This is a genomic window from Lentzea tibetensis, from assembly GCF_007845675.1.
GTDB classification, from domain to species: Bacteria; Actinomycetota; Actinomycetes; order Mycobacteriales; family Pseudonocardiaceae; genus Lentzea; species Lentzea tibetensis.
In genome coordinates, this window is the sequence record NZ_VOBR01000026.1 from 1 (window position 1) to 57,671 (window position 57,671).

Below are 57,671 nucleotides of genomic sequence, written 5' to 3' on the forward strand. Positions count from 1 at the left end.
CCGGTGCGTCGGCATCCTGCATGGCTGCCTCAAAACCCGCACGCACTACGACGAGGCGACCGCCTGGTCGCATCGTGTCGAGAAGGCTGCTGCTTGACATTCAAGCTCCTGGGATGTCTTTCGGCTCTGTCGGCGGCTTCGCCGGCACGCGAAGGTGGCTGCGGGCGCAGTGAGCGTGGAGGAGTTCCGTCGATGTTTTCCCGCAAGCGTGCCGTTCTCGGCGCGCTCGGTGTTGCTGCCCTGATCACCTCGCTGACACAGGCCGGAAGCCTGGCGTCGGGACTGGAGACCTACCGCGACTCGTCGGCGTCGGTCGACCGGCGGGTCGAGGACCTGCTCCGGCGGATGACGCTGGAGGAGAAGGTCGGCCAGATGACCCAGATCCGCGTGGGCAAGCTGCGCGGTGACTGCAACTTCGCCAACGGCCCGTTGCGCGACGACTGCATGAAGACCGTGCTGTCCGACGCGCACGTCGGGTCGATCCTGTCCGGCGGTGGCGATTTCCCGGTGGAGAACACGCCTCGGGCGTGGGCGGAGATGACCAACGGGATCCAGAGGTACGCGCTGGACCACGGCAGGCTCAAGATTCCCGTCCTGTACGGCGCCGACGGCGTGCACGGCCACTCGAACGTCGTCAGCGCGACGATGTTCCCGCACCAGATCGGCCTCGGCGCCACGTGGGATCCGGCGCTGCAGGAGAAGCTCGGCCAGTCGACGTCGCGGGCGATGCGCGCGACGGGCGTGTTCTGGAACTTCGCGCCGGTGTCCGACATCTCGCGCGACACGCGGTGGGGACGCTACTACGAGACCTACAGCGAAGACCCTTACCTGGCAGGCTCTCTGGCCGCCGGAAACGTCCGGGGGCAACAGTCCCGTGTGGACGACACGGCTCAGCTGACCGCCACCGCCAAGCACTTCGCCGGCTACTCGCAGCCGTTGAACGGCCACGACCGCTCCCCCGCGCAGCTGCCGGTGCGGCTGTTGCAGGACACCGTGCTGCCGTCGTTCCAGGCGCAGTTCGACGCGGGTGTGCGCACCGTGATGATCAATTCCGGCGCGATCAACGGCGTGCCGGTGCACGCGTCCCGCTTCATGCTGCAGACGCAGCTGCGCGAGCGGATGGGGTTCAAGGGCGTCGCGATCAGCGACTGGCAGGACATGCGCTACCTGGTCGACCGGTACCACGTGGCACCGGACTACCGCGCCGCGATCGCCCAGTCCGTCAACGCCGGTGTGGACATGGCGATGGAGCCGTCGAACGCGGGCGAGTTCACCACGTTGCTGCTGGAGAACGTGCGCAGCGGTGCGGTGTCGCGCGGGCGGATCGACCAGGCGGTGCGGCGGATCCTGACGCTGAAGTTCGACCTGGGCCTGTTCGAGAAGCCGTTCGTGGACCCCGCGAAGGCCGACGCGATCGTCAACGGCGCGGACCGCGCTCTCGCTCGCCAGGCCGCTTCGGCGGGAACCGTGCTGCTGAAGAACGACGGCGTGCTGCCGCTGTCGCCGGGCGCGCGCAAGATCGTCGTGACCGGTGAGACCGCCGACGACGTCCGCCGCCAGCTCGGCGGCTGGACCGTCGAGTGGCAGGGCGTGCCGGACGACTACCCGCTCCCGCCGACCGCGACCGTGCTGACCGGCCTGCGCGAAGCAGCCGGGTCCGTGGTGCACGCGCCGGACGTGGCCTCGGCCGTCGCGGCTTCGGCGGACGCCGACGCGGTGGTCGTCGTGCTCGGCGAGAAGCCGGGCGCCGAAGGTCCTGCCGACACCGAGACACCCGCGCTGACCGCCGAGCAGCAGGCGTGGGTGGACGCGGTGCAGGCGACCGGCAAGCCGGTGGTCGTGGTGCTGCTGACCGGCCGTCCGCAGGTGCTGGGTTCGGTGGCCGACGCGAACGCGCTGGTCGCTGGCTGGCTGCCGGGCAGCGAGGGCGGCCGCGCCATCGCCGACGTCCTGTTCGGCGCGGTCAACCCGAGCGGGCGGCTGCCGGTGTCGTGGCCGAAGCTCGTCGGCGACCAGCCGCTGTCCTACGACCAGCTGCCCGGCGCCAACACGTCGGCGACGTCCAAGTACGACCCGGCCTACGCCTTCGGCCACGGCCTCTCGTACACGACGTTCGTCACAACGGGCCTGACCGCGTCGCTCTCACGCGACCAGGTCGTCGCGCGGTTCACGGTGGCCAACACCGGCTCGCGGGCGGGCTCGGTCGTGGTCCCGGTGTACGTGCACCAGCCGGTCAGCCCGGTGGCGGTGCCGGAGAAACGCCTGGTCGGATACGCGCGGGTGGACCTGCAGCCGGGTGAGAGCCGGGCCGCCGAGGTGACCTTCTCCACGCGGCAGCTGGCCGTGACCGCGGGCGACGTGGACGGCGACGGCAGGCGTGAGGTGGCCCGCAGCGCCTACGAGGTCGTCGTCGGCGCAGGGAAGGCCGGATTCACGGTGCGCTGAGCTGGCCTGATACCCTTTCTCGTCGTGCCGTGCGGCGCTCCGTCATGGAGGAGAACCGCCCTTCGCGGGTGGTGCCGACCACAAGCGCGGTACGACAACTCCGGTTTCGAACAGACAAGGGTATTCGCATGGCGAACATCAAGTCCCAGCTCAAGCGGATCAAGACCAACGAGAAGGCGCGACTGCGGAACAAGTCCGTGAAGTCGTCCCTCAAGACCGCGATCCGCAAGTTCCGCGAGGCTGCCGAGGCCGGTGACAAGGCGAAGGCGCTCGAGCTGCTGCAGGTCGCGTCCCGCCAGCTCGACAAGGCCGCCACCAAGGGCGTCATCCACGCCAACCAGGCTGCCAACAAGAAGTCGGCCATGGCGCTGCGCGTCAACCAGCTGTGATTCGACTTCTTGGGTGAGGTGTGTCTGCGGAAAGCGCAGACCATCTCGCGAATCACGTGTCTTGTGGGGGCCGAGCCCCCACACCCCGCGCCGGGGGCAAGCCCCCGGACCCCCTCAAGGGTCACCGCGCGCGGGTGAGCTTTCGAAGGGCGTCACTCCTGGTCGGGGGTGGCGCCCTTCGGCGTTTCTCAGGCGTTCGGCGACTGTCAGCGGCGGCCGTGGGCTGCGACGATGCGCAGCACGGCGCGTTCGAGCGCGTAGTCGGCGTCCGCCGCCACGCCCTTGACGTCGGCGTTCAGGCCGGCAACCACCTGCATGGCATCCGCGAGGCCCGCCGCGTCCCAGCCTCGGGACTGCTGCTGCGCCTTCTTGATCTTCCACGGCGGCATGCCGAGCTGACCGGCCAGGCTGAACGGGTCCGCCCGGCCGACCGCTGCCACGCGCGAGACCGTGCGCACGGCGTCCGCCAGCGCGTCCGCGACCAGCACGTGCGCCACGCCGAGCTGCATGGCCCAGCGCAACGCCTCCAGCGCACCCGCCCGGTCACCGACGACGGCCTTCTCTGCGACCGCGAAGCCGGTGACCTCGGCCTTGCCCTGGTGGTAGCGCCGGATCTCGTCGACCGTCACCTTGCCGTCGGTGTCCGCGACCAGCTGTGAGCTGGCCGCGGCCAGCTCACGCAGGTTCGACCCGACCGCGTCGATGAGCGTCGCCACGGCCTCACCGTCGATCTTGCCGCCCGCCTGGCGCACCTCGTTGCGGACGAACGCCTCGCGGTCCGCCGGCTTGGTGATCTTGGCGCACTCGGTGACGCGGGCCTTGGCCTTCTTGAGCGCGCCGGGCAGGTCCTTGGCGGCCTTGCTGCGGCCGCCGCCGGTGTGCGTGACGACCAGCGTGATGCCGTCCGCGGGCGCCTTGACGTAGGCGAGCACCGCGTCCGCGATCTCCTTGCCGATGTCCTGCGCACCCTGCAGAACGATCACGCGCCCCTCGGCGAACAGCGACGGGCTGACCAGTTCGGCCAGCTCCGGAGGGGTGAGGTCGCTCACTTGGACCCGCGTCAGGTCAGCCTGCGGATCGGCCGCCCTCGCCTCGTCCAGCGCGACCTTGACGGCCCGTTCGACCAGCAGCTCCTCCTCGCCGACGACGAGGTGCAGTGGATCCGGTGCACTCACGAGGGCGATCCTCCCACGGAGCACCGACATCCCATCTCGTGGACGCCGGTGGCTGATCCGCGAGATCTTGCCGTAGCTTGGATGGCACAACTGAACACCGCTCATCCAGAGGGGCAGAGGGATCGGCCCGACGAAGCCCCGGCAACCGGCGTCACGCCGTTATTTCGTGACGATCACGGTGCCAATTCCGACCCGTTCGCGGGAAAGATGAGGAGATACCTCGCGATGACTGCTGTCACTGTGCCCCCGAGCACCACCTTCGATCTCGGCCCCGCGCGCGCCCTGCTGTGTCGCGAATGCGGCAACGAGACGCCTCTCGCCCCCGAGTACGCCTGTCTCGAGTGTTTCGGGCCGCTGGAAGTGGCCTACGACTTCGGCAGGATTCGCCGCGAGGACATCGAATCCGGCCCCCGGTCGATCTGGCGCTACCGCGGCCTTCTCCCGGTCCCGTCCACTGTGGACCAGCACCCGAACACGAACCCCGGCGGCACCCGCCTGGTCGAGGCCGACCGCCTCGCGAAGGCGCTCGGCGTCCGCAAGGTGTGGGTGAAGGACGACACCGGCAACCCCACCCACTCCTTCAAGGACCGCGTCGTCGGCGTCGCACTCGCGGCAGCCCGCGAGCTCGGCTTCAAGGTGCTCGCCTGCCCGTCGACGGGCAACCTGGCGAACGCGGTGGCCGCGGCGGCCGCCCGCGCGGGCTGGCAGTCGGTTGTCCTCGTTCCCTCCTCTCTCGAGCGCGCCAAGATCCTCATGACGGCCGTGTACGAAGGCGCGCTGATCGCCGTCGACGGCAACTACGACGACGTCAACCGCCTCGCCCAGGAACTGGCCGCCGAGCACGAGGACTGGGCGTTCGTGAACGTCAACGTCCGCCCCTACTACGCCGAGGGCTCCAAGACCCTCGGCTACGAGGTCGCCGAGCAGCTCGGCTGGCGCCTGCCCGACCAGATCGTCGTCCCGATCGCCTCCGGCTCCCAGCTGACCAAGGTCGACAAGTCGTTCCGCGAACTCGGCCAGCTCGACCTCGTCGAGCAGACCCCGTACCGCGTGTTCGGCGCACAGGCCACCGGCTGCTCTCCCGTCTCGGCCGCCTTCAAGGAAGGCCACGACGTGGTCCGCCCGGTCCGCCCGGACACCATCGCCCGCTCACTGGCGATCGGTGCCCCCGCCGACGGCCCCTACGTCCTCGACGCCGTCCGCCGCACCAACGGCGCCATCGAGGACGTCACCGACGAAGAGGTCGTCGAGGGCATCAAGCTCCTCGCCCGCACCGAGGGCATCTTCGCCGAGACGGCCGGTGGCGTGACCGTGGCGACGGCCAAGAAGCTGATCGAGACCGGCCAGCTCGACCCCGACGGTGAGACCGTCCTGCTCATCACCGGCGACGGCCTCAAGACCCTCGACGCGCTCGGCGACACCATCGGCCCGCGCGCCACGGTGCCCGCGTCGGCCGAAGCCGTGATCAACGCACTGAAGTAGTCGCCCCGGACGGTGCCGCGCACCCGCGCGGCACCAGCTCTGGCCCCTGCTCGGGCCTCGGCACGTCAGCCGAGCGCGTCGCTCAGCCGACCCGGAGCAAGGGGATCTCGTCTGCTCGCCGCCAGCAGGTGCTCGGGAACCGGCCGACGTCCGGCACGTACGGACCCACCGGCTCGACGAGACCGCGCCACGCGGTGACGAACTGCGGCCAGGGCGCCTTCGCCTTGATCTGGTTGTAGTCGTTGGCCCACCAGGTGACCTGGTCGATCGTGAACTCGTCGTCGAACAGGTGGTCCGCCACGATCCGGTAGGCGTCCGCGGCGGACGCCACCTCGGTCCGCGGCAGGGCCGCCTCGACGGTCACTCTCGCGGTGATGGCTCTGCGGCCGGGATCGGTGTCCTCGCAGACGTAGTACGCGAAGTCGGGTTTCAGCTCGTCGTGCGGCCACGGGGCCGGGACGTACCTCGGTTGCCAGATGGCCCAGCCGAAACCGATGCCGCACTGGGCGAACTGGGCCCGCCCGCTGTTCAGCCTGATCCACACATCGTTCACCTTGTTCTCCTCGTTGCTACGCTCGCCGCCATGACGACCCGAAAGGGACATGGCGCGTAGGTCTCCGGCGCGCGTGCGCGCCCACCTTCGATTCGCTCCTCGCCAGTGCGACGAGATCGCCTGGCTGTCCGCTCGCGGCAGGCTCGCTGTCTCGCGGCTCGAACGCTCCCGTGGCTGGACTCCCGGCAACGGGGCCACTGCCTACCGGTCCTGGGCGATCTTCGTCCGGGACCCGATGCGGCGGTTGTGGCGGACCGAGTTCGGTTGCGGTGTCTGGGAATGCTGCCCAGACCCGGCTGAGCTCAGGGCTGTGCTCGCCGCCGTCGCCGCCGCACTGCCACCCCGCGACGCTCGCGAGTTCCGACACCGGGTGGCGAGACTCGACGACAAGTGGTGATCGCCGGCCAGCGCCCGCCACCCCACGACCGCAGACACCTCGGCGGAGGGCGAGGCGGCGTCTGGCCAGCAGGCGGAGCGGCGAGTCGACTGCGGCCCGCCCAGCGCGCACACGGCGGCCCTCACCCGTCCGCCCACCAGCGGGCGGGGCACCAAACGCACGAGCGGCTGGGGGCAGGCGTGGCCAGCAGGCGGTATCGCCGCCCGCCCACACCGGCCGCGCGGCCGCAATCCCGTGTTCGGGGGTGTGCGGCAAGGGTGCGGGCTGCATCCAGGCGCACACCCCACGGGGGCGCCGTGCGGTTGGACTGCGTGCCGGTTGCGCGAAAGGTCGGCGGTTACATGGCGATCTCCTCGGTGCGGAGCCAGCCGGTTCGGGGGAAGCGATCCAGGCACTTGAGGGCGTAGGGGCCCACCGGTTCGATGGTGCTGCGCCACGCCGTGACCAGTTGTGGCCACGGGGAGTTCGCCTTGGCCAGGTTGTAGTGGTGGGCGTGCCACTCCTCGCGGCGGATGGAGAACTTGCCGTCGAAGAGGTGTTCGGCGACCAGGCGGTAAGCCTCCTCGGGGGACGCCACTTCTGTTGGTGGCACAGCGTCTTCGACGGTTGCCCTGGCGGTCACGACTCTGCCGCCCGGCTTGTTCCGTTCGCAGACGTAGTACGCGAAGCCGGTTTCGAGGTCGTCGTGCGGCCAGTGGGTCGCGTTGTACTTGGGCTGCCACAGGGCCCAGCCGAAGCCGTAGCCGCCGTCAGCGGTCGGGGCCCAGCCGTTGTTCAGCCTGATCCACACCTGGTCCATCTCGGGTTCCTTCCTTGTTTGCGCCGGACGATTCGGACGCCCGGCAGCACTGCCAGATCTCCATCGCGATCGGTGCGCAGAACTAGCGCGCCGTTCGCTGTCAGCACGTCGATGACGTGTTTGCTCGGGTGGCCGTAGCGGTTGTCGGCGCCGACGCTCACCAGCGCCACCCGCGGGCGCACGCGGGTCAGGAACGCTGGAAGCGAGTAGCGCGAGCCGTGGTGCGGGACCTTCAGGACCTCGGCCTGCAGGTCCGGGCGGCCCAGCAGTGCGGCCTGGCCCGCGAGTTCCACGTCGCCGGTCAGCAGCACTCGGCCTGCTGGGGTGTGAGCGCGCAGCACCAGGGACTGGTCGTTCACCGCGGTGTTCTCGTCGTCACCGGTGGCCACCGGTGTGCGGCGTGGGCCGATCACCTCCAGTTCCAGGCCGGGCCACGTGAAGCGTTGGCCGGCAACGGGTTCGACTACGCGCACGCCACGAGTGCGTGCTTGGCGTTCCACCTCCCGCCACGCCCATGCGGGCTGACGCAGCGGGCCCACCGCGATCGCGCCGACAGCCCGGTCCGCCAGCACCGACGACAGGCCGCCACCCACGTGGTCGGCGTGGAGGTGGGTGAGCACCAGCAGCGGGATTTCCTTGACGTGCAACGACCGCAGGCACTTGGCCACCGCGCCGGGATCCGGGCCGGTGTCGACCAGGACGGCGCGGCCTGGGTCCGCGGTCGCCAGGACGACGGCGTCGCCCTGGGACACGTCGCAGGCGACCACCGACCAGCCCGGTGGTGGCCAGCCTGGTGCGATTCCCTTCAGCGGCACCAAAGCGATGAAGCCACCGACCAGGAACGCGACCACCAGCACCCGCGTGCGGCGCAGGCGGAGCAGTGCCGCGGCCGTGGCGATCACGACCAGCAGGAGCAGTGCGCCCAGCCAGCCCTCCGGCCAGGACACGGACGCTCCTGGCACAGCGGCCGCGTGTCTGCCCACGGCGATCAGCCAGTCGACCTCCGGGCCCGCGATCCGCACCAGCAGTTCGGCGGTCCACCGGTGCAGCGGCGCTACCACCGCGGCCAGCACGCCCAGCACCGTTGCCGGTGCCACAACCGGTGCGGCAGCCAGGTTCGCGGCCACCGCCACCAGGCTCACCTCGCCGGACAGACCGGCCACCAGCGGTGCGGTGGCCAGGTTCGCCGCCACCGGCACCACCAGCGCCTCAGCCAGACCGACCGGCACACCGCGGTCCCGAAGGGCGCGGGCCCAGCGCGGTGCCAGCAGCACCAGGGACGCTGTTGCCACCACCGAGAGCGCGAAGCCCGGTTCGGTGGCCAGTGCCGGGTCGTACAGGACGAGGCACAGCACCGCGAAGGCCAGAGCGGACAAGGCGGAGCGTTCACGGCCCAAGACCAGTGCGAGCAGCGCTACCGCCGCCATCGCCGCGGCACGCAGGACGCTCGGTTCCGGTCCGGCCAGCAGGACGAACCCGATCAGGGCGGCCAGGCAGCCTGCCGCGCAGAGCTTGGGCCCCGCGTGGAGCGCACGGAGCAGCAACAGGACCGCACCGCACAAGATCGCCAGATTCGCGCCGCTCACCGCGAGCAGATGGGACAGGCCCGCGGTGCGGAACTCGTCCACGACCCGTGGCGACATGCCCTCGGTGTCACCGACGACCAGCGCGGGCAGCAGGCCCGCCGACTCGGGGGCCAGCACCTGGCTCGCCGAGCGCAGGCCGGCGCGCAGGCTTTCGGCGCCGCGTTGCCAGACCGGCGCGGCGCCGAGGAGCTGCGGCGGGCCGCGCACTCTCAGGAGGGCCACCGTCAGGTCGCCGCCGCGTGGTGGCGCCAGGGTGCCTTTCACGAGTACCGGTTGGCCCGGCAGGAGGTCGCGCCAGCGTTCGGCGGGAGCCAGCAGGATCACGCGGGCGCCGTGCACCTGAGCGCCCATGACGACCTGGGCGATACCGCCCTGCCGTGAGCCGAAGCCTTCCGAGCGCACGCCTCGCGGACGGTCGGTGATCTCCGCCCGCACGGTGACCTGGTCGCCCCGGTCCGCCGCGAAGCGCAGCGGGTGGGACTCGGCCCGGTGGACCTGAGTGCCGATCCACATCGCCACCACCGGGCCGCAGACCATGAGCGCCAGAGCGCACGCCCGGCCCGTCCAGCCGCGGCGGAGGCACGTCAGGCCGGCCAGGCCAGCCACGGCGCCGGCGACCAGGGCGACCTGCCAGCTCAGCAGGAGGCCGGCCAGAGCCACTCCCCACACCGCCAGCGAGGCCGGGACCAGGCGGAAGTCGTGTCTGGTCGTCATGTGCGGAGTCGATCGGAGAGCTTCGCCAGCTTGCTGTCGCCGATGCCGTCCACCTCGCGGAGCTGCTCGACGGACGCGAACGGGCCGTGCCGGGTGCGCCAGTCGACGATGCGCTGCGCCGTCACCGGTCCCACGCCCGGCAACTCGTCGAGCTGGGCCTGCGTGGCGGTGTTCAGGTCGAGCTTCTGGTCGGTCGCACCACCACCGGGCGGCGGTGGCACGCCGACGGCGATCTGCTCGCCGTCGGTGACCTTGCGCGCCAGGTTGAGGCCGTGCAGATCCGTGCCCGCGACCGGACCACCCGCGGCGTCCACCGCGTCGGCGACGCGGGCACCGCTCGTCACCGTCACCAGGCCGGGGCGCGGCACGGCGCCGACGACGTTCACGACGAGCCGCTCGGGCGCGGAACTGGACACGACCGCCAGTTCGGGCGGGTGCTCGACGGGCGGGCGTTGCCACCACGCGCCCAGCCCGACGACCAGGCCGACCGCGGCGACGGCCCAGGCGAGCAGGCCTCGGCGGGGCAGCCGCGGCAGGCGGCGACGGGCGCGGCCGTGCTCTTCGGCGTCCTCGGACTTGGCGAACACGACGGAGGGGTTGCTGGTGGCCTCGTCGGCCAGTGCGGCCAGGCGGGCTCGGGGCAGGTCGGCCTGGGGGTGGCGGGGGAACATGGGGACGACGCTAGGGCGGGGGATGGCGGGGCGGGGGCGGTGATGATCCAGATGTGGACAGGTCCGCGGGTGTGGACAAGTCACCCTCAGCCGCACCTCGGTGGCGCGGGGTTGTCGGTGGGGTGTGGTATCAGCCCGCGATCGCGGGAAGACCGCCCGGCAGCACCACGACGCCCAGCACGCCCGGTCCCGTGTGCGCGCCGATCACGGCGCCGACCTCGGAGATGACGCACCCGGCCGACCCGTTCAGCCGCTCGTCCAGCCTGGTCGCCAGCTCCGCCGCGCGGTCGGGCGCGGCCAGGTGGTGCACCGCGAGCCCCACCGGTCCGGGCCCCGCCGCCGACACCGCGAGATCCACCAGACGCCCGACGGCACGCCCCATCGTGCGCACCTTCTCCAGCGGCACGATCCGGCCGTCGTCCATGTGCAGCAACGGTTTCACCGCCAGCGCGGTACCCACGAGAGCCGCCGCGGTACCGATCCGCCCACCGCGCCGCAGGAAGTCCAGCGTCTCCACGCAGAAGAACATCCGCGTCCGCACGCCGGCGGCCGCGTCGAACACGCCGTCGAGCGACTCACCGCGCGACGCGGCGGCACAGGCCGCGAGCACCGCGAACCCGAGCCCCATCCCGGTCGACCGCGAGTCGACGACCCGCACGCGAGCGGGATCGACCTCCTCGGCCGCCAGCCGCGCGGCCTCCCACGTGCCGGACAGGTCGCGGGACAGGTGCACGGACACGATCGCGTCCGTGTCGGACGCCAACAGCGACCGGTAGACGCCGGCCAGCTCGCCCGGTGTCGGCCGCGACGTGGTGACCCTGCGGTGCTCGCCGAGCGCGAGCGCGAGCTCGGCCGGACCGAAGTCGACGCCGTCGAGGCGCCCGTCGCCGTCCACCGCCACGTGCAGCGGCACCACGGTGATCGAATGGCGCTGCGCGAACCCCTCCGGCAGGTACGCCGTGGAGTCGGTGACGATGGTGATGCGCACGATCGACGAGCCTACGGCCCTCACCCGTCGGAGTGACTGACCGCCACGGACCTGATCAGTTCAGCCATCGCCGAACCGACCAGCTCGTGTCCCTCCCAGCCCCAGTGCATGCCGTCGGGGTTGCCCCGACCGTCGCGCACGTGCGAGCCGATCACGGACGGCAGGTCCAGCAGCGGAACCGAGTCTCGCGCACCCCACGCCCGCACCGCGCGCACGGCCGCCGCGTGGCCCGTGTGCACGCCGCCGTACGACGACGCCCGGTGCACCGACGGCACGATCCCCACGATCGGCATGTCGTACTCGAGGTTGCGCACCGACCGCAGCGAGTCCGACAGGTACCGGACGGTCAGGTGCGGCGGCAACGCCACCGGCCAACCGCCCAGCAGCCGCGCGAGGTGAGGCTGCGCCGACACGTACGACTGACGCACCCACCTGCGCAGACCGTCCGGCCGCAGGTACCGCAGCCCGAGCCGCAGGTAGGTCGGCAGCGGCGACGGCAGCGTGTCCATGCTGCCCACCGCGAACACGATGACGTCCGTGCGCGGCAGCAACGACCACACGCGCGGGTCACCGGTCAACGCCCACCAGGCGTCCCGCGCGGTCCAGCCGAACCCGGCCGCCAGCTCGGCGTGCCCGCCCAGTGACGCGGCCGCGATGTTGTGCCACAGCCGCGGGTGATCGGCGGGGAGCGGTCCGTCAGGCCCGTGGAAGGCCAGCGAGTCGGCCAGTACGAGCAGTCTCAACGGGTGGTGCCCGCGTTGTAGGACGACAGCCGCCACCGGCCCGCACGCCGGGTGAACACGGTCCAGTGGCAGTTGCTGATCCCGGCGAGCTGCGACCACGCCTCCACCGGCAGGTCGAGCATCCGCCCGGTCAGCGAGCTGATCAGGCCACCGTGCGCGCACAGCATCGCGGTGCCGGAGAACTCCGCGTCGACCTCGTTGACGACCTGGACGGCGCGTTCGGCGACCTCGACCCGGCTCTCGCCGTCCGGCGGCGTGAACGTCGCGTCGGACCGCCACACGTCGACCGCGCCCGGCCACTCGGCCTCGACCTCGTCGAGGGTCAGGCCCTGCCACTTGCCGAGGTGCGTCTCCCGCAGCCGCTCGTCGATGCGCAGCGGGATGCCGACGGCCGACGTGAACACCGTCGCGGTGTCCCGCGCGCGGCGCAGGTCCGAGGCCACGACGACCTCCGAGCCGAACCCGGTGAGCACCGGGACGGCGAACCTGGCCTGGTTCATCCCCGTCTCGGTGAGCATCGAGTCCAGGTGACCCTGCATGCGACCGGTCGCGTTGTATTCGGTTTCACCGTGCCGCCACAGCACGAGCCGGCTCAGGGTCATCTTCTACCTCACGCTTCCGCGGAAGACGCTGCTTCGGCGGAGGCCTCGAACTCGATCCGCGGGCAGTCCTTCCAGAGCCGCTCGAGACCGTAGAAGCTGCGCTCCTCGACGTGCTGCACGTGCACCACCACGTCGACGAAGTCCAGCAGCACCCAGCGGCCTTCGCGCGCACCCTCGCGGCGAACCGGCTTGGTGCCGGACTCCCGCATCTTCTCCTCGATGTTGTCGACGATCGCCCCGACCTGCCGCTCGTTGGGAGCGGACGCGATCACGAAGCAGTCCGTGATCACCAGTTGGTCGGAGACGTCGAGCACCATCACGTCGTGCGCCTTCTTGTCGGACGCCGCGTTCGCGGCGACCAGCGCCAGCCGTCGTGCCTCGTCGGTGGCTGCCACGTCACTCCTCTAACTTCCGGCGAGCGCTGATGCGCCCACACGAGTTAATGAGGGTACCGGCGACGGCCAGCAGGTACTTTCCTGGATTTCCAGGACATGACGAAGCCCACCCCCGTTCGGAGGTGGGCTTCGGCGAAAGCTGCTGCCTAGAGCGGCTTGACCTGCTGGGCCTGCGGCCCCTTCTGGCCCTGCCCGATCTCGAACTCGACCTTCTGGTTCTCCTCCAGGCTGCGGAAACCACCACTCTGGATCTCGGAGTAGTGGACGAACACGTCCGCACTACCGTCGTCCGGGGCGATGAACCCGAACCCCTTCTCGGAGTTGAACCACTTCACGATGCCTGTAGCCAAAGTCTTGCCTTTCACCAACCGCCAACAACTGGTCGATTCTGACCCTCTTGGGGCCGAAGCGCGACCGAAATCCACCCGAACGTGGGTCAAGCGTCAGGTTCGCTGTACAGCCCGGTCTTCGAGATGTACTGCACGACACCGTCCGGCACGAGGTACCAGACGGGCAGACCTGCGGCGTTGCGCGCGCGGCAGTCCGTGGACGAGATGGCCATCGCGGGCACCTCCACCAGCGACACCGCCCCAGGTGGGAGGTGGTGGTCGTTCAGCGTGTACCCCGGTCGGGTGACGCCGATGAAGTGCGCGAGCGCGAACGCGTCCGCCGCGCGGCGCCACGACAGGATCTGCTCGAGCGCGTCCGCGCCGGTGATGAAGAACAGCTCCGCGTCGGGGTGCTTCGCCTTGAGATCGGTCAGCGTGTCGACCGTGTAGGTGGGGCCGTCGCGGTCGACGTCGACCCTGCTGACCGAGAAACGCGGGTTGGACGCGGTCGCGATGACCGTCATCAGGTATCTGTCCTCGGCGGGGCTGACCACGCGGGAGGTCTTCTGCCACGGCTGGCCGGTGGGCACGAAGATGACCTGGTCGAGCTCGAACCTGGCCTGCACTTCGCTCGCTGCGACCAGGTGGCCGTGGTGGATGGGGTCGAAGGTGCCACCCATGACGCCGATGCGCATAGCTGATCAGCGTAGACGGGCAGCGGCCGCTCCCATGGCCGCCACCCGTCGCGCCTTGATCACACCGGACGGTCCGGGGGGAGGATGGACCGTACGGGTCGCGGCCCACCCCGAAGCGGAGCCGCGTACCCGAGGAACGGCCGTGTCACGCGCGCATGACGTGAATCCGCGAACTTTTCCTCACCACGTCACGACGAGCCGCCGCGGGCCGCGCACGAGCGTCCCGGTGCGGAACTCGACGGGCTCGGCGAGCCGCAGTCCGGGCAGCCGTCGCAGCAACGTGCCCACCGCGACCTGCAGTTCCACCCGCGCCAGCTGGGCGCCGAGGCAGAAGTGGATGCCGTGCCCGAACGCCAGGTGGTGACCGACCTTGCGGTGCAGGTCGAGCCGGTCGGCGTGGTCGAACACGGACTCGTCGCGGTTGCCCGACGCCATGCTGACCAGCACCGTGTCGCCCGCGGGGATGGTCACGCCGCCGAGCTCGACGTCCTCCAGCGCGACACGGGCGAACCCGCCGGCCGCACCCAGCGGGATGAACCTGAGCAGCTCTTCGAGTGCGGACGGCAGCAGGTCCGGGTCGGCGCGCAACGCCGCCAGCTGGTCCGGGTGGTCGAACAGGGTGGCGACGACGTTGCCGATCTGGTTCGAGGTCGTCTCGTGGCCCGCGACCAGCAGCGTGACGCCGAAGACGACCAGCTCGTGCTCGGCGAGCTGGTCGCCCTCGTCGCGGGCGAGCACGAGCGCGCTGAAGAGGTCGTCGGTCGGCTGTTCGCGGCGCTGGGCGACGAGGCCGGCGAAGTACTCGACCAGCTTGGTGAGGCCGTCGGCGCTCTCCTCGGCCGTGTACGCGCCGGTCGTCATGAGCTGCTCGGACCACCGGCGGAAGTCGCCGTGGTCGGCGTACGGGACGCCCAGGAGGTCGCAGATGATCGTGATCGGCAACGGCAGCGCGAGGTTCTCGACCAGGTCGACGGGGTTGTCGAACCCGTCGATCAGCCGGTCGGTGATCTCCTGCGCCCGCGGCCGCAGCTCCTCCATGCGGCGCACCGTGAACGCCTTGGACACCAGCCTGCGCAGCCGGGTGTGCTCCGGCGCGTCCATCGCGAGGATCGAACCGCCGCGCGCGGTGTTGGGCGTCATCCTGGGCACGTCCGCGCCGACCGCGGCCGCCCGGCTGAACCTCGGGTCGGCCAGTACCGTCCGCACGTCCTCGTACCTGGTGACGAGCCAGCCGTCACCGCCGAACGGGGCGGTGATGCGGCAGACCGGTTCCCCCTGGCGCAGCTCCGCGTACCGGGGGTCGTGCTTGAGACCATCGTTCTCGCTGAAGGGATAGGTCCTCGGCATGCCACCGACGTTAGTCATGTCACCAGGTCACGTGGAGCGCAACTGACCACATGCGCCGACGTCACGTCTCACGCACGCGGGCGGACATGCCCCTCGCCCCACGCCACCCACTTGGACGAGGTCAGCTCGGACAGGCCCATCGGACCGCGTGCGTGCAGCTTCTGGGTGGAGATGCCGATCTCCGCGCCCATGCCGAACTCGGCGCCGTCCGTCCACGCCGTGGAGGCGTTGACGAACACCGCCGCCGCGTCCACTCGCGCGGTGAACCGGCGCGCGGCGCGCACGTCGTCCGTCACGATCGCCTCGGTGTGGCCGGAGCCGTGCCGCGCGATGTGCCGCACGGCCTCGTCGAGCGAGTCGACCACGCGGGCGGAGATGTCGAGCGACAGGTACTCGGTGCCCCAGTCCTCGTCCGTGGCGGGCACGACGCCCTGTTGCCTCGTGAACTGCTCGTCGCCGTGGATCGTGACCTCGGCGTTCTGCAGCGCCTTCGTGATGCGCGGGACGAACGCCTCCGCGACGTCCGCGTGCACCAGCAGCGACTCGGCCGCGTTGCAGACGCTGGTTCGCCGGGTCTTGGAGTTGAGGACGATGCTCTCGGCCATGTCGAGGTCGGCGTGCGCGTCGACGTACACGTGGCAGTTGCCGACGCCGGTCTCGATGGTGGGCACGGTGGCCTGCTCGACGACGGCGTTGATCAGTCCGGCGCCGCCGCGCGGGATGACGAGGTCCACCAGGCCGCGCGCGGTGATGAGATGCGTGACGCTCGCGCGGTCGTGGCACGGCAGGAGCTGCACGCAGTCCGCGGGCAGGCCTGCCTTGTCGAGCGCGTCGCGCAGCACCTCGACGAGCGCGGTGTTGGAGTGCTCGGCGGTGCTCGATCCGCGCAGCAGCGCGGCGTTGCCGGACTTCAGCGCGAGGCCCGCCGCGTCGACCGTGACGTTCGGACGCGCTTCGTAGACCATGCCGACCACGCCCATCGGGACGCGGACCTGACGCAGCTCCAGCCCGTTCGGCAGGATCGAGCCGCGGAGCACCTCACCCACTGGATCCGCAAGTCCCGCAACGGTTTCCAAGCCCTTGGCGACGCCTTCGATCCTGGTTTCGCTGAGAGCGAGGCGGTCGAGGATGCCTTCTGGGAGGCCTGCTGCCCTGCCCGCCTCGATGTCCTTCGCGTTGGCCTCGAGGATCTCCGGGGCGCGGGAGCGCAGCGCGGCGGCCATCTCGTGCAGCGCGGTGTCCTTGCGCTCGCGGGTGGCCAGGACGAGCTCGTCGGCGGCGACGCGGGCACGGCGGGCGGCGGCGTGCACCTGTTCGCGCAGGTCGTCAGTCACGTCCTCCAGCCTACGACCCCACGCCAATCAGAAACTGTCGGTGCCCCGTGGCATGGTGGGCCACGTGGACGACATCGCTTTGCGGGAACTGGCCGAAGAACGCCTGCGGGCCCTCGCGGGTCCGGAGGCGACCCTGCGCGAGGACCAGTGGACGGCGATCCACGCCCTCGTCGCGCAACGCCGCCGCGCGCTGGTCGTGCAGCGCACCGGGTGGGGCAAGTCGGCCGTGTACTTCATCGCGACGGCGTTGCTGCGCGAGCTGGGTGAGGGGCCGACGGTCATCGTGTCGCCGCTGCTCGCGTTGATGCGCAACCAGGTCAGCGCGGCGGCGCGGCTCGGTGTGCACGCGGCGACGATCAACTCGGCTAACACGGACGAGTGGACTTCGGTGCAGGAGCAGGTGTCCGCGGGTGAGGTGGACGTGCTTCTGGTCAGTCCGGAACGGCTGAACAACCCGGACTTCCGCGACACGGTGCTGCCGTCGCTGACCGCGTCGGCGGGGATGCTCGTGGTCGACGAGGCGCACTGCATCTCGGACTGGGGCCACGACTTCCGGCCGGACTACCGCAGGCTGCGCACGTTGCTCACTGAACTGCCACCGGGTGTGCCGGTGCTGGCGACCACGGCGACGGCGAACGACCGGGTCGTGCACGACGTCACCGAGCAGCTGGGGCTGGGTTCCGGGTCGGACACGCTGGTCATGCGCGGGCCGCTCGATCGGCAGAGCCTGCACCTGTCCGTGGCGCGGCTGCCCAACGCCGAGGCGCGGCTCGGCTGGCTCGCCGAGCACCTGGCGAAGCTGCCCGGCTCGGGGATCATCTACACGCTGACCGTGGCGCAGGCGGACGACGTGGCGGCGTTCCTGCGCGACCGCGGTTACGAGGTCGCCGCGTACTCGGGCAAGACCGAGCAGGCGGAACGGTTGCGCGCGGAGGACGACCTGCTCGCGAACCGGGTCAAAGCGCTGGTGGCGACGTCCGCGCTGGGCATGGGTTTCGACAAGCCGGACCTCGGGTTCGTGGTGCACCTGGGCGCGCCGCAGTCGCCGATCGCGTACTACCAGCAGATCGGCCGTGCGGGCCGTGGTGTGGAACGCGCCGAGGTGCTGCTGCTGCCCGGCCCGGAGGACAAGGACATCTGGGCCTACTTCGCGTCTCTCGCCTTCCCGCCGGAACTGGTGGTGCGGCAGGTGCTGGGCGCGCTGGGCGACCGTCCACTGTCGACAGCCGCGCTGGAGCCGATGGTGGAGCTGTCGCGCACGCGGCTCGAGGTCGTGCTGAAGGTGCTGGACGTCGACGGTGCGGTGAAGCGGGTGCGCGGCGGCTGGGAGTCGACCGGCCAGCCGTGGTCCTACGACGCCGAGCGGTACGGGCGCATCGCCGCGGCGCGCCGGGCCGAGCAGGACGCGATGCTCGGTTACCTCGGCACGACCGACTGCCGGATGCAGTTCCTGCAGCTGCAGCTCGACGACCCGCACGCCCGGCCCTGCGGACGGTGTGACAACTGCACCGGCACGCAGGTGTCGACGTCGGTGTCCTCGGACGCGGCGGCCGCGGCGCGCGACCGGCTGATGCGCCCCGGTGTGGACGTGGCGCCGCGCAAGATGTGGCCGACCGGCATGGCCGCGATCGGGGTGTCGCTGTCCGGGCGCATCAAGGCCGGGGACATGGCGGAGACCGGGCGCGCGCTGGGCAGGCTCACCGACATCGGCTGGGGCAACCGGCTGCGCACCCTGCTCGCGGACGGCAACGACGAGCCCATCCCGGACGACGTGTTCCAGGCGTGCGTCAAGGTCCTCACCGGCTGGGGCTGGGAGCAGCGCCCGGTCGGCGTCGTGACCGTGGGGTCACGACGCCGGCCTGACCTGGTCGGCAGCTTCGGCCAGCGGATCTCCGCGATCGGCAGGCTGCCGCTGCTCGGCCAGGTGTGGGTGGGCGAGTCGACGCACCGCGCGAACTCCGCGCAGCGGCTCGCCGGGCTGGTGCGGGAGACCCAGGCCCCCGACCTGTCCGGTGTGGACGGTCCGGTGCTGCTGGTGGACGACCAGGTCGACACCGGCTGGACCATGACCGTCGCGGCACGGCTGCTGCGTCAGGCCGGAGTGCCGGCCGTGCTGCCGTTCGCGTTGGGGGTGACCGCCTAGTCGAACGAGCGCGCGACGGTGGTGCCGTCGCTGATGTGCAGGATCACGTCGACGCAGTCGACAGTCGCTTGGTCGAGCGGGAAGTAGTGCTGCGGTGAGGTGGTTTGGGTCCGCATGCGGGTAGCCGTGACCGCGGTGGCCTTGATCAGCCCCCAGGTGGTGACGAGGCCCTGCAGGAAGCCCTCGTAGGTGTCCGGCTCGGGATCCCCGAGCTCGAAGGCTTCGGCGCGGCCCAGGCTGCCGGCGACGACGGTGTACTGCTCGCCGAGCAAGGACGCCATGACGGCACCGGCGCCGGACCAGGTGAGGTCTTTGTCTCCCATGCGCCAGGCGCTCGGGTTCCGCCGCAGGTGCAGGTTGTGAGCGAAGACCAGGGTCGGGCCCCGGCTCGTCTCGATGGCGCGGATGTCGAGGAGGTTCTGGGCCATCAGCGCATCGCGGGTGCCGAGCAGGAGAGCGATCCGCGCACTCTGTTCGAGGGGTTTGGCTGCCTCCCGGTGGTAACGCAGCAGGCCGATGCCGGCGGTGAGATGCGTCTTGATCCTGTACCACTCGGCGCGTGAGGTCGCCGCGATCAGTTCCGCGGCACGGGCGTACAGCGAGTCGAGCATGTCCTGGGCGAGCGTTCGCAGCCTGTCGGCGTCAGCCGTGGCACCGATCGACTCGGCCGCGTTCAAAATCGCCTCCGAGCGGCTCCAGCGTTCGTCGTCACCCAGGAGGCTCGCGAGCTCGAGGTCGAGTCCCAGGTAGTCGCGGGCGTGTTCGAGGTAGGTCCGCGGGCTGGGCGCGCTGTAGTTCTCGGTCGGGGCGTCGAAGCCGTGGAACGACACTCGTTCCTCGGGCGGTCGGTGCTGGTTGTGCTCACGCATCCAGGTGACCAGCTGCCGGTTGCCGTCCAGGTTTCCGAACCCGTGGGAGAAGCCTTCGCTCAGCACCGCGTCCAGGCTGCCGATCCCGTCCTGGACGAAGTCGTTCACGGCGAGCGCGGCCACGCGATCGGTTTCGAGTGCGATCGACCGGAAGCCGCGGCCGACCAGCTGGGCGAACAGCTCGTTGCGGACCCGAGCGAAGGCCGGTTCCTGGTGCGTCGGTTCACCGAAGGCCAGCAGGTCACATGAGGGCGTTACGAAGTCGCAGATTTCCTGGCTCATGTGTCTCAATCGTATCGTTGAAAGCTCTGTTGAGACTTCTGCTCCGCTGACTGCTCGGTTCTGCGGTAAAGTCTCAAACCGGTGATCACCTTGCGACCAGCTGACCTCGCGCGAGAGCACGGTATCTCGACCCAGGCGGTCCGCAACTACGAGCGGGACGGGTTCATCCCGCCCGCTGACCGCACGGACAGCGGCTACCGGCTCTACACCGAGGTGCACGCGGCAGCACTGCGCGCCTTCCTCGCCCTGATTCCGGCGTACGGGCACTCGGCGGGCGGCCAGATCATGAACGCGCTCAACGACGGCGAGCTCGACCACGCGTTGATGATCATCGACCGCGGCCACGAACAGCTGCTGCGCGACCGGGCCACCCTCGCCGCGGTGAGGACGGCGGTGGATCACCTGACGGCGGAGCCGGCCGCCGACCCGGACCAGGCGCAGGACACCGAACCCCGGACGATCGGCGAACTCGCGCACCAGCTCCGGGTCACCCCCGCGACCGTTCGCAAGTGGGAGAGCGCCGGCATCCTCACCCCGGTGCGAGACCCGGCCACCGGATACCGCGTCTTCCACGGGAGCGACGTCCGCGACGCCGAGCTCGCCCATCTCCTCCGGCGCGGGGGCTACCCGCTCGACCACATCCGCACCGTGGTCCAGCAGATCCGCGGGGCAGGCGGCACGGACGCGCTGGCCGCCGCACTGGACGACTGGCGACGAAAGCTCACCGCACAGGGTCTTGCGATGCTCGACGCGGCCAGTCAGGTCAGCCGCTACCTGACCACGGCGCACCGTACTGTCTGACCATGACCCCGGACGTCGTGAGCTTCCGGCAGGCCGACTTGCTGTCGGCGTTGTACCGCCGCCGCGGCCCCGTGGCACGCCTCGGCCCGTACGTGTACCTGCTGGGCCCGGAGGCGAACCAGTTCGTGTTCGCCAACGCCCACCTGTTCCGCGTGCAGGAGGCGTTCCAGGCGCTGGTGCCGGTCGACGGCCCGACGTCGCTGATCGTCAGCGACGGCGAGGACCACCGCAGGCGCAGGCGGCTCGTGCAGCCCGCGCTGCACCACCGGCAGATCGCCGGCTACCTGGACGTCATGGCGGAGAACGCCGACGCCACGCTCGACACGTGGCAACGGGGTCAGGTCGTCGACGTGTACCAGGAGTTCCGCGCGGCGATCCGGCGCAGCACGATCCACTCGCTGTTCGGGGCGCGGTTCGCGGCCGACGCGGAGTTCTTCGGCGTCCAGCTGCAGGCGTTGCTCGACCTGATCGACCGGAACCCGCCGGTGATCACGTTGCTGCGCAGGCTGAACGCGCCCGTGTGGCGGCGGGCGATGGCCGCGCGCGCCAAGGTCGACGAGCGGGTCTACGCGGAGATCGCGAAGGCGCGGGCGGGCGCGACGGACACCGACGACCACGTGCTCGCCACGCTCGCCCGCGGCGACGAGCTGAGCGACCTGGAGATCAGGGACCAGGTGGTCACGCTCATCGCGGCCGGCTACGAGACGACGAGCGCCGCGATGGCGTGGGCGGTGTTCAGCCTGCTGCGCCACGAGCAGGTCCGGCTCAAGGCGAAGTCCGAAGTGGACGGAGTGCTCGGAGCACAACGACCGACGGTCGAGAGCCTGAAGCAGCTGCCGTACCTCAACGGCGTGGTGCAGGAGACGCTGCGGCTCTACCCGCCTGCGGTGGTGTCGGCGCGCACGGCCGCGGAGGACTTCGAGTTCGCCGGACGCCGCATCAAGAAGGGCACGTTCCTCATCTACAGCCCGTACGTCACGCACCGGCTGCCGGACGTGTGGCCGGACCCGCTGCGCTTCGACCCGGAGCGCTGGACGGAGAAGCCGGCGCCGCACGAGTTCCTGCCGTTCGGCGGCGGGCCGCACCGGTGCATCGGCGCGAACCTGGCGACGACCGAGCTGACCGTGATGCTCGCGCGGCTGCTGGCGAGAACCGAGCTCCGGTACGTGCCGCAGCGCGTCAGACCGACGAGCGTCGCGGCGATGCGGCCGAAGTACGGGCTGCGCGCCGAGGTGCTCTGATGCTGCCGGGTGGCTGGCCGTGACGAGGAAACCGATCGCTTCGTGCCGTCGAGTGCGTGAAGATCCAGCGTCATGACGGTCTCGGCGCGTGACGTTCTGCTGGAGAAGTTCCGGTGGATCGGTGGCCACGCGGACATGTGGCCGGTGTTCCGGGATGGCGACGCGTTCAAGGTGGTCGTCCGAGCACTGGTGGCGCCGTTCCGCGACACGGGAGTCACGGCTGTGTGCGGGATCGAGTCGCGAGGATTTCTGCTCGGAGGGGCCGCGGCGATGGAGCTCGGCGTGGGCTTCGTCGCCGTGCGAAAGGCGGCCGGGATGTTCCCCGGCGAGAAGCTGGTGCGGGAGACGGAGCCGGACTATCGCGGGTTTCGGCACTCGTTGCGGATCCAGCGGTCATCGCTGGAGCCGGCTGACCGAGTCCTGCTCGTGGACGACTGGATCGAGACCGGAAGCCAGGCTCTGGCGGTCCGGGAGTTGGTCGAGGCCGCGGGCGCGAAGCTGACCGGATGTGCCGTTGTCGTCAACCAGATGCGCGCGGACTCCACCAGGAAACTGGGCAGTCTGCATTCGCTCGTGCTCAGCGAGGACCTCCCTGACGCGTGATCACACCAGGTACATGACCAGTGCGGCGAGACAGGCCAGCCCGCGCACGTGGTTCCAGAGCGTCCACCGCGACAGGTAGGTCGGCCAGTACGCGTCGTCGGTCCGCTCGAGCCGGTTGTTCATCGGCACGTTGACGACCATGGTCAGCACGAACGAACCGATGATGTAGAGCAGTCCGGCGATGATCTCCCCCGCGAACAACCCGATGCCGCCGAGCACGGCCGTCCCGGCGAACACCAGCAGGAACACGGGGTTCTGGATCCGGACGTTGATCCGCCGCATCGCAGCGCGGGCGTCCGCGGGCGACAGGTCGGCCAGCCCCGGCATCACGGCGGCGGAGAACGAGAAGAACAGCCCGGCCATGAGCCCGGACCCGACGGTGGCGAGCAGCAGGATGATGGTCATGAGCTCACTGTCCAACGCGGAAGCCGGACCATCAATGACATTTTGTCGCGTTGGCATGCTCGTTCGTCCAAACTGAAGGGCATGACGGACCCGCTGGGCGAGGCTCTGCACCTGCTGCGCATGTCCGGCACGTTCTACTGCCGGTCGGAGCTGACCGAACCGTGGGGCCTGACGTTGCCGCCGATGGCGGACTGCCTGTGGTTCCACGTCCTGACGCACGGCCGCTGCTCGCTGGAGGTCGACGGCGACCTGCGAGAGCTCAAGCCCGGCGACGTCCTGCTCGTGCCGGGCGGTGAGGGCCACCGGATGGGCAGCGGGCCGGACGTGGACCAGCCGGTCGTCGTGGACCTGCCGACCGACTTCGAGACCGACAGCTACGCGATCCTGCGCCACGGTGGTGGCGGCGAGCCGACCGACCTGGTGTGCGGGGCCGTGCGGTTCGACGACCCGGCCGCGCGGCACCTCGTCGGGCTGCTGCCGAAGGTGGTGTACGTCGAGGCGTCCGACGCGAGTCCGATGCGCGGCACGCTCGACCTGATGGCCGCCGAGGCCAGGCAGGTCCGGCCCGGCGGCGAGGCGGTGATCACGCGGCTGTCCGACGTGCTGGTCATCCAAGCGATCCGCTCGTGGCTGGAGCACGACCCCGCGGCCAGGCGGGGCTGGCTCGGCGCGTTGCAGGACGAGCAGATCGGCCGGGCGCTCGCGTTGATCCACCGCGACCCGGCGCGGCCGTGGACGGTCGCCGCGCTGGCCAGGGAGCTGGCGATGTCGCGCAGTGCGTTCGCCGCCCGCTTCACCGAACTGGTCGGCGAACCCGCGATGAAGTACGTGACGCGCTGGCGCATGCAGGTCGCGCTGAACCGCCTCCAGGAGGGCATCACGGTCAGCGAGCTCGCCCACCGGCTCGGCTACCAGTCCGAAGCCGCGTTCAGCCGGGCGTTCAAGCGGATCGTCGGCATCTCGCCCGGCTCAGCCCGCGCGACCTAGCAGGTCCCAGCGGTTGCCGTAGAGGTCCTCGAACACGACCACGCGCCCGTACACCTCGTCGCGCGGCGCCTCCAGGAACCGCACGCCGTACGCGGTCATCCGCGCGTAGTCGGCGTCGAAGTCGTCGGTGGTCAGGAAGAACCCGACCCGGCCGCCGGTCTGGTCGCCGACCCGCGCGAGCTGCGCGTCGTCGGACGCCCGCGCCAGCAGCAGAGACGCACCGGACGCGGGTGCGACGACCACCCAGCGCTTGTCACCCTGCGGCGTGTCCTCGACGAGCGTGAAACCCAACGCGTCAACGTAGAACCCGATGGCCTCGTCGTAGTCGCGCACGACGAGCGTCACCAACCCCAGAGATCCCATCCGATGAGTATCGGCGACGAGGGAGGTCTACCCCCGCATGGCATCCCACATCGAACTCAACGGCGTGCGCACCTGGTACGACGAGCGCAACGAAGGCGACCCGCTGGTGCTCCTGCACCCCGGCGGCGCGGACGCGCAGGCGTGGTCCCCGCAGCTCGACGCGCTGAAGAACTTCCACCTCTACCTGCCCGAACGCCGCGGCCACGGCCACACCCCGGACACCGAAGGTCCGCTCAGCCACGAGCTGATGGCGCAGGACACCATCGCGTTCCTCGAGCACAAGAGCGGCCCGGCCCCCCTCGTCGGCTGCAGCGACGGCGCGACGGTCGCGCTGGTGACCGCCGTCCGCAGACCCGACCTGGTGAACAAGCTGGTGCTGGTCTGCGGCGTCTTCCACCACGACGGCTGGGCGCCCGGCGTCATCCCGCCACTCGACGGCCTGACCGGGTTCGAGGCGAAGCTGACGGCCATGCACCACGTCAGCCCCGCGCTCACACCCGACGACCTCAGGGCACTTCCCAACCGCACGCTCGTCATGGTCGGCGACGACGACGAGGTCCGGCTGGAGCACGCGATCGCGATGTACCGGGCGCTGCCCGACGCCGAGCTGGCCGTCGTACCGGGCACGTCGCACGGCCTGCTGTGGGAGAAGCCGGACCTGTGCAACGGCATGATCGTCGACTTCCTGGCGAACGACCCGGTCCCGACCTTCGCCCCGATCCGACGGAGGTCGGTTACCTGACCAGCGATCTCTGTGACAAGGTGCCCACATGGCGGTGGCTGAGGTAACTCATCGACTTCCCGTGCGCAAGCTCGTCGCGGCCAGCATCGGGAACGCGATCGAGTGGTACGACTGGGGCATCTACGCGGCGTTCAGCATCTACTTCGCGACGCAGATCTTCCCGTCTGCCAACGAAGCGGCCGCGCTGGTCAACACGTTCGCGACCTACGCGCTGGCGTTCTTCTTCCGCCCGCTCGGCGGGTACCTCCTCGGCCGGTTCGCCGACCTCAGGGGCCGCCGCACGGCGATGCTGCTGACGATCGCGCTGATGTCCGGCGGTTCGGTCGCGATCGGACTGCTGCCGACGTTCTCGCAGGTCGGCTGGCTCGCACCTGTTCTGCTGCTGCTCGCGCGCATCGCGCAGGGCATGGCGCTCGGCGGCGAGGTGTCCAACGCGTCGGCCTACCTCGGTGAGGTGGCGCCGAAGGAGCACCGCGGCCGGTACTCGTCGTTCTTCTACGTCTCCACCGGTGTGGCGGTGCTGTTCGCGTCGCTGCTCGGGTTCGGCCTGGCGCGCACGCTCGACAAGGCCGCGATGGCCGAGTACGGCTGGCGCATCCCGTTCCTCATCGGCGGCGTGCTCGGGCTCGTCGGGCTGTGGCTGCGCCGCGCGCTGGAGGAGACCGAGCAGTTCGAGCAGAACAAGGCGAAGGCGCGGCAGCTCAAGAACCCGCTGATGATGACGTTGCGCGAACACCCCAAGGCCGTCGGCAGGCTCGTCGGGTTCACGCTGCTCTCGACGCTCTGCTTCTACACGTTCTTCTCCGCGCTGACACCGTTCGCGGTGAAGACGAGGCACGCCAACGACGTGGACGTGTTCCTGGCGCTCTCGATCGGCACCGTGGTGTTCATCGCGCTGCAGTACCCGATGGGCTTGCTCGCCGACCGGATCGGCCGACGGCCGCAGCTGCTCGTGTGGTCCGCGACGACCGCGCTGCTGATCGTGCCGCTGTCCAGCCTGGTCAAGCCGGGGCTGGGCAACCTGGTCGTCGTGTTCTGCGTCGGACTCGGCCTCTACACCGCGATGACGTCGGTCGCGCCCGCGCTGATGAGCGAGCTGTTCCCCACCGAGCTGCGCGGACTCGGCATCGGCGCCTGGTACAACCTCACGGTCGCGCTGTTCGGCGGCACCGCGCCGCTGGTCATCCAGTGGCTCGGCACGAGTTTCTTCTGGTACGTCGCGGCGGGCGCGGTGATCGCGTTCCTCGTCATCCTGACGCTGCCGGAGACGAAGGGCGCCGAGCTCACCTAGGTGGGACTCACCTGGCCAGCGGCACCAGATCGTCGGCGTGCACGACCTCGCGGCGCTGGTCCTCCGGCAGGTGCTGGCTGGATCGGCCGATCAGCGACGGCAGCTCGGTCGCGTCGAAACCCGCCACGCCCCGCGCCACCACGGCACCGGACGGGTCGAGCAGCTCCACCACGTCGCCCGCCTCGAAGTCGCCGTCGACATCGGTGATCCCGGCCGCCAGCAGCGAACGGCGACGGCCCATCACCGCGGCGACCGCACCGGCGTCGAGGTGCAGACGGCCGGTCGCGTCAGCCGCGTAGCCGAGCCAGAACCGCCGCGCGGTGAGGCGTGAGCCACCGGCGGCGAAGGCCGTGCCGCAGTCGGCGGTGGACAACGCCTGGGCCGCATCGGACGCACCGGCCAACAGCACCGGAATACCCGCCGCGGAAGCCAGCCGGGCAGCAGCGAGCTTGGACGCCATCCCACCCGTGCCGAGTCCGGACGCACCAACGGATCCCGCACGCACACCGTCCACATCGGACGCCGACGCGACCTCGGCGATCCGGGTGGCGCCGGGCTGGCGCGGATCACCGGAGTACAAGGCGTCCACGTCGGACAGCAGGAACAGCGCGTCCGCGCCGACCAGGTGCGCCACCAGAGCGGCGAGCCGGTCGTTGTCGCCGAAGCGGATCTCCTCGGTGGCCACGGTGTCGTTCTCGTTCACCACCGGCACGGCACCGAGCGCGAGCAGGCGCGAGAACGTGCGCTGCGCGTTGCGGTAGTGCGCGCGCCGCACCACGTCGTCCGCCGTCAGCAGGACCTGGCCGACGGTGAGCGAGTAGCGGCCGAACGAGTTCGCGTACGCGTGCGCCAGCGTCAGCTGGCCGACCGAAGCGGCGGCCTGCTGCGTGGCCAGGTCACGTGGACGACGCGAGATGCCCAGCGGCGCCAGGCCGGCCGCGATGGCGCCGGACGACACGAGCACCACCTGGCTGCCCGAGGACACACGGGCGGACACCGCGTCGACCAGCGCGTCCAGCCGGGTCGGGTCCAGTCCGCCCGCCGCCGTCGTGAGCGACGACGAGCCGACCTTCACCACGATGCGGTTCGCCGAGGCGACCGCGCTTCGAGCCGGTGAGACCACGGGGGCCGTCACGGTTCACTCCTCGTCGTAAGTCCCGGGAACGCGACGCGCCTTCTTCGCGATCTTGCGCTCGGACGCGCCGATCCGCTCGTTGCGCTCCAGGCGCGGGTCGGTGCCGCGGCCCGTCATGGTCATCGCGATACCGGCCGGGGTGGTCGGCTCCCAGTCGAACACCAGGTCGCCGATGGTGACCTGGCAACCGGGGATCGCGCCCATCTTGACCAGCTGGTCCTCGACGCCGAGGCGGCTGAGCCGGTCCGCGAGGTAGCCGACGGCCTCGTCGTTCGAGAACTCGGTCTGGCGGATCCAGCGCTCGGGACGCTCGCCCCGCACGATGAAGCCGCCTTCGACCTGCGGGTCCTCGATCACGGTGAACCCGGCGTCGTCCACGGCGGTCGGCCGCAGCACGATGCGGGTGGCTTCCTTCACCGGCTGCGCCGCGCGGTACTCGCGCACGACCTCGCCGAGTGCGTACGTCAGCTCGCGCAGACCCTCCCGCGAGGCCGTCGAGATCTCGTACACGCGCAGGCCGCGCGCCTCGATCTCGGGCTTCACGATCTCCGCGAGCTCGCGGGCGTCCGGCACGTCGATCTTGTTGAGGATCACGACGCGGGGCCGGTCGGCGAGCTCGCCACCGAGCGACGGCGTGTACTGCGCCAGCTCGGCCTCGAGCGCGTCGATGTCCGACAGCGGGTCGCGGCCCTCTTCGAAGGTCGCGCAGTCGACGACGTGCGCCAGCACGGCGCAGCGCTCGATGTGGCGCAGGAAGTCCAGGCCGAGGCCCTTGCCCTCGGACGCACCGGGGATCAGGCCGGGCACGTCGGCCATCGTGAAGATGGTCTCGCCCGCGGTGATCACGCCCAGGTTCGGCACGAGGGTGGTGAACGGGTAGTCGGCGATCTTCGGCTTCGCGGCGGACAGCACGGAGATCAGCGACGACTTGCCGGCGGACGGGAAGCCCAGCAGGCCGACGTCCGCGACGGACTTCAGCTCCAGCACCAGGTCACGGGTCTCGCCGGGCTCGCCGAGCAGCGCGAATCCGGGGGCCTTGCGGGCCTTGGACGCGAGCGAGGCGTTGCCGAGACCACCGCGGCCACCGGCGGCGGCGATCAGGCGGGTGCCCTCGCCGACCAGGTCGGCGATGAACTCGCCGTCCTCGGTGAGCACGACGGTGCCGTCCGGCACGCGCAGCTCGAGGTCGCCGCCGTTCGCGCCGTCCCGGTTCGCGCCCGCGCCCGCCTTGCCGTTGGTCGCGGCCGCGTGCGGGCGGAAGTGGAAGTCGAGCAGGGTGTGCACCTGCGAGTCGACGACGAGGATCACGTCGCCGCCGTTGCCCCCGTTGCCCCCGTCGGGGCCGCCGAGCGGCTTGAACTTCTCGCGGTGCACTGAAGCACAGCCGTTGCCCCCGTTGCCGGCGGCAGCGTGGATCACCACCCGGTCTACGAAGCGGGCCACGGAACTACTTCCTCTCAAAATGACTGAAAAAACGCAACGAGGGGCGGAGCCGGAGACCGGTCCCGCCCCTCGTTGGGGTGTCTAACTACGTGCGGAACAGGTCGCTCAGACCTGGACCGGAACGATGTTGACGGTCTTGCGACCACGCTTCATGCCGAACTCGACCGCACCGGGCTCGAGAGCGAACAGCGTGTCGTCCTTGCCACGACCGACGTTCACGCCGGGGTGGAACTTCGTGCCGCGCTGGCGGATCAGGATCTCGCCGGCCTTGACGACCTGACCGCCGAACCGCTTGACCCCGAGGTACTGCGGGTTGGAGTCACGGCCGTTGCGGGAGCTGGATGCACCCTTTTTGTGTGCCATGAGAAGTCAGGTCCTCACTTACCGGGAGTGATGCCGGTGACCTCGACGCGGGTCAGCTTCTGACGGTGACCCTGCCGCTTGTGGTAGCCGGTCTTGTTCTTGAACTTGTGGATGCGAATCTTCGGGCCCTTGGTGTGCTCGACCAGCTTGCCGGTCACCGAGAACTTCTCCAGGGCCGCCGCGTCAGCGGTCACGTCGGTGCCGTCGACAACCAGCAGAGCCGGGAAGTTCACTACGGTGCCCGGCTCGCCCTCGAGCTTCTCGACCTCGACGATGTCGCCGACAGCGACCTTGTACTGCTTGCCGCCGGTCTTGACGATCGCGTACATCAGGACGGAAGTCTCCTGCTACTCGACGGTGACGGGCCATGCGCCAACCCACCAGCGAAAGTGCCTTCTACCGAAGGCAGCTGAGGGGGCACACGACAGGACCCGCCGGATGACGGGCCACGCAATAGGTTACGGGGCGGGCCGGAACGAGGTCAAACCGGGGTGCCCGCCGCGGCGCGCGGCCTCCGCCAGATACCCCTTCACCAAGGTCGTGCCGGGGGCGTCGGCGGGCTGGCCCGCCCGCAGCCACAAGCTTTCCAGCAGCAAGGGCTGTGCGACAGCCGCCGCTTCCGCCCAGTCCAGCGCGCGGGGTGTGTCGTCCCTCACCAGCCCCGCCACCTCCCCTCCGGAGAGCGCCGCGGAGCCCAGATGGGCCAGGCAGCGGGCCGCGCCGACGTCCTCGCCGAGCTCCCGGTAGAGCCCGAGCGCCTGCTTCCACCGGTTCACCGCTTCGGGGTACCTGCCGCGCCGCCAGCTCGCGACGCCGAGCAGTTCCACGGCGTGCGCGCGGCCCGCCCAGTCGCCCGCGTCGGTGGCGAGCTCCGCCGCCCGCGCCAGGTGCTCGGCCGCCTTCACCGGCTGGTGCTGCCGCAGCCGGACGACGCCGAGGTTGATCCGCACGCACGCCTGGCCGGCGAGGTCGCCGTGCGGCAGCAGTTCGAGCGACCGGCGCAGCGTGCGCTCGGCGGTCTGCAACGAGTCCGGATCGGACCGTTCCAGGTGCAGCAACGCCCATGCGAGCTGCGCACGTGCCGCCACCGCGGGCACCTTCTTCGCGTCCGCCTCGGCCAGTCCGGCGGTCGCCGCGTCGGCGCGCCCCGCCATGCGCAGCGCGGTCGAGCGGCGCACCGCGGCCAGCGCGCGGACACCGGCGTCGTTCTCCCGTTCTGCGGCCGCGGCGAGTGCGTCCGCGACCGCCAGCAGGTCGGCCGTGCGCTGCTCGCGGCCGTGCCAGCCGTCCAGCGCGTCGGCGATGCGGCACACGTCGGGGAACGGCGCCGGGTGGCGGACCAGCTCCAGCAGCAGCGCCTCCTCGGCCTGGAACCACTGGCTCGCTCGCGCGACTGTGTCCGGCGCGGTCAGCTCCAGCGCGCGGGCCTCTGCGAGGTCCGCGTAGTACCGCGCGAGCCGGGCCAGCGGACGGCCGCGCACCGACCCCGCGCGCACGCTCTGCCTGATCGCCCAGCGCACCTCCAGCGGCATCCGGTAGCGGCCGGGTGGCACGTACCGGACGAGGTCGCGGTCGACCAGCTCGCGCAGCGCCGCGTCACCGGACGGCGCGAGCGTCGCCACCGCGGCGGGCGGCAGTTCGGTGACCGGCAGCGACGCGAGCGCGTCCATGAGCCGGATCGCGTGCGGCGACAGGGTTTCCCTGATCTTGGCGAGCACCGCGACGCGCACCCGGAACACGTGCCCAGGAGTGTCCTCGGTGGACTCGATGGCTGCCGCGAGCTCTGCGACCGTCCAGTCGCCCTTGAGCTGGATCGCGACGTCGCGGATCGCCCTCGGCCGGCCGAGGCACGCCGCCGCGAGCCGGTGGATCATGCGCTTCTCGTTGTCGTCAACGGGTTCCCGGCCCAGTTCGGCGAGCAACATGCGCGCGCCGTCCTCAGTGGACAACGGCGACACGTGGACGGCCTCGTCGGTCCGCACGGCCTCCGCGACGGCCTGCTCGCCCGCGATGACGACGGTCGTGTCCCTGCCGCCGACCAGCAGCCACCCCACCTGCTCCGGCAGCGACACCTCGTCGAGGAACAGCACCGTGCGCCGCCCGGCCAGGTGGTCGTAGAGGCGGTGCGCGGCGTCCTTGAGCGAGGCCTCGTCGTCACGCGCCGGCACGTCCAGCCCGAACGAGCCGAGCAGCCTGCTCGCCACGACCCTGACCTCTTCGGGGCGTTCGGACGACCGGCTGCGCATGTCGAGCCGGTAGTGCTCGTCCACCGGCAACCGCCGCACGACCTCCGCCCCGATGGCGGACGTGCCGATGTCCGCCTGCCCGACGATCGCCACGACCCCGTGCGCGGCCGCTCGTTCGACAGCCTCGCGCACCTCGTCGTCCCGGCCGAACAGCGTGCTCGGCGCGGGGTCCCAGCGCAGCTGCGGCAGCGGGGTGTCGACGGCGGTCGTGACCGGCTCGCCCTGGTGCGCGCGCCGCAGCGCCAGCACGAGCAGCGCGACGACGCAGCCGGAGATCACGACGAGCATCGGGATCGAGATCGCCCTGCGCACGCCGGCGCTGAGCACGTTCTCCGACACCACGTCGCTGATCATCTGCACGAGCGTCGCGAACAGCAGGGTGGCGAGCACCTTGCGCATGTCGATCTTGCCGGACCAGCGCCTCACCGCCCACCTCCGGTCAGCCCGCGCACCACGTGCTTCCAGGTGACCAGCAGCAGCACCAGCGGCACGACCGCAGACATCACCGCGCCCGCCGCGACCGGCCCGATCGCCGTCGCGAACTGCCGCGCCTGACCCCACAGCACGACCTGCAGCGGCGTCGCGCCGTTGACCAGCAGCCCGACCACGAAGTCGTTCCACACCTGGACGAACTCCAGCACCGCCACCGCGATCAACGCGGGCGCCGCGTACCGCACGACGTGCTCGAACACCGCCCGCCGCCCGACCTCACCGAGCCGCGCGCCCGCCACCAGGTGCGGCGGCGCGGCCGCGAACGCAGCGCGCAGCAGCAGCACCGCGAACGGCACGCCCGCGGCGGCGTGCACGAGGATCAGCGGCGCCCGCGAGTTCGCCAGCCCCAGCTCACCGAACACCGCGTTCAACGGCTCCGCGTACAGCTGCACCGGCGCGACCGCCAGCAACGTGAGCAGCACGACCAGCGCCTTGACCACGCGCGGCGGCACGTCGCCCCACGCCAGCTGGTACGCGGCGGGCACGGCGACGAGCAGCACGAGCGCGGTGGCCGTGACCGCGATCAGCGCCGTCGACCCGAACGCCGTCGCCAGCCCGTTGCCGAGCACCTCCGCGTACGACGCGATGCCGGGCGCGGGCCACTCGCCCACCGCGGCCGCCTGCGGGTCCTTCGTGGACGTCACGACCAGCGCCAGCAACGGGAACGCCCACAGCAGCGCCACGATCGCGGCGAGGAACGTGCCCCACCGCCTGCGCGGCCGCGGTGCGCTTCTCGGTGTCGCCTGCCCCGGCCACGGGTGCCGCAGCCCGCGCACCCCGAACAACGCCACCACGGCGACGACCGCGAACAGCACGACCGCCAGCGCAGCCGACTCCCCCTCGTCGCGGAACGGCCGCTCGCGCCACCAGTTGACCGCGACCACGTCCGCGTCGGCCTGGATCGAGCCCGGCACCATCACGAGCACGAGGTCGAACAGCCGGACCGCCGCGACCACCACCGTCAGCAGCACCACGGCCGTCACCGGCCGCAGCAACGGCAGCACGACCGTGCGCAGTTGCCGCCACCGCCCGACGCCTTCGGTGCGCGCCATCCGCAGCAGTCCGGGCGGCACCGCGTCCAGTCCCGCGCGGAACAACGCCGCCGCGAACCCGACCCACGCCCACACGAACGCCGACGCCAGGCACAGCCCGATCCAGTCCGGCCCCAGCCAGTCCGGCGGCGTGAAGTGCGGCCGGATCGCCTCCTCGGGCAGCACCAGGTGGTAGCCGGCGTCCGACTCGCCGACGCCGATGCGGAACACGCCGTCCGCGCCGGTGATCCCGACGCCCTTCTGCTCACCGAAGCTCCACGCGCTCACCGGTACGCCCGCCAGCACGCGCTGCCGGTCCGTGACCACGCGACCGGTGATCTCGCCGGGCCTGCCGGTGACCGTCGGGCCGATCCCGTTGCCGGGCACCGTGACGCCCACGACCTCCAGCTCCACCACAGCACCCTGCTCGAACGTGCCGCTGGTCTGCAGGCCGTCGGCAGCCGGTTGCCTGATCAGCTGACGGGCACCGCTGACCTTGGCGTCCGGCCGCGCGCCGGCCGCAGGCGCTTCGCCTTCGACGGCGTTGTGCAGCGTGGTCACGAGTGCCGACACCACGCCCCGGTGCGGGGACGGGTCGTACATCTGCCGGAACGCCACGCCGGTGACCAGCGCCGACACCGCCATCGGCGCCACCAGGACCAGCAGCAGGACGCTCGCGCCCCAGCGGACCCGGCGGCTCAGCACCGCCAGGCCGAAGCCCAGCACGCACACGCCCAGTGCCACCAGTACCCACAGGAGGCTGTTGCGGACGGCCACCCACGTGCCCGGATCGGACAGGAGCGTGCCGTAGTGGCCGGTGCTGATGACGATCGTGTAGACGACCGGTGCGGCTAGCACCGCGCCCACCAGCAGGAGACCGGGTAGGCCCAGCAACCAGCCCACCGTCGCCCTGCGGGGGCGGCCGGTGACGACGGGGCCGTTCAGCTCTCGGGTCGCGACCTCCAGCTCCAGTTCGCTCACGGGCCGCTCCTGAGCGAGAGGTCGATCGGCCTGCTTCCGCGCGCCACCAGGCCACGCCCGGTCCCACGATCGCTGGGCGCCACCACGACTGACGAACCGGCGCGGCCCACACCGCCCGCACAGCCGCTCACGACCGCCCAAGAGGCCGCGAGCCGACAGGACAGGCGCCAGCCGCCCGGCAGCCTGCCCACGCGGGCCTCGGGGTCGCTCACGAGCCGCTCCGCGCGGCGAGACGCTCCATCCGAGCCGCCGCGGCCTCCACGCGGGACCCACCGCCCACAGGAAGACCCGCAAGACCCGCGCCGACTTCCCGGCCACTCACGGACCGCCCCGCGGGGCAAGACGCCCGTTCCGGGCCGCCGCAGCCTCCACGTGGGACTCGTTGCCGCCGACGGCCCGCTAGGAAGACCCGCAAGGCCCACGCAGACCTCCCGGCTCACGAGCCGCTCCGCGCGGCGAGACACTCCATCCGAGCCGCCGCAGCAGCCGCTTCGGCCACCACACGCGACCCGGTGCCACCGACCGCCCACAGGAAGTCCTGCAGCGCCGACACCGACCTCCAGCTCGCTCACGAGCCGCTCTGCGCGGCGATACGCCCCAACCGAGCCACCACAGCGGCCACCACGCGCGACCCGGTGCCACCCACCGCCCACAGGAACGCGGACCTCCCGGCCGCTCACGAGCCGCTCCGCGCGGCGAGACGCTCCATCCGAGCCGCAGCGGCGGCCGCTTCGGCCTCCACGCGCGACTCGTTGCCTCCGACGGCGCGCAGGAAGTCCTGGAGCACCCGGCGCAGACCGACCCCGACGGGGCCGAGCTGGTCGGCCAGGTCGAACACGAGCCTGCCGATCGGTTCGGCCGTCACCTCGCGGGCGAGGTCCGCGATGCGGGTCGTCGGGTAGGTGTTGCCGGTGCGGCTGATCTCGGTGTGCACGGACAGCAGGCCGCCCTGGCTCGCCCAGATCCGCTGCGCCTCGGCGGTGGCCAGCCACTCGGCCAGTGCGAGTGCGCCGTCGCTGGCCGGGGCGGGCACGACCACGACATCGCCGCCGACCTTCGGGGAGCGGGTGCGGTTGTTCGGGGCCGGGAAGCGGAACCAGTCCAGCCAGCGGCCGGTCAGGTCGGCGCCGCGGTGGCGCTGGATGACCGGGTAGGTGAAGTCCGCGCCCGCGACCATGGCCGCGCGGCCGGTGAGGAAGTGGTCGACCACGGCGCTCTCCGCCTGGGTGAGCAGCGCGCCTCCCGCCTCGCCGGACAGGGCTCCCTGCGGCGACCACATGCGGCCCACCTCGCGGAACGCGTCGACCACTTGGGAGGAACGCCAGGCGTTCTCCGTCTTGTCCGCCAAGGACAAGTACGTGTCCTGGTCCAAGCCGTACAGGACGTTCTCGAAGAAGTCCGACAGCACCCAGCCGTCCGCGCCCGCCAGCGCGAGCGGTGCGGTGCCGCTGTCCGCGAGCCTGCGGTTGAGGCCGATCCAGTCCGACCACGTGCGCGGCGGCTGTTCGCCGCGCCGTTCGAAGAGGTCTTTCCGGTACCAGACAACGGACTTGTGCGCGACCTTGAACGGGATGCCGCGCACCGCTCCCTCGTGCGTGAGGATGTTGCGCCACGCCAGCGGAAAGCGGCTCGGCGGGACGAACCTGTCCAGCGGCGCCAGGCGGTCACCGAGGCCGTGCACCGCCCAGATCTGCGGCAGCATCACCACGTCCACCGCGCCGCCGCGCCGCGAACCGAGCACGGCTGAGATGTCGTCGCCGAGGCCGACCACCTCGGTGGACACGCCGTACTCGCGTTCGAAAGCCTTGAGCACCAAGCGGAACCGGCCCAGCTCCCACCCGCTCCACGTCACCGCGACCCGCACCGGGCCACCCGTCGTCACCCCGCACGCGGCGAGCGCGAGCGGAGCGGTGAGCACCAGGCGGCGTCCGATCACCCGGCCTCCACGACGCTGTCCGCGATGCCCGCCACGCGGTCGCGCCGGTCGGCCAGCACCAGCACGGCCGTGCCGTCCAGCGGGTCGCGGCGGTGCAGCTGCGCCGCCCACGACGGACGGTCGCTCCGGTCCTCCAGCACCACCGCGACGGGCGCACGGAGCAGCGCACGGGCCAGGCCGACCCGCAGCCGCCTGCCCGCCGTGAGCTCGTACGGATAGGCGTCGAGCACGTCGAGCAGGCTCAACTGCGTTGCCGCGGAACGGAGTTGGCCGCGCAGCTGCTCGACGCGCAGGCCCTCGCCGACGCAGCGGCCGTAGAGGATGTTCGCGCGCACGGTCAGGTGCGGCAGCAGGCCGCCGTCCGACGGCACCAGCGCGACCCGCGACGGCACGCCCGCCCTCGGCACGGCGACGGGTGCGCCGTCGACCCGCACCTCACCGCCGTCCGGTTCCGCGATGCCGGTGACGACGTCGGCCAGCGCCGTCGCCACAGGTTCGGACAGGACTACCGCGACCACCTCGTCGAGCTCGACGGTCACGGTCAGCGGTTCGGTGAGGCCCGGCAGCGCCAGCTCGCGCAGCTCGAGACCGATCACGCCTAGCACCGTAACGGCAGGCACCGACAGTTTCGGAAGAAACGAGCCGGGCTGCGCCCGATCGGCGCAGCCCGGCTCGTTCTGTCCTGCCCAGACTCCTGGTCAGCCCTCCTGGCCGTCCACCGGCGGTCCCGCGGGCCGCGACACGACGCGGCGCCTGCGGGTGGTGGTGACCACCGGTGCGGGCATCTGGGGCTCCGGCTGCTTCGGCGGCTCGACGACGGCGACCGTGGTGGGCGCCTCGTGCTTCACCGGCGCACCGGCGGAACGACGTGCCGCGCGGCGCCGCGTGTTCGCCTTCGGAGCGGGCTCCTCGGCAACCGGCTCAGCAAGGGGTTCGACGACGGTCTCCGCGACGGCGACCGGCTCGGCCTCGGGCTCCTCGGAGCTCTCGGCGACCGGCTCGTCCGCGGCGAAGTCCTCTTCGGCCTCGACGGTCTCGACGGGCTCAACAGCGGCCTCGACCTCAGCGGCCTCCTCGGCCACCGGCTCGTCGGCCTCAGCTGCGTCCTCAGCGACAGGCTCGTCGGCGACGGGCTCGTCGGCGACGGGCTCGTCGGCAACAGGCTCGTCATCGGCGGTCTCGTCGTCGTGCGGCACGTGGCCGTTGAGCGGCTGGTCCTCGCTCACCACGAGGTCGACCTCGGCCGACCCGCTGCGACGCGACCGGCGACGACGGCGCTCACGCCGCGAGCCAGCGGGCTCCTGGTCGGCGAGCAGCGCGGCCTCGGCGTCCTCGGGCAGCGGCTCGGCGACGACCTCGGGAGTCTCCTCCTGGACCGGCGCCTCGACCACGGCCGCGGATGCCTCGGCGGCCTGGTCGCCGCCCTTGTTGCGACGCGACTTGCGGCCGCTCTGCTGCGGCTGTTGCTGCTGCTGGGGCTGGCCACCGCCGCTCTGCACGTGCGACGGGTCGGTGGACACGACCACGCCACGACCGCGGCAGTGCTCACAGGTGGAGCTGAACGCCTCGAGCAGGCCGGTGCCGACCCGCTTGCGGGTCATCTGCACCAGGCCCAGCGAGGTGACCTCGGCGACCTGGTGACGCGTCCGGTCCCGGCCGAGGCACTCGGTCAGGCGGCGCAGCACGAGGTCGCGGTTCGACTCGAGCACCATGTCGATGAAGTCGATGACGATGATGCCGCCGATGTCGCGCAGCCGGAGCTGGCGGACGATCTCCTCGGCCGACTCCAGGTTGTTCCTGGTGACGGTCTCCTCGAGGTTGCCGCCCGACCCGGTGAACTTGCCGGTGTTGACGTCGATGACGGTCATCGCCTCGGTGCGGTCGATGATCAGGTAGCCACCCGACGGCAGCCAGACCTTGCGGTCGAGCGCCTTCATCAACTGCTCGTCGATGCGGTACTCCACGAACGCGTCGTTGTTGCCGACGTGCTTGCGCAGGCGGTCCTGCAGGTCCGGCGCCACGTGGCGGACGTAGCCGTCGATGGTCTCCCACGCCTCGTCGCCCTGGACGACGAGCGTCGCGAAGTCCTCGGTGAACAGGTCGCGGACGACCTTCACCAGCAGGTCCGGCTCTTCGTAGAGCAGCGTCGGCGCCTTGGTGGAGGTGCTGTCGGACTTCTCCTTGATGATCTTCCACTGAGCCTGCAGACGCGTGACGTCGCGGCCGAGCTCCTCCTCGGAGATGCCCTCCGAGGCGGTGCGGATGATCACGCCGGCGTCCTCGGGGACGACCCGCTTGAGGATGTCCTTGAGGCGCTTGCGCTCGACGTCCGGCAGCTTGCGGCTGATGCCGGTCGCGCCGCCGCCGGGCACGTACACGAGGAAGCGGCCGGGCAGGCTGATCTGCGTGGTGAGCCGGGCACCCTTGTGGCCGACCGGGTCCTTGGTCACCTGGACGAGCACGCTGTCACCGCTGGACAGCGCCTGCTCGATCTTGCGGGACTTGCCCTCGAGACCGGCTGCGTCCCAGTCCACCTCACCGGCGTACAGCACGGCGTTGCGGCCGCGGCCGATGTCGATGAACGCGGCCTCCATGCTCGGCAGCACGTTCTGCACGCGGCCGAGGTAGACGTTGCCCACGATCGAGCCGCTGCCCGACGAGGTCACGAAGTGCTCGACGAGCACGCCGTCCTCGAGCACGCCGATCTGGGTGCGGTCGCCGCGCTCGCGGACGACCATGGTGCGCTCGACGGCCTCGCGACGGGCCAGGAACTCGGCCTCGGTGAGCACCGGCGCGCGACGGCGACCGGCCTCGCGACCGTCCCTGCGGCGCTGGCGCTTGGCCTCGAGGCGGGTCGAGCCGCGGATGCTGCGGACCTCGCTCTGCGCGGCCTCGGAGTCCGCCTTGTCGTCACGCGCGTCGCGGGACTCACGAACGTGCACGACCGTGTTCGGCGGGTCGTCCTCGGACGGGGTCTCGTCGTCCGCGCCGGTCTTGCGGCGACGACGACGGCGACGGCGACGGCTCGAGCTGTCCGAGTCGTCGTCGGTGGCCTCCTCGGCCTCCGCCTCGGCCTCGGCCTCCTCGGCCTGCTCGTCCGACTCGTCGGCCGAACCGTCTTCACCGACGCCCTTGCCGCGGCCACGGCCACGACGGCCACGACGGCGACGACGACGGCCCTCGCTCTCGTCCGACGCGTCGTCGGTGTCCGACTCGTCGCTCTGGTCCTCGTCGTCCTCCTGCTCGACGACGACCGCCGGCTGCGGCGGCGCCGCCTTGGGGCGCTCGACCGGCTGCGGCGGCAGGAAGACCGCGGAGGGTGCGGCGAAGAGCGGCGTGAGCGCGACGGCCTCGCGGGGCGCGACGGTCGGCTCCTCGTAGTCCTCGGTCAGCTCGCCGGTGACGATTTCGTCCCAGTCGAGCAGGGTCTCCGCGACCTTCAGCGCGACGTCGCGGCTCACGCTCGACTGAGCGCTCCTGACGACCTCACCGAGGTCGGCCAGTGCGGCGACGACGTCCTTGCTGCTGACGTCCAGCAGCTTGGCCAGTGCGTGCACACGCAGCTTCGATGGCAGATCTGCCAGCTCCGGGCGTGCGGATACCACGCTATTCCCGCCGGCGCCGCCGGCGGGCTTGTCCTTGTTCGACATGCAGCTCCTCCACCCCCGGGCGCGTCCATCAGGACGCGGCCGCGCAGGGGCCTCTCGTGTCACTCTCCGCCGCTGCTCGCGGCGGGAATCCTTGCCTCGCGTCGGGTGTGGCCGGGCTCGGCCCACATCTCGACAGGTCCCGCGACGACGCTGCTCAGCGCCGCTCCTCCTGCTGCTTCCCGGCCACCGGTGCGCCCTGCGTCGCCAAGGACCCTCTGTCCTGGGCAAACGGGTCGACCAGCCGGCCTGCGTCGTCGAGCCGTCCCTGCGCCAGCCGGGTCGCCTTGGCGGGAACCGGTGGCACGAGGTCGGCGACTTCGCGAAGCGCGTTGAGTACGTCGTCGGGTCGGACGGTAGGCGTTACCTGCCGTACGACCGTCATGAGTATCCCACACGGTTGTGACAATCCGGGCTCATCGTGTCCGGCGTCGCTCGAATGGGCCTCGACGTGCGCTGACACCACAGCGGGCCGCACGTCGATCGTGCGCTTGCCGTCCTTGGTCAGCCGCTCGACCAACACCTGGTCAAGGGCCATGAACCGCTCCACGGCCGCCGCCAGTTCTTCCGGCGACACCCCGTCCAGCTCGACCCGCCACGAACTCGCGTCGATCCGCTCGGTGAGGTTCCCACCGGCGGCCTGCACGACCTCGATCACGTCGATGCCGGGTGGCAACGCCGCGTCGAGCGCCGTCCGCAGGGCCTCGGGATCGACCTGCTCGACCACCGAGACCTCGACGTACTCCGCCTCGCTCGCCACGCCGGTCGGCGCGGCACCCACCCACGACACCTTCGGGTGAGGGCTGAACCCCTGCGAGTACGCCATGGGCACGCCAGCCCGTCGCAACGCGCGCTCGAACGTCCGAGCGATGTCGCGGTGCGACGTGAACCTCAGCCTCCCCCGCTTGGTGTAGCGGAGGCGCAGCTTCTGCACGGCTGCGGCAGAGGGGTTGTTGGGCTGCTGGCGACTCAGTGTGACTCTCCTTGATCACCCGATGGGTGTGCAGTCCCATCGGCGCAGGCTGTTGCTCCGGTAGGACGGTACCGTGGATCCGAATCAGGACGTTCGGCTTGTCTAGATCGTTGCACCTGGCTACCGTCCGCCTGACTGGACGCCTGGCCAACTGGAGGTCCCCCGTGCCTCTGCTCCGCCGCGCACGGGCGGCAGCGGCAACCGCCGCTCTGCTCGCGACCGGTTGCCTGGCAGTGTCGCTGCCGGCAGGCGCAGAACCCGCCCCTCAGCCCAGCTGCATCCAGCCTGGGCCGACCTTGCGTTACCTGGTGCTGTTCCCGGTGGGCACAGCAGAGGCGACAGCGCAGGCGGAGATCGGCACGGCGTGCGGTTCCACGACCGTGTACTACCCGGAGATCGCGGTCGCCGTGGCGACGTCGCCCGACCCGAGCTTCCTGAAGCTGATCGGCCCCGAGCGGGCCTACAGCGCGCAGGCCGAGGGCGCGCTGAGGCGTGCCGAGAAGCGCAAGAAGGACGACACGGAGCTGCTGTCCGCGTCCGGTGTCCGATCGGGTGCGAACCGCACCGACGAGCAGTGGGACATGGACCTGATCAACGCCCCCGAGGCGCACAAGATCTCGGTCGGCAGCAAGTCGGTCGTGGTGGGCGTCCTCGACTCCGGCGTCGACCCGCAGCACCCCGAACTCGTCGGCGCGCTGGCGCCGGAGCTGTCCGCCGGGTGCCTGACCGGCAAGCCGGACACCTCGGTGGCCTCCTGGTCGCCGACGACGTCCGCGCACGGCACGCACGTCGCGGGCACCATCGCGGCCGCCAACGACGGCCGCGGCGTCACCGGCGTCGCCCCCGGCGTCCGGATCGCGTCGGTCAAGGTCGTCGACAGCGACGGCTTCATCTACCCCGAGTACGCCGTGTGCGGCTTCATGTGGGCCGCCACGAACGGCATGACGATCACCAACAACAGCTACTTCATCGACCCGTGGCTGTTCACCTGCCAGCGTGAACCCGGCCAGTCCGTCGTCTACCAGGCCGTGAAGCGCGCCGTGGACTACGCGACCGCGCGCAACGTGCTGAACGTCGCCGCCGCGGGCAACAACGGCGTCGACCTGTCCCGGCCCGGCCGCGACGCGGCGAGCCCCACCAACGGCGACGTGCGCGCACGTGCCGTCGACCCGTCGTGCGTCGTCCTGCCCGCCCAGCTGAAGAACGTCGTCGGCGTGTCCGCGGTGTCCGCGTCCTCGACGAAGGCGGGCTACAGCTCGTACGGCCTCGGCTCGATCGACGTGACCGCCCCCGGCGGGGAGCAGCGGGAGAAGCCCGGCTGCGTGCTGTCGACCGTGCCGTCCGGCTACGACTACTCGTGCGGCACGTCCATGGCCGCTCCGCACGCCTCGGGTGTCGCCGCGCTCATCGCGTCCACGCACCCGGATGCGGACGCGGCGTCGGTCGGCCGGATGCTGAACGCGCAGGCCGAGACGCTGGCGTGTCCCGCGGACTACGACCTGAACCGGACCGGGGTGCAGGACGCGTTCTGCACCGGGTACTCCGAGTACAACAGCTTCTACGGGCACGGCCTCGTGGACGCGCTGGCCGCGGTCACGAAGTAGGGCTTTCGGTCGCCGTGGCGACCGAAAGCACTCACAACCTCAGGTGTTGGTGAGAGCCGGGTTGCGCACCGGCGAGCCCTTGCCGACCGGGGTGATCGGGATCAGGTTCTTGCCGGTCGGCCCGACCTCGATGTCGGTGCCCATCGCGGGGCACACACCGCAGTCGAAGCACGGCGTCCAGCGGCAGTCGTCCTGCTCACGCTCGTCGAGCGCGTCCTGCCAGTCCGCCCACAGCCACTCCTTGTCGAGCCCGGAGTCCAGGTGGTCCCACGGGAGGACCTCCAGCTCCTCGCGCTCACGCGTGGTGAACCAGGCGAGGTCGACGCCGAGCGGCTCGAGCACCTCGGCGGCCTTACCCGTCCAACGCTCGTAGGAGAAGTGCTCGGACCAGCCGTCGAAGCGGCCACCGTCGCGCCACACGGCCTCGATGACGTGACCGATGCGGCGGTCGCCGCGGCTGAGCAGTCCTTCGACGAGGCTCGGCTTGCCGTCGTGGTAGCGCATGCCGATGTTGCGGCCCAGGCTGCGGTCCGAGTTCACGGCCTCGCGCAGCTTGCGCAGCCGGTCGTCGACCGTGTCCGGGTCGCACTGCGCCGCCCACTGGAACGGCGTGTGCGGCTTCGGCACGAACCCGCCGATGGAGATCGTGCAGCGGACGTCGTTGCGGCCGCTGGCCTGCCTGCCCGCGCGGATGACGTTCTTCGCCATCTCCGCGATCTGCAGGACGTCCTCGTCCTCCTCGGTGGGCAGGCCGCACATGAAGTACAGCTTCACCTGGCGCCAGCCGTTGGCGAACGCCGCGCTGACCGTCCGGATGAGGTCCTCTTCGGACACCATCTTGTTGATGACGCGCCGCATCCGCTCGCTGCCGCCCTCGGGCGCGAACGTCAGGCCGGAGCGCCTTCCGTTGCGGGACAACTCGTTCGCGAGGTCCACGTTGAACGCGTCGACGCGCGTGCTCGGCAGGCTGAGGCCCGTGTTCGTGCCCTCGTAGCGGTCCGCGAGGCCCTTGGTGATCTGCGCGATCTCGGAGTGGTCCGCGCTGCTCAGGCTGAGCAGGCCGACCTCCTCGAACCCGGTCGCCTCCAGTCCCTTCTGGACCATCGCGCCGATGCCCTCGATGGACCGCTCGCGGACGGGTCGCGTGATCATGCCCGCCTGGCAGAACCGGCAGCCGCGCGTGCAGCCGCGGAAGATCTCGACGCTCATCCGCTCGTGCACGCTCTCCGCGAGCGGCACCAGCGGCTGCTTCGGGTACGGCCACGCGTCGAGGTCCATGGTGGTGCGCTTGAAGACGCGGTACGGCACCCGCTCGCGGTTGGGCACGACGCGCTGGATGCGCCCGTCCGGCAGGTACTCGACGTCGTAGAAGCGCGGGATGTACACGCCGCCGGTCTCGGCGAGGCGCGTGAGCACCTCGTCGCGCCCGCCGGGGCAGCCTTCCTGCTTCCAGGTTCGCACGATCTCGGTGATCTCGAGAACGGCTTCCTCGCCGTCACCCAGCACGGCCGCGTCGACGAACTGCGCGATCGGCTCGGGGTTGAACGCGGCGTGCCCGCCCGCGACCACGATGGGGTGGTCCTCGGTGCGGTCCTCGGCGTGGATCGGGATCCCCGCCAGGTCCAGCGCGGTGAGCATGTTCGTGTACCCGAGCTCGGTCGAGAAGCTGACGCCGAACAGGTCGAACGCGCCGACGGGCCGGTGCCCGTCCACGGTGAACTGCGGGACGTCGTGCTCCCGCATCAGCTGCTCGAGGTCCGGCCACACCGCGTAGGTGCGCTCGGCGAGCACGTCCGGAAGCTCGTTGAGGATCTCGTACAGGATCATGACGCCCTGGTTGGGCAGCCCGACCTCGTACGCGTCCGGGTACATCAACGCCCAGCGGACCGTCGTCTCGTCCCAGTCCTTGAGGGTCGCGTTGAGCTCCCCGCCGACGTACTGCACCGGCTTGGACACCCTCGGCAGCAGGGGTTCCAACCTGGGGAAAACAGACTCGACAGTCACGCGGACAGAGTAACGGCTTCAGCTCAAGAGCAATTTCCCCAGCCGCCGCGAGGCCACGACCACCCCCAACGCGGCCATGACCGCGAAGTACGCGAGGTGACCGAGCAGGCCCCAGCCGACGACACCCGTGGTGAGGCCGCGCATGAGCTCGATCGCGTGGTAGAGCGGTGTCCAGGTGACGACGGTCTGGATCGCGGACGGGTACACCGACAGCGGGTAGAAGGTGGTCGAGAACAGGAACAGCGGCAGGATCGCCAGCTGCACCAGGTCGAAGTCCTGCCACGACCGCATGAACGTGGTCGCCGCCATCCCGACCGCCGCGAAGGCGAACGCCACCAGCAGCGCCACGGGTAAGGCGAGCAGCGCCCACGGCGAGGCGATGAGCCCCATCCCGAGCATCACGGCGAGGAACCCGGTCGCGTACAGGCCACCGCGCAGCAGCGCCCAGGCGATCTCGCCGATCGCGATGTCCATCGGCCCGAGCGGCGTGGCCAGCATCGCGTCGTAGAGCTTGGCGTACTTGAACTTGAAGAACACGTTGAACGTCGCGTCGTACACGGCGCCGTTCATCGCCGATGCGGCCAGCAGCGCGGGCGCGACGAACGCCGCGTAGCTGATGGGCTCGCCACCGGGGCCGGCCACGGAGCTGACCATCTGCCCGAAGCCGAGCCCGAGCGAGAGCAGGAAGAACAGCGGCTCGACGGCACCGGAGAACAACACGAACCACGCGCGGCGGTTCACCAGCGCGGCCCGTTCGACGAGCACGCTCGCCCTGCCCGCGTAGAGACCCGGCGGGATCACCCGCCACAGCAGCCCGCTGGACTGCGGGGCGTCGGTCCGCTCGATCGTCTGCGTCATGTCACACCGCCAGCCTGCGTCGGAAGGTCTTCCTGGCGAGCACGACACCGACCGCGACCAGCGCGACCAGGTAGGCGGTGTGGCCGAGCGCGGGCAGGAGCTCGAGCGTCCCGAAGGTCGCACCGCGGGCGAGCTCGATGCCGTGCCACACGGGCGTGATCCAGGCGAGCGGCTCCAGCCAGTCCGGCAGCTGGCTGACCGGGAAGAACGCGCCGGTGAACAGGGTCATCGGCATCAGCACGAAGCGGAAGATCGTGTTGAAGCTGTCCGGTTTGTCGAGCGTCGCGGCGTAGGCGACGATCGGGACGCTGAACGCCATTCCGGCGAGCGTGGCGAACGGCAGCGCGAGCAGCACACCGGGGCCGCTGACGGCACCCAGCAGGCTCGCGATGACCAGGAACACCGCGCAGCCGGCGAACAGCCTGCCCGCGATCCAGATCAGCTGGCCGTACAGGACCTGGGCGGGCGTGATCGGCGTCGCCACCATGCCGATGAAGGTCTTCTGCCAGATGAACGCCGAGAGGATCGCGTAGGTCGACTCGAACGTGGCGCTCTGCACCGCCGTGACGACGACCAGCGCGGGCGCGAGGAACACGATGTAGCGCACCCCACCGGTGATCTCGCTCGGCTGCACCTGCGAACCGAAACCGAGACCGAGTGCGACCAGGAACAGCACCGGCTGCAGGAAGCTGGAGATGACCGTCGCGCGCCAGTTGCGGCGGTACCAGGCCCAGTGCTTCTCGACGGTGAGCCACGAGGCGTGCAGCGTGCCGACGACGCGGCCGGTGGGTACGAGCGCGGTCGTCATCAGTCCACCAACGTCCGGCCGGTGAGGCGGAGGAACACGTCCTCCAGGCTGCTGCGGCGCACCAGGCTCGACAACGGGTTGATGCCGCGCGCGTGGACCGCCTTGAGCGCCGCCTCACCGTCCGCGGTGTAGAGCAGCACCCGGTCCGGCAGCACCTCGACGCGGTCAGCGAACTGGCCGAGCTCGGGTGGTTGCGCGCCCGGCTGGAAGCGCAGCTCCAGCACCTCGCGCGTCGAGTACCGGTTGATCAGGTCCTTCGGCGAGCCCTCGGCGGCGATGCGGCCGCCGTCCATCACGACGAGCCGGTCGCACAGCTGCTCGGCCTCGTCCATGTAGTGCGTGGTGATGATGAGCGTGACGCCGTCCTGCTTCAGCCGGAACAACCGGTCCCACAGCAGGTGCCGCGCCTGCGGATCGAGCCCGGTCGTCGGCTCGTCGAGCAGCAGCAGCTCCGGGTCGTTGATCAGCGAGCGAGCGATCGTGAGCCGGCGCTTCATGCCGCCGGACAGCGGTTCGACCTCGTCGTTCGCCCGATCGACGAGCTGCGCGAACTCGAGCAGCTCGGTCGCCTTCTCCCGCACGTGCGCGCGAGAAAGCCCGAAGTACCGCCCGTACACCTGCAGGTTCTGCCGCACGGTCAGCTCGGTGTCGAGGTTGTCGAGCTGCGGCACGACCCCGATCCGCGCCCTGATCTTCGGCCCGTCGCGGTCCGGATCCATGCCCAGCACGCTGAGGGCGCCACCGGTGCGGCCGGACACGCACGCGATCATGCGCATGGTGGACGACTTGCCCGCACCGTTCGGTCCGAGGAAGCCGAAAGCCTCCCCGCGGCGCACGTCGACGTCGATGCCGCGAACGGCCTCGAAATCGCCGAAGTGCTTGGTCAGGGCCTTGGCCTCCACCAGGTGCGTCGTCACGTTCCCGACACTAACCGCGGGGTCTGACAATTTTCATCGCATTAAGCTGCGGGGCCGTGGAACTACTGTGGCCGTCCGAGGCCGATGAACGCCTGCGCTCGGAAGTGCACGCGGTCGTGCACGCCGTGGTCGCGGCAGGCGGCGCCATCGGCTACCACTCGCCACCCGGCCGCGAGCGCGTCGACGCCTGGCTCGACGACGTGCTGAAGCAGGTCCGCGCCGGTGACGCCGCGCTCGTGGTGGCTCTGGTGGACGGTTCCGTCGCGGCGCTGGCGTTGTGGCGGCGCGGATCGGCGGCCGTGCACCGGCGGCAGGCGGAGGTCCAGCAGGTGATGGCCCATCCGGCGCGGCGCGGGCTCGGGCTGGGGCAGCACGTGATGGCGGCGCTCGTGTCGCACGCCCGTACGGCCGGGCTGGAGCTGCTGACCCTGTTCACGCGCGGCAACAACCACGGTGCGATCGAGCTGTACGAGTCGCTCGGGTTCCGCGAGTGCGGCCGAATCCCCAACGCGATCGCGGTCGGTGCGGAGCGGTGGGACGAGGTGTGGATGCACCTGCCGCTCGGCTTCCCGGACGACGTGGCGCTGCGCGGATCTTCGCCCGAAGGGCACGGGTACTCGCCGCGGCGTGCTCAGCCGTGAGATCGACTGAGGGTCACCACCCGATCGTGGCCGGGTTGTAGCTGAAAGATGCACTCCATTTGGGGGTAAATGTTTACTCCCACCGGGGAAGTGGAACGGCCCTGCATCCGGGCGCGGATGCAGGGCCGTTGTGCACTCGAGCTCAGAGGTTCGGGAACCAGAGCTTGATCTCGCGCTCGGCCGACTCCGGCGAGTCCGAGCCGTGCACCAGGTTGAACTGGACCTCGAGGCCGAAGTCGCCGCGGATCGTGCCCGGCGTCGCCTTCTCGACCGGGTCGGTGCCACCGGCCAGCTGGCGGAACGCGGGGATCGCGCGGGTGCCCTCGACGACCATCGCGACCAGCGGGCCGCCGGTGATGAACTCGACCAGGTCCGCGAAGAACGGCTTAGTCAAGTGCCCACTAGGGCACCGTGAGGCACAGCAAGGGGTTCCCGCTGGTCAGCGGGCTATTTTCGACATAGGGTAGGCCGCCTCGGTCGACCCTAGGGGATGGTACTGGTGCCAAACTCAACCTCAGTATCCGGCCGAGTGCAGAGTTTCACAGTCTTCATCGCGCGTAAGTCCGGCAACCGCTCCCGCCTCCAGCCTGTTCCACGCCCCGCACGCCTGATGGCTTGGCGAACGGCTATTCAGGTCTACAGACTTGCCGTAATTGGGAAGGCCCGCCGCACCCCGGAGCTGGAGCTCGCTCAGCTCGCGCTCCGCCGTTGCCTCTATCTCACCCGAGAGCTAGGCCGTCTACATCACAGCGCTCCGGAAGCCGCGATCATGGTCGCACGGTCGATCATTGAAACAGCGCTCGCCGGTTCCTACCTTTCCATACATGGAGCTGGCGGCGCTCAGCGAATGATGAAGAAGCAGTCCGGAGCAGCAAGGAGGCTACGCGACCGCTTTCTAGCGGGAGACCCATTGGGCGCGCTCGCACTGCTGACCGAAATTGACCTCATCGCAACACCACTATCACCAACGCTCGCTAACGTACAAAAGACTGAAAACTTCGACCAAATATGTCGAGAGCTCGACAAGCACCCTCCGTTTTCTAGCGGAGCGCTGGCAACCCTCCTATACGAGGAAAGTTACAGCCTCTTCTCGAACCACGTGGAACATCCAACACCGCAGTCGCTTCGACGACACGCACGGCGGGTGATCAGCCTTGGCGGCCATGGACCTCGTCTCTTCAGGCCAACCAAGCTAGCGCCACAGAACACTATTGATCACGTTGTCCTACCGGCAATCGGAGCGCTTTGCAGCTGCATCACACGCAGTATAGGCAAGCCGTATGCACTACTCGATCAATGGACATCAGAGGCGGCGGGAGCTGACGGATACCTCTGGACAGGTTCCCCCGCCCGGACGCTCGCCGCCTCAGAATTGGCACATCTTGCAGGCCTGCCATCGCTACGCACACTCAACTGGTACGGACTGAGCGTTCGAGCCATCGGAATGCTAGACGTCATGCTCCAGAGCAGCGACGCCGATCAACTAGTCATCGCGTGCGAACTGCTCGACCGCAGTCGGAAGTTTCCTTACCTTCTAACGGTGATCCTTCCAAAAATTTGGCCAAAAAGCATTCTTAGTCGCCTACGAACGACCGATCAAGCTGAGACAATCGCGAAAGGTAACGCCACAGATCACCCTCAAGCGTTACTGGCAGCCTTGGCACTGGTATACGCCGGATTGTGGCCCGACGACTCCAAACTGCTCACAACAAGGCTTGAAGCGTTCGATGCAAGCGCACCATACCCCACGGGCCTGTTAGATCAGCTTGTACGCTCGGTTGCCCCTTCCGACGTAAAGCGCCTTCGTGCGAGGCATCGCTCGCAGATCCTTCGCATGCCGTGAACTACTACGACGAAGGTCACGACCGCAGCGCGGTTCAGGACCGCCGGTGATGAACTCGACCAAATCGCCGAAAACGCTCATAGGCCATTCCCTACTAGGGGCACTGCTTGACTCGGCACCGTTTCCACTGGTCACAGCATTCGCTAGCTGTCAGCTGTATCAACACGTCGATGCGACAACAACGTCCGTTGGTCAATATCAACAGATCCAAGCTGCTCAGCGGTCAAGGTTGTATTTCGTAGGTTCGCGCCTTGAAGCTGTGCACCACTCAGGCTCGCCCCCTGTAGTTGAACACTCTCCAGTCGCGCTCCCTGGAGTTGCGCCCCATCAAGAAGCGCCTCTTGTAATTGCGCCCCATCCAGACAGGCCGATTGCAGCAGCGCATGCTCCAGAACCGCGTTCTGAAGCTGGGCACCTCTCAGCACCGCTCCCTGAAGCTCCGCGTTTCGTAGCGTCGCACCCTGGAGTTGCGCTCCTTCAAGACTAGCCCCTTGAAGGCCTGCGCGCGACAACCATGCATTTTGAAGGCGCGCATCGTCCAGATTCGCAAGGTGAAGCTCTGCGTCCCAAAAAACTGCGCCCCGCAAGTCTGCACATCGCAGGTTCGCGCCAACTAGCACCGCTCCTTGCAGATTCGCATCTCGAAGATCTGCGTCATGCAGATTCACGCCAAAGAGGTGCAGATCATGGAAGTCAAGTTCTCCTCGCTCCTGGTTGGCACGCTTTGGACGTTGCGCTAAGGCGGTGAGTGCGGCTTGCACGTCCGCGGCCGGTTCACGCGACAACTTTGGAGTGTCCGTTCCGATCGGCGGATGCATCCATTGCCGCTGGTCCACAGGTTCGTCCCGTCGTCGCGGTGCTCGACCGCGAACAAATGCGACTAGAACCTCGACAACATCTCCGTGGTGTTCAGGAGAATCGCGCATGACGTGCTCGAGCGCATGCACTCCACCGATTCGGACATATAGCTCATCAGAGCCAAGCCGTTCAAGAGCTTTAGTGAACCGCTCGGTCACCTGTCCTCGATGCGCTAACCGATAGTTTCTGGCGGTGTAAAGCAGACCTGTAACCACGACCAACGCACCGCCGATCGAAATGACTATCAGCCGAGCGTTGTGTTCCGCAATCAAGCGATGCTCAGGCCCAAGTCGATGGTCGCGGAGGAGATCCTGGTTAACCAGCAGCGAAGGAGCACGCCAAAGCATGAGTGTGTAGAGCCCGAGTAGAACTAGCGCCGCTAGGACGACTCCTAGAGTCCGAATCGCTGACCAGCCGCTACGGCGCACACCATGCTTCACGCCATGTTGTCGGCGTACTTGAACAAACAGTTACAACGATGGCCCGGATCGAAGTCCGATCCGGGCCATCGAAACAGCAGCTCAGAGGTTCGGGAACCAGAGCTTGATCTCGCGCTCGGCCGACTCCGGCGAGTCCGAGCCGTGCACCAGGTTGAACTGGACCTCGAGGCCGAAGTCACCGCGGATCGTGCCCGGCGTCGCCTTCTCGACCGGATCGGTGCCACCAGCCAGCTGACGGAACGCGGAGATCGCGCGGGTGCCCTCGACCACCAGGGCGACCAGCGGACCACCGGTGATGAACTCGACCAGATCGCCGAAGAAGCTCTTCCCGTCGTGCTCCGCATAATGCTGCTCGGCGGTCGCGCGGTCGACGGTGCGCAGCTCGAGCGCGGCCAGGGTCAGGCCCTTGCGCTCGATGCGTGCGATCACCTCACCGACCAGACCACGGCTGACGCCATCGGGCTTGACCAGAACCAGGGTGCGCTCAGACACGACGGTCACGTACTCCTTCTTGCGGGGATAACGGAGGCCCCGTCGTTCCACGGGTATGCCGCACAGGGTAGCGATGGGGCCGACGGGTCAGCATAGGAACCCGGTTGCAGCTGCTCCGGGTGCCAGCTGCACGGGCCTGAGTGGAACCAACCAGCACGGCTAGGCGACCAGCCACAACGAGAATCAGGGGACGCGTGTCGCCCCGATCGTCAGGCGTTCGCTCCGAGTGCGTGAAGCACTCGGACGGCCTCCTTCTTGACTGGCTCCAGCAGTGGGCTTGGCTTCGGCTTGCTGGAGTTCAGCCGAATGACGTTGGAGCAGAACAGCAACTGCGCCAGCAGGCCCGAACGCGAACTCAGGTCGTCCACGAACTCCGCTTGGACCCGATGCGCCACGCTCGGCACAAGCAGACAGTGACCCCAGAGGGTCGCGGCGTCGAGGCCTCGCGGCGCACGACCCCAGCTGTCCCAGTCGAGCAGGTAGCAGTCCGGCGCGGTGAGGTTGCCGAAGTGGAGATCGGCGTGCGCCGTCGTCCACTCGTCCACCTCGGTGTCGATCCCCTCGTCGCCGAACACCTGGTTGATCCGCCGGGTCAGGTGCGCCTGCGCCATTGCAACGCGCTCCGTCTCGACAGCTGCCAGGGCCGCCAACGATGACCCCAGGCTGTCCCACCAGGCGACCGAGAGGTCAGGTTCCTCGTTGATCAGCCCGGTGGAGTGAATCGCCCGAGAGGTGATCAGCTCAGTCTCGTCGGCCCGCCACACAACCGACCGAACACGGTCCACCCACCGGTACGAGCGGAACAGCTCCGGCTTCTTCACGCCGGTGATCGCCGAGGCGATCTCCGTCCCTGTCCACGATGGACCGTGGATGTCGTGGGCGTCCGTCCACGCGATCCGCACCCACGTGTCCGAGCTTGTCGCGAATCCGATCGTTGAACCTTGGGTGCCGTAGGCGCTGCGGGACTCGTCCAGCCGGACTTCCAGCACCTTCTCGACTTCGGCGCGCACATCGTCCAAGTTCTGCGTGCGCAGGTTGTAACCGTCGAAGTTCACGAGCGAACCCTAGCCAATCGCGATTCCAGTTGATGTTGTTCGGCCCGCCTCCGTCGTAGGAGGCCCCGATAGGTGGACACCAACTCAGCGTCGACCTGCAAGGTGGTCGCCATGACTAGATCGCTGAGGTGTGTCAGGTTCTCCGTGCCGACCACGACGCGGTCGACGGCGGGGAGTTCAAACGCCGTCCGAAACACCGCTTGTGGCTGCGTACACAGTGCTCCACCGGCGAGGTACACCCGCGCGTCCACCTCGTCCCACACCGGCTCCTGCGCGTTGCCACCGAATGGGCTCATGCCCCATCGACCCTCGGCCGGAATGTCGAGCATCTCGAAGAGGCGTTCTGCGTCGTCGAGGCCATCCGAGTCGACGAGCAGTCCGGCCCGAACCATGATCACGGCAGGCTGCAGTGCGTGTTCGGCCACGGTGAGCGCGCTGAGGATCGGCTGCGGGTTCCAAGTCGACCAGCCCCATTCGCCACAAAGTCCTTCGGCCTGCGCTTCATCCAGCACGGCGCAGGCCGCTTGCAGCCGCTCAAGGGCTTCGGCCGGTGGCAGGTTCGCCAACGACTGTTCCGGGTTGTGCAACAGGATCGTCGACGGCTCCAGGTCGAGGTCGTCCACCGTCAGCCTTACCCCGTACCGCAGAATTTCAGGTGTCAGGTGGTGCACCGGTCGACCTGCCTCGTCGGGGAAGAACCCCACCTTGGTCGAGATGTCGAACTCTGGGAGCAGATCCTCAGCCACCTTGACGAGCGTTCGGTGCGACGCGAACTGGTGGTAGTTGAAGCTGGTGTCTAGGCGACGGACCCCGCGAGCGAGAGCTCCTTCGAGGAGATCCCGCTCATGACGAGATCGGTATAGCCCGAGCGCAACTCCGCGGTCAGCTCCGCGCACAACTCCTCCTCGATCAGCACAGCGGCCAGCCCTTCAACTTCGACACCCGTCGCCGACTCGACCTCGGTGAGGTCGACGGGAGCGCCGGACAGCAGCAGCCGCAACGCGGGCAACGCCTCCTCGGCGAAGGCGATCTGCTTGCCCGCACCAGTCACGAGCACCCGGCCGCTGCGCTGCTCGAACTGCGGCGGAAACTCAGTGATGCAGGCGACCGCGTCCGGTGTGCCGAAGATGCTCTTGGTCTTGACGTGGCGCCAGACCCGACGCAGCCGCTCGCGCTCGGCGAGAAAGTCCTCGACCGGGTAGCCCTCGATGAGGCTCATCGCGGCGCCCTTGAGAGTGTCGGACTCCTGCTGCCGAACATCGCGTGTTCCCCAGCGGTTGAGGTCAGCGCGGAAGAGCCCGTCCCGACGCGCCTGGTCACCTGCCCACGTCAACCAGTCGACGGCGGTCTGCTTCGAGAACCCGAAGGTGGCGTGCAGGCTGAACCCATCACCCTGGTCAGCGCGGGTGGCACGGTGCCAGCAGCCGCGCGGAATGTTCATGACATCGCCAGCCTTCAGCGTGCCTTGCCAGATGATCTCGTCCGGCGGAGTGTTGTTCCGCTCGGCGTCGCGGTGCATCGGAGCGACGCGTGACTGACCACGGACCTCCCAGGACTTCTCGCCGGCCAGCTGCACGACGAGAACCTCGTGGTCGTCCCAGTGCAGCGGGAATCCGTCGGTAGCGCCGGTGGTCAGGTAGGTGTTGACCCGTGCGTGCTCGCGGGACCACCACCCCAGCGCACGGCAGGCCACCTCCATCGTCGGGTCGAAGGCGTCGACCCCGTCGAGGACGATGGTGCAGCCGTCCTCCATCAGGCTCGCGAGTCGGGGCATGTTGGCCATCCGGACGGCCTGCCCCCGACGGCTCGTCCCCTCGTCCAGGAACCTGGCGGGATGGATCTCCCCACCATCTTGAAAGACGCGCAGCTGCGGATTGCTCAGGCTGCGCCGCATGATGATGTCGAGCAGCCTGTTCGGATTCAGGATTCGTGCGCAGAGCTCCGCATCAGGCAGAGCCCCGCGCACGAACTGAGCACCAAGACCCTTCGGCCCCGACCAACCGAGAGCCTTCTCGATGGAACTGACGAGAACGTGTTCCATTTGCACCTCCAAAGGCGAACGACGCCGGGGCGTCGGATTTGGCTTCGAGATGACGTGCTGCCCAGCCCTACTCCGGGTGGTTCAGCTTGTCGCGGTTCTCCCCGTCGTCACCGGTCGACGTCCCCGTCGAGTCCGAGTGAGCGGCATCGGCGTAGCGAGCCTGCACCTGAGTCAGGCGCTCGACGTTGAGCACCAACTCTTTCTTCTTCTCCACTGCAATCACCCCCTATCTCAATTTCGAATCCGGCACCGCAGGTCATCAGTGCGCACCGAACGGCTTGAGCCGTTGCGGGCCGGACACGATGCCCCGCGGTGAGGCATGGGAGCCGGACGACAGCGCGGAGCAACTGCGGGAGAGGCCTCGACGCACTGCCGTCCGACGTCATCGCCGGATCGCCGTCAAGGCACACGATGCGACGGTCGCCACCGACGGAAGTCCGAAAGTCCCCGGCATGGGTGGGCTAATCCAGTGCAGTGATTCACTGTTGCATGTCGGACTAGGCGGCAACGAGAAGAGGGAGCCACTGCCGAAATGCGCCACTCCGTGAAGTGAAAGTGTTGGCATGTTCGTGATGCTCGGCGGCTGAGACTGGCAGAAGAAGGCCCAACGACGCGTCGAGCCCCGTACCTCCAAAACGGAGGCGTCGAGCCGCAGCAACTTCAAGTGGTGATTGACCTCGCCGCCAAGAGCGCTTGTCATCCAGACGACATCGACGATGTCGCCACAGCGGAGCATGACGTTGTTGCCCCGCACCAATGTCGGCCATCCGAGGCCGTTCGCGTAGAGGCTGACTGCTGGGCGCGGGGAGCAAGTCGCCGCGATGCCGCCCCTTGGCGACTCGCTCCCTGCACAGCCGGTCGAGAGCGCCTCGGGGGTGCTGTTCTCGACCTCATTGCGCGACACCGGAAGCGCGCCCAGCGGAGAGCCGAGGGCGAAGCGTCTGTCTTCGGTGCGCGTTGCCATAGTGAAACTTCCTCTGTCGTATTCGCTGAGACCGCCGTCTTTCCCGAGGTCTCCCTGCGGTGACTTGAAGTTATGGCGCTAGCCCGATCGGGCGGAGTCGCCACACGAGGTGGCCATTTGCTGTGGGTGGCCAGAGGAGGTGGCCACAATGGATGCGCACAGCGCCACGACACCGGAGGATGTGGACCATGCACGAGCCGACGATCGGGCCGCTGCTCCGCGAACTCCGGGAAAGTGCTGGTAGGTCACAGGGCGAGCTGGCGGCGTTGCTGTCGGATAGTGCTGACAGACCTGTCACGCGCAACGAGGTTTCCCGGTGGGAAGGCGAAACCAGGCTGCCAACGCCCTACTGGCAGAAGCACCTGGCCGCCGCCTTGGAGGTGCCGGTGGCGGACTTGCGAGGTGCGGTCGATCGCGCCAAAGCCAAACGCCGACTCCAACAGCGCGAAGAAGACCAGCCCGAAGGGAGCGATGTGCAGCGACGTGAGTTTCTTGGTGCTATGGCCGTGGCTGGCCTCGCCGCATCGTGGCCGAGCATCACGCGCTGGACGCCGGGGCGACGACTCGGCGGGAGCGACGTCAAACGTTTACTCAGTGGGACTGCGCGGCTACGACGCCTTGACGACTTCCTCGGCGGCGCCGACACCTATCGCCTGTATGCCCACGTGCTGAAGGAAACACAGGCTTTGGTCAAGGGCGCCAGCTGCACGTCCGACACGAAGCGCGCCTGCACAGCGGTCATCGCCGAGCAAGCGCAGTTGGCTGGTTGGGCTGCGTTCGATGCCGGCATGCACCCCGAGGCCACGGCGCACTACGAGACCAGCTTCGAGGCAGCGAAGGAAGCAGACCACGCCGCATTAGCGGGGAATGCACTGGCTTTCCTCGCTTACCAGCAGGTGACGTTCGAAAACCCAAGTGTCGCAATGGCTACAGCTTCCTACGAGACTGCCGAGAAGCACGCGACGCCACGTGTACGAGCCCTGCTTCTCGAGCGCATGGCGTGGACATTCGCCGTTGCCGGGCAGCCCAAGGAGACAGAACACGCGCTGGCCACCGCTGCCGAAGTGGTGCACCTGACGGATGACCGTCCGGAGCCCGACTGGGTCTTCTGGGTCGACGAAGACGAAATCAAGATCATGACCGGGCGGTGCTGGACCCAGCTACATCGACCGCTCCGGGCCGTTCCAATCCTCGAGGACGTCCTCAGCCGATACGACGACACCCATGCCCGTGACAAGGCCATCTACCTGACCTCGCTGGCGCACGCATACGTTGACGCACGAGAAATCGAACAGGCCGCAACCGTCACGCAGCAGGCAGTCGAGTTGGCGACGGGCGTCGGCTCGGTGCGGCCTGCGGAACGCATCCAGAAGGTCGTGCATCGGCTCCAACCGCACCGCGCCCTGTCGCCCGTCTCCAGTGTTCTGGAGGCAGCGGCCAACCTGCCTACTGCTCGTTGACGGACTTGTCGAGCCACGCCTTGTAAGCCTCGGGAGCAGCCACGATGGGAACCGCCGTCAGTTCAGGATTGTCCCAAGGGTGCACTTCGAGCAGATGCGCTTCCAGTTCCCTGTAGCGGTCGGCGGTCGTCCTGAGTGTGACCTGCCATTCCTCACCCTCGCCCATCTCGCCGTTGTGCCAGAAGAACGAAGTATTCGGTCCGGAGATCAGCGCAGCACCTGCCAGACGCGCAGCCACAGCCGAGCGAGCAAGACTGGCGGCCGTGTCACGGTTGTCAGCGGTCGTAGTCACCTGCAAGTAGTCGCTCACGACAACAGCCTAGGTGGCCTGGGACGTGCCACGCCTCAGCTACTCCTCAGAGTTGCTGGTTTCGCCTGCTGGTCGCGTCGATGTCGCTGCGAGGTGTCGGCACTGCGCTGGGGTCCACTGGCGGAGAGCGCGGGCCAGCTCGTTGAGGTCGAGGCAACGGAGAGCCCGACACAGCGTGGCCAGGAATCGCCGTTGGCGCTGACAGAGCTACGCAAGCCACCAGTACGGGAGACCTCCAGCTACAACACCAACCAGTGCGCCCACGAGCACCTGCGCGATGGTGTGGTCACGAAGCCGTACTCGTGACCACGCGACCAGCGCGACAGCCGCCGACAGCAGTACGAGCCAGGGGCCGTAGGCGGCCATGAGGATCAGCACCGCTCCGGCGGCTACCCCAGCGTGCATCGACAGCTTGAAGTTCAGTCCGAAGGTGATTACGACGCTCACGACGAGCGTGGCGAACATCGTGCTCGCCAGCACGATCATCTCGTTCGGGGAACCGCCGAGGACGAGGATGGCGATTCCGCCAGCGAGTGAACTGGTACAGGCGATGAATGGGACCACGCGCCCTTCTCGGTTGGTGACGTGGTGGCTGTCCCACTTGCCGTTCTTGGCCCCTCGGACGATGACGATCATCGGGATGATCGAGCCGGTGACTCCGACGACGAGGCCCCACAGCAGGGTGGCGCCAACTCTGTGGGTCGCACTCCAGGCGATCGCGAGAGGCAGGCCGAGGACCCAGACCCACGGCGCAAGGA

General features: G+C 69.6%; 52 protein-coding genes, 1 pseudogene and 1 riboswitch (1 of these 54 running past the window's edge). Of the genes and pseudogenes, 14 read left to right on the forward strand and 39 right to left on the reverse strand.

Going from position 1 to position 57,671, the window contains the following annotated elements; translation table 11 throughout:
• Nucleotides 1–192: 192 nt before the first annotated feature.
• Together FKR81_RS32080 and rpsT are read left to right on the forward strand one after the other, a co-directional pair.
• Nucleotides 193–2,445, forward strand: a complete 2,253-nt coding sequence (locus FKR81_RS32080; RefSeq protein WP_146357740.1) for a glycoside hydrolase family 3 N-terminal domain-containing protein — start codon at nt 193–195, stop codon at nt 2,443–2,445.
• Between the two features lie 128 nt (nt 2,446–2,573).
• Nucleotides 2,574–2,834, forward strand: a complete 261-nt coding sequence (gene rpsT, locus FKR81_RS32085) for a 30S ribosomal protein S20 (RefSeq protein WP_146357742.1) — start codon at nt 2,574–2,576, stop codon at nt 2,832–2,834.
• Between the two features lie 206 nt (nt 2,835–3,040).
• Here rpsT and holA read toward each other — a convergent pair whose 3' ends face one another.
• Nucleotides 3,041–4,039, reverse strand: a complete 999-nt coding sequence (gene holA, locus FKR81_RS32090) for a DNA polymerase III subunit delta (protein WP_146357744.1) — start codon at nt 4,037–4,039, stop codon at nt 3,041–3,043.
• 68 nt (nt 4,040–4,107) lie between these two features.
• Nucleotides 4,108–4,223: riboswitch (SAM riboswitch) on the forward strand.
• An 11-nt stretch (nt 4,224–4,234) separates the two neighbouring features.
• Between holA and thrC the strand changes: the two genes are divergently transcribed.
• Nucleotides 4,235–5,491, forward strand: a complete 1,257-nt coding sequence (thrC, locus tag FKR81_RS32095) for a threonine synthase (protein WP_146357746.1) — start codon at nt 4,235–4,237, stop codon at nt 5,489–5,491.
• A gap of 82 nt (nt 5,492–5,573) precedes the next feature.
• On the opposite strand, the gene FKR81_RS32100 is transcribed toward thrC, so the two are convergent.
• Complete coding sequence (locus FKR81_RS32100; protein ID WP_146357748.1) at nt 5,574–6,044, reverse strand: hypothetical protein; 471 nt, start codon at nt 6,042–6,044, stop codon at nt 5,574–5,576.
• 73 nt (nt 6,045–6,117) lie between these two features.
• On the opposite strand from FKR81_RS32100, the gene FKR81_RS32105 reads away from it, so the two are divergent.
• Entirely contained in the window at nt 6,118–6,441 is a 324-nt protein-coding gene (locus FKR81_RS32105; RefSeq protein ID WP_235921880.1) for a hypothetical protein, read from the forward strand.
• Nucleotides 6,442–6,778: 337 nt separating this feature from the next.
• Here FKR81_RS32105 and FKR81_RS32110 read toward each other — a convergent pair whose 3' ends face one another.
• The 11 genes from FKR81_RS32110 to FKR81_RS32160 all read right to left on the reverse strand — a co-directional run bounded on the left by FKR81_RS32110 (nt 6,779) and on the right by FKR81_RS32160 (nt 16,644).
• Nucleotides 6,779–7,240 carry a hypothetical protein gene (locus FKR81_RS32110; RefSeq protein WP_146357750.1) on the reverse strand — a complete coding sequence of 154 codons (462 nt, stop codon included), beginning with the start codon at nt 7,238–7,240 and terminating at the stop codon, nt 6,779–6,781.
• Nucleotides 7,216–9,540, reverse strand: coding sequence for a DNA internalization-related competence protein ComEC/Rec2 (locus tag FKR81_RS32115; RefSeq protein ID WP_146357752.1), 2,325 nt, complete (start codon nt 9,538–9,540; stop codon nt 7,216–7,218). Before FKR81_RS32115 ends, FKR81_RS32110 begins: the two co-directional genes overlap by 25 nt.
• Nucleotides 9,537–10,211, reverse strand: coding sequence for a ComEA family DNA-binding protein (locus tag FKR81_RS32120; protein WP_146357754.1), 675 nt, complete (start codon nt 10,209–10,211; stop codon nt 9,537–9,539). The genes FKR81_RS32115 and FKR81_RS32120 overlap by 4 nt, the downstream gene beginning before the upstream one ends.
• Before the next feature lie 130 nt (nt 10,212–10,341).
• Complete coding sequence (locus FKR81_RS32125; RefSeq protein WP_146357756.1) at nt 10,342–11,199, reverse strand: DegV family protein; 858 nt, start codon at nt 11,197–11,199, stop codon at nt 10,342–10,344.
• A gap of 20 nt (nt 11,200–11,219) precedes the next feature.
• Nucleotides 11,220–11,942 (reverse strand): diglucosylglycerate octanoyltransferase, encoded by a 723-nt coding sequence (gene octT / locus FKR81_RS32130; RefSeq protein ID WP_146357757.1) that lies wholly within the window; start codon nt 11,940–11,942, stop codon nt 11,220–11,222.
• The gene (locus tag FKR81_RS32135) at nt 11,939–12,544 is read right to left on the reverse strand and encodes a histidine phosphatase family protein (protein ID WP_146357759.1); all 606 of its coding nucleotides are present in this window, start codon (nt 12,542–12,544) and stop codon (nt 11,939–11,941) included. Before FKR81_RS32135 ends, octT begins: the two co-directional genes overlap by 4 nt.
• An 8-nt stretch (nt 12,545–12,552) precedes the next feature.
• Nucleotides 12,553–12,939: a ribosome silencing factor gene (gene rsfS / locus FKR81_RS32140; protein ID WP_146357761.1), complete on the reverse strand. Its 387-nt coding sequence runs from the start codon at nt 12,937–12,939 to the stop codon at nt 12,553–12,555.
• 146 nt (nt 12,940–13,085) lie between these two features.
• Nucleotides 13,086–13,289, reverse strand: coding sequence for a cold-shock protein (locus tag FKR81_RS32145; protein WP_146357763.1), 204 nt, complete (start codon nt 13,287–13,289; stop codon nt 13,086–13,088).
• 86 nt (nt 13,290–13,375) lie between these two features.
• Nucleotides 13,376–13,963, reverse strand: coding sequence for a nicotinate-nucleotide adenylyltransferase (gene nadD, locus FKR81_RS32150; RefSeq protein WP_146357765.1), 588 nt, complete (start codon nt 13,961–13,963; stop codon nt 13,376–13,378).
• A 180-nt stretch (nt 13,964–14,143) separates the two neighbouring features.
• Nucleotides 14,144–15,328: a cytochrome P450 gene (locus FKR81_RS32155; RefSeq protein ID WP_146357767.1), complete on the reverse strand. Its 1,185-nt coding sequence runs from the start codon at nt 15,326–15,328 to the stop codon at nt 14,144–14,146.
• A 50-nt stretch (nt 15,329–15,378) separates the two neighbouring features.
• Nucleotides 15,379–16,644: a glutamate-5-semialdehyde dehydrogenase gene (locus FKR81_RS32160; RefSeq protein ID WP_146357768.1), complete on the reverse strand. Its 1,266-nt coding sequence runs from the start codon at nt 16,642–16,644 to the stop codon at nt 15,379–15,381.
• Between the two features lie 64 nt (nt 16,645–16,708).
• Here FKR81_RS32160 and FKR81_RS32165 point away from each other — a divergent pair, with 64 nt between their 5' ends.
• Nucleotides 16,709–18,787: a RecQ family ATP-dependent DNA helicase gene (locus FKR81_RS32165; protein ID WP_146357770.1), complete on the forward strand. Its 2,079-nt coding sequence runs from the start codon at nt 16,709–16,711 to the stop codon at nt 18,785–18,787.
• Here FKR81_RS32165 and FKR81_RS32170 read toward each other — a convergent pair.
• On the reverse strand, nt 18,784–19,938 hold the full coding sequence (locus tag FKR81_RS32170; RefSeq protein ID WP_146357980.1) for an erythromycin esterase family protein: 1,155 nt from the start codon (nt 19,936–19,938) through the stop codon (nt 18,784–18,786). The two genes, FKR81_RS32165 and FKR81_RS32170, sit on opposite strands and share 4 nt — an antisense overlap.
• A gap of 81 nt (nt 19,939–20,019) precedes the next feature.
• On the opposite strand from FKR81_RS32170, the gene FKR81_RS32175 reads away from it, so the two are divergent.
• From FKR81_RS32175 to FKR81_RS32185, 3 genes are all read left to right on the forward strand, one after another.
• On the forward strand, nt 20,020–20,739 hold the full coding sequence (locus FKR81_RS32175; RefSeq protein WP_146357772.1) for a TioE family transcriptional regulator: 720 nt from the start codon (nt 20,020–20,022) through the stop codon (nt 20,737–20,739).
• A 2-nt stretch (nt 20,740–20,741) separates the two neighbouring features.
• Entirely contained in the window at nt 20,742–21,980 is a 1,239-nt protein-coding gene (locus FKR81_RS32180) for a cytochrome P450 (RefSeq protein WP_146357774.1), read from the forward strand.
• 72 nt (nt 21,981–22,052) lie between these two features.
• Entirely contained in the window at nt 22,053–22,583 is a 531-nt protein-coding gene (locus tag FKR81_RS32185; protein WP_146357776.1) for a phosphoribosyltransferase family protein, read from the forward strand.
• On the opposite strand, the gene FKR81_RS32190 is transcribed toward FKR81_RS32185, so the two are convergent.
• Nucleotides 22,584–22,988 carry an anthrone oxygenase family protein gene (locus FKR81_RS32190; RefSeq protein WP_146357778.1) on the reverse strand — a complete coding sequence of 135 codons (405 nt, stop codon included), beginning with the start codon at nt 22,986–22,988 and terminating at the stop codon, nt 22,584–22,586.
• An 81-nt stretch (nt 22,989–23,069) separates the two neighbouring features.
• Here FKR81_RS32190 and FKR81_RS32195 point away from each other — a divergent pair, with 81 nt between their 5' ends.
• Nucleotides 23,070–23,975, forward strand: coding sequence for an AraC family transcriptional regulator (locus FKR81_RS32195; protein WP_146357780.1), 906 nt, complete (start codon nt 23,070–23,072; stop codon nt 23,973–23,975).
• On the opposite strand, the gene FKR81_RS32200 is transcribed toward FKR81_RS32195, so the two are convergent.
• Nucleotides 23,958–24,338 (reverse strand): VOC family protein, encoded by a 381-nt coding sequence (locus tag FKR81_RS32200; RefSeq protein WP_146357782.1) that lies wholly within the window; start codon nt 24,336–24,338, stop codon nt 23,958–23,960. The two genes, FKR81_RS32195 and FKR81_RS32200, sit on opposite strands and share 18 nt — an antisense overlap.
• 37 nt (nt 24,339–24,375) lie before the next feature.
• On the opposite strand from FKR81_RS32200, the gene FKR81_RS32205 reads away from it, so the two are divergent.
• Both FKR81_RS32205 and FKR81_RS32210 read left to right on the forward strand, forming a co-directional pair.
• Nucleotides 24,376–25,080 carry an alpha/beta fold hydrolase gene (locus tag FKR81_RS32205; protein ID WP_146357784.1) on the forward strand — a complete coding sequence of 235 codons (705 nt, stop codon included), beginning with the start codon at nt 24,376–24,378 and terminating at the stop codon, nt 25,078–25,080.
• A gap of 28 nt (nt 25,081–25,108) precedes the next feature.
• The gene (locus tag FKR81_RS32210; protein WP_146357786.1) at nt 25,109–26,371 is read left to right on the forward strand and encodes an MFS transporter; all 1,263 of its coding nucleotides are present in this window, start codon (nt 25,109–25,111) and stop codon (nt 26,369–26,371) included.
• Nucleotides 26,372–26,378: 7 nt separating this feature from the next.
• Here the strand turns inward: FKR81_RS32210 and proB are convergent, their stop codons facing one another.
• From proB to FKR81_RS32260, 10 genes are all read right to left on the reverse strand, one after another.
• A complete protein-coding gene (gene proB / locus FKR81_RS32215; protein ID WP_186763293.1) occupies nt 26,379–27,506 on the reverse strand; it encodes a glutamate 5-kinase in 1,128 nt (375 codons plus the stop codon).
• A gap of 3 nt (nt 27,507–27,509) precedes the next feature.
• A complete protein-coding gene (gene obgE, locus FKR81_RS32220) occupies nt 27,510–28,949 on the reverse strand; it encodes a GTPase ObgE (RefSeq protein ID WP_146357788.1) in 1,440 nt (479 codons plus the stop codon).
• A 105-nt stretch (nt 28,950–29,054) separates the two neighbouring features.
• Nucleotides 29,055–29,312: a 50S ribosomal protein L27 gene (gene rpmA / locus FKR81_RS32225; RefSeq protein WP_146357790.1), complete on the reverse strand. Its 258-nt coding sequence runs from the start codon at nt 29,310–29,312 to the stop codon at nt 29,055–29,057.
• A gap of 14 nt (nt 29,313–29,326) precedes the next feature.
• A complete protein-coding gene (gene rplU, locus FKR81_RS32230) occupies nt 29,327–29,641 on the reverse strand; it encodes a 50S ribosomal protein L21 (RefSeq protein WP_146357792.1) in 315 nt (104 codons plus the stop codon).
• Nucleotides 29,642–29,770: 129 nt separating this feature from the next.
• A complete protein-coding gene (locus FKR81_RS32235) occupies nt 29,771–31,984 on the reverse strand; it encodes a tetratricopeptide repeat protein (protein ID WP_146357794.1) in 2,214 nt (737 codons plus the stop codon).
• Nucleotides 31,981–34,062 carry an ABC transporter permease gene (locus tag FKR81_RS32240; protein WP_146357796.1) on the reverse strand — a complete coding sequence of 694 codons (2,082 nt, stop codon included), beginning with the start codon at nt 34,060–34,062 and terminating at the stop codon, nt 31,981–31,983. Before FKR81_RS32240 ends, FKR81_RS32235 begins: the two co-directional genes overlap by 4 nt.
• Before the next feature lie 676 nt (nt 34,063–34,738).
• Complete coding sequence (locus tag FKR81_RS32245; RefSeq protein WP_186763294.1) at nt 34,739–35,998, reverse strand: ABC transporter substrate-binding protein; 1,260 nt, start codon at nt 35,996–35,998, stop codon at nt 34,739–34,741.
• Nucleotides 35,995–36,594: an ATP-binding cassette domain-containing protein gene (locus tag FKR81_RS32250; protein ID WP_186763295.1), complete on the reverse strand. Its 600-nt coding sequence runs from the start codon at nt 36,592–36,594 to the stop codon at nt 35,995–35,997. The genes FKR81_RS32245 and FKR81_RS32250 overlap by 4 nt, the downstream gene beginning before the upstream one ends.
• A gap of 102 nt (nt 36,595–36,696) precedes the next feature.
• Nucleotides 36,697–39,648 carry a translation initiation factor IF-2 N-terminal domain-containing protein gene (locus FKR81_RS32255; RefSeq protein WP_146357802.1) on the reverse strand — a complete coding sequence of 984 codons (2,952 nt, stop codon included), beginning with the start codon at nt 39,646–39,648 and terminating at the stop codon, nt 36,697–36,699.
• Nucleotides 39,649–39,802: 154 nt separating this feature from the next.
• A complete protein-coding gene (locus FKR81_RS32260; RefSeq protein ID WP_146357804.1) occupies nt 39,803–40,579 on the reverse strand; it encodes a TIGR03936 family radical SAM-associated protein in 777 nt (258 codons plus the stop codon).
• A gap of 359 nt (nt 40,580–40,938) precedes the next feature.
• Between FKR81_RS32260 and FKR81_RS32265 the strand changes: the two genes are divergently transcribed.
• A complete protein-coding gene (locus FKR81_RS32265) occupies nt 40,939–42,222 on the forward strand; it encodes a S8 family peptidase (RefSeq protein WP_235921881.1) in 1,284 nt (427 codons plus the stop codon).
• Between the two features lie 39 nt (nt 42,223–42,261).
• Here FKR81_RS32265 and FKR81_RS32270 read toward each other — a convergent pair whose 3' ends face one another.
• The 4 genes from FKR81_RS32270 to FKR81_RS32285 are packed head-to-tail and all read right to left on the reverse strand — an operon-like array spanning nt 42,262 to nt 46,809.
• Nucleotides 42,262–44,226, reverse strand: coding sequence for a TIGR03960 family B12-binding radical SAM protein (locus FKR81_RS32270; protein WP_146357808.1), 1,965 nt, complete (start codon nt 44,224–44,226; stop codon nt 42,262–42,264).
• 18 nt (nt 44,227–44,244) lie between these two features.
• On the reverse strand, nt 44,245–45,084 hold the full coding sequence (locus FKR81_RS32275) for an ABC transporter permease (RefSeq protein ID WP_146357810.1): 840 nt from the start codon (nt 45,082–45,084) through the stop codon (nt 44,245–44,247).
• Nucleotide 45,085: 1 nt separating this feature from the next.
• Complete coding sequence (locus FKR81_RS32280) at nt 45,086–45,892, reverse strand: ABC transporter permease (RefSeq protein WP_146357812.1); 807 nt, start codon at nt 45,890–45,892, stop codon at nt 45,086–45,088.
• On the reverse strand, nt 45,892–46,809 hold the full coding sequence (locus FKR81_RS32285) for an ABC transporter ATP-binding protein (protein ID WP_186763296.1): 918 nt from the start codon (nt 46,807–46,809) through the stop codon (nt 45,892–45,894). Before FKR81_RS32285 ends, FKR81_RS32280 begins: the two co-directional genes overlap by 1 nt.
• A gap of 56 nt (nt 46,810–46,865) precedes the next feature.
• Here FKR81_RS32285 and FKR81_RS32290 point away from each other — a divergent pair, with 56 nt between their 5' ends.
• Complete coding sequence (locus tag FKR81_RS32290) at nt 46,866–47,450, forward strand: GNAT family N-acetyltransferase (protein WP_146357816.1); 585 nt, start codon at nt 46,866–46,868, stop codon at nt 47,448–47,450.
• A 142-nt stretch (nt 47,451–47,592) separates the two neighbouring features.
• Here FKR81_RS32290 and FKR81_RS32295 read toward each other — a convergent pair.
• The 7 genes and pseudogenes from FKR81_RS32295 to FKR81_RS43890 form a co-directional block, all read right to left on the reverse strand.
• Nucleotides 47,593–47,847, reverse strand: a pseudogene (locus FKR81_RS32295) (nucleoside-diphosphate kinase); the annotation flags it as partial.
• 1,589 nt (nt 47,848–49,436) lie between these two features.
• Entirely contained in the window at nt 49,437–50,423 is a 987-nt protein-coding gene (locus FKR81_RS32300; protein ID WP_186763297.1) for a pentapeptide repeat-containing protein, read from the reverse strand.
• A 249-nt stretch (nt 50,424–50,672) separates the two neighbouring features.
• Nucleotides 50,673–51,083 carry a nucleoside-diphosphate kinase gene (gene ndk, locus FKR81_RS32305; protein WP_146357984.1) on the reverse strand — a complete coding sequence of 137 codons (411 nt, stop codon included), beginning with the start codon at nt 51,081–51,083 and terminating at the stop codon, nt 50,673–50,675.
• 209 nt (nt 51,084–51,292) lie between these two features.
• Nucleotides 51,293–52,138 (reverse strand): hypothetical protein, encoded by an 846-nt coding sequence (locus tag FKR81_RS32310; protein WP_235921882.1) that lies wholly within the window; start codon nt 52,136–52,138, stop codon nt 51,293–51,295.
• Nucleotides 52,135–53,034: an aldo/keto reductase gene (locus FKR81_RS32315; RefSeq protein WP_146357822.1), complete on the reverse strand. Its 900-nt coding sequence runs from the start codon at nt 53,032–53,034 to the stop codon at nt 52,135–52,137. The genes FKR81_RS32310 and FKR81_RS32315 overlap by 4 nt, the downstream gene beginning before the upstream one ends.
• On the reverse strand, nt 52,935–54,179 hold the full coding sequence (locus tag FKR81_RS32320; RefSeq protein WP_146357824.1) for a JmjC domain-containing protein: 1,245 nt from the start codon (nt 54,177–54,179) through the stop codon (nt 52,935–52,937). Before FKR81_RS32320 ends, FKR81_RS32315 begins: the two co-directional genes overlap by 100 nt.
• A 67-nt stretch (nt 54,180–54,246) precedes the next feature.
• Nucleotides 54,247–54,393: a hypothetical protein gene (locus FKR81_RS43890; RefSeq protein WP_186763298.1), complete on the reverse strand. Its 147-nt coding sequence runs from the start codon at nt 54,391–54,393 to the stop codon at nt 54,247–54,249.
• 938 nt (nt 54,394–55,331) lie between these two features.
• Between FKR81_RS43890 and FKR81_RS32325 the strand changes: the two genes are divergently transcribed.
• A complete protein-coding gene (locus FKR81_RS32325; RefSeq protein WP_186763299.1) occupies nt 55,332–56,603 on the forward strand; it encodes a helix-turn-helix domain-containing protein in 1,272 nt (423 codons plus the stop codon).
• Here FKR81_RS32325 and cutA read toward each other — a convergent pair.
• Both cutA and FKR81_RS32335 read right to left on the reverse strand, forming a co-directional pair.
• Nucleotides 56,590–56,913 carry a divalent-cation tolerance protein CutA gene (cutA, locus tag FKR81_RS32330; protein WP_186763300.1) on the reverse strand — a complete coding sequence of 108 codons (324 nt, stop codon included), beginning with the start codon at nt 56,911–56,913 and terminating at the stop codon, nt 56,590–56,592. The genes FKR81_RS32325 and cutA overlap by 14 nt on opposite strands.
• A 207-nt stretch (nt 56,914–57,120) precedes the next feature.
• Nucleotides 57,121–57,671, reverse strand: the 3' portion of a protein-coding gene (locus FKR81_RS32335) for a hypothetical protein (RefSeq protein ID WP_146357828.1). The gene runs 76 nt beyond the window's last position; only the last 551 of its 627 coding nucleotides appear in the window; the start codon falls outside the window, past its right edge — the gene reads right to left on this strand; the stop codon is at nt 57,121–57,123.

What these genes read in the sequence shown, in the direction of transcription:
- rpsT (WP_146357742.1), top strand. Translation starts at nt 2,574, where the DNA reads ATGGCGAACATCAAGTCCCAGCTCAAGCGGATCAAGACCAACGAGAAG.
- FKR81_RS32120 (WP_146357754.1), bottom strand. Translation starts at nt 10,211, where the DNA reads ATGTTCCCCCGCCACCCCCAGGCCGACCTGCCCCGAGCCCGCCTGGCC.
- FKR81_RS32195 (WP_146357780.1), top strand. Translation starts at nt 23,070, where the DNA reads ATGACGGACCCGCTGGGCGAGGCTCTGCACCTGCTGCGCATGTCCGGC.
- FKR81_RS32275 (WP_146357810.1), bottom strand. Translation starts at nt 45,084, where the DNA reads ATGACGCAGACGATCGAGCGGACCGACGCCCCGCAGTCCAGCGGGCTG.
- rplU (WP_146357792.1), bottom strand. Translation starts at nt 29,641, where the DNA reads ATGTACGCGATCGTCAAGACCGGCGGCAAGCAGTACAAGGTCGCTGTC.
- FKR81_RS32205 (WP_146357784.1), top strand. Translation starts at nt 24,376, where the DNA reads ATGGCATCCCACATCGAACTCAACGGCGTGCGCACCTGGTACGACGAG.
- FKR81_RS32190 (WP_146357778.1), bottom strand. Translation starts at nt 22,988, where the DNA reads ATGACCATCATCCTGCTGCTCGCCACCGTCGGGTCCGGGCTCATGGCC.
- FKR81_RS32170 (WP_146357980.1), bottom strand. Translation starts at nt 19,938, where the DNA reads ATGAGCCAGGAAATCTGCGACTTCGTAACGCCCTCATGTGACCTGCTG.
- FKR81_RS32210 (WP_146357786.1), top strand. Translation starts at nt 25,109, where the DNA reads ATGGCGGTGGCTGAGGTAACTCATCGACTTCCCGTGCGCAAGCTCGTC.
- FKR81_RS32155 (WP_146357767.1), bottom strand. Translation starts at nt 15,328, where the DNA reads ATGACTAACGTCGGTGGCATGCCGAGGACCTATCCCTTCAGCGAGAAC.
- FKR81_RS32185 (WP_146357776.1), top strand. Translation starts at nt 22,053, where the DNA reads ATGACGGTCTCGGCGCGTGACGTTCTGCTGGAGAAGTTCCGGTGGATC.
- FKR81_RS32135 (WP_146357759.1), bottom strand. Translation starts at nt 12,544, where the DNA reads ATGACCCTGAGCCGGCTCGTGCTGTGGCGGCACGGTGAAACCGAATAC.
- FKR81_RS32325 (WP_186763299.1), top strand. Translation starts at nt 55,332, where the DNA reads ATGCACGAGCCGACGATCGGGCCGCTGCTCCGCGAACTCCGGGAAAGT.
- FKR81_RS32110 (WP_146357750.1), bottom strand. Translation starts at nt 7,240, where the DNA reads ATGGACCAGGTGTGGATCAGGCTGAACAACGGCTGGGCCCCGACCGCT.
- rpmA (WP_146357790.1), bottom strand. Translation starts at nt 29,312, where the DNA reads ATGGCACACAAAAAGGGTGCATCCAGCTCCCGCAACGGCCGTGACTCC.
- FKR81_RS32255 (WP_146357802.1), bottom strand. Translation starts at nt 39,648, where the DNA reads ATGTCGAACAAGGACAAGCCCGCCGGCGGCGCCGGCGGGAATAGCGTG.
- FKR81_RS32180 (WP_146357774.1), top strand. Translation starts at nt 20,742, where the DNA reads ATGACCCCGGACGTCGTGAGCTTCCGGCAGGCCGACTTGCTGTCGGCG.
- FKR81_RS32080 (WP_146357740.1), top strand. Translation starts at nt 193, where the DNA reads ATGTTTTCCCGCAAGCGTGCCGTTCTCGGCGCGCTCGGTGTTGCTGCC.
- FKR81_RS32115 (WP_146357752.1), bottom strand. Translation starts at nt 9,540, where the DNA reads ATGACGACCAGACACGACTTCCGCCTGGTCCCGGCCTCGCTGGCGGTG.
- thrC (WP_146357746.1), top strand. Translation starts at nt 4,235, where the DNA reads ATGACTGCTGTCACTGTGCCCCCGAGCACCACCTTCGATCTCGGCCCC.
- nadD (WP_146357765.1), bottom strand. Translation starts at nt 13,963, where the DNA reads ATGCGCATCGGCGTCATGGGTGGCACCTTCGACCCCATCCACCACGGC.
- FKR81_RS32200 (WP_146357782.1), bottom strand. Translation starts at nt 24,338, where the DNA reads ATGGGATCTCTGGGGTTGGTGACGCTCGTCGTGCGCGACTACGACGAG.
- FKR81_RS32280 (WP_146357812.1), bottom strand. Translation starts at nt 45,892, where the DNA reads ATGACGACCGCGCTCGTACCCACCGGCCGCGTCGTCGGCACGCTGCAC.
- FKR81_RS32320 (WP_146357824.1), bottom strand. Translation starts at nt 54,179, where the DNA reads ATGGAACACGTTCTCGTCAGTTCCATCGAGAAGGCTCTCGGTTGGTCG.
- holA (WP_146357744.1), bottom strand. Translation starts at nt 4,039, where the DNA reads ATGTCGGTGCTCCGTGGGAGGATCGCCCTCGTGAGTGCACCGGATCCA.